This is a genomic window from Roseibium aggregatum (assembly GCF_014692675.1).
GTDB lineage: Bacteria > Pseudomonadota > Alphaproteobacteria > Rhizobiales > Stappiaceae > Roseibium > Roseibium aggregatum_C.
The window spans coordinates 56,309-113,787 of the sequence record NZ_JABFCZ010000012.1; the positions used below are offsets into that span (position 1 = coordinate 56,309).

Consider the following 57,479-nt stretch of genomic DNA (forward strand, 5'->3'; position numbering starts at 1 on the left):
AACCGGCGCCCTGGCAGAGCGGCTTACCGGCTTCGATGCGGTCGTCCTGTTCCGTGAACGCACCAAGATCACCGGCGAACTCCTCGACCGGCTGCCGAACCTGAAGCTCATCAGCCAGCGCAGCGTCTATCCGCATGTGGATGTGGAGGGCTGCACCCGGAACGGCATTTTGCTGTGCTCCAACATGCATGCGGACACGCCGTCCTATGCGGCGGCCGAAATGACATGGGCGCTGATCCTTGCAAGCATGCGCCAGATCCCGCAGCAGAATGCCTCACTGAAGGCGGGCAAGTGGCAGATGGGCGTCGGCAAGACCCTGCGCGGCCGCACCCTCGGCGTCTACGGTTACGGCCGGATCGGCAAGGTGGTCGCAGGCTACGGCAAGGCCTTTGGCATGAAGGTCAACTTCTGGGCCTCGGAAGGCTCGCGCAAGCGCGCCGTTGAAGACGGCGAGACGGTTGCAGCCTCCCGCGAGGCCTTCTTCTCACAGGCCGATGTCGTCAGCGTTCACGTGCGCATGAAACCCGAAACGAAGGGCCTGATCACTGCCGCCGACCTGGCATGCATGAAACCAACTGCCCTGTTCGTGAACACGTCGCGTGCCGGTCTCGTGGAACAAGGAGCGCTGCTTGGTGCCCTCAACGCCGGCAGACCCGGTTTTGCCGCCGTCGACGTTTTCGATGCCGAACCGGTGACAGATCCGGCCGATCCGCTGGTGCATCATCCGAACCTCATCGGAACGCCGCATATCGGCTTCGTCACCGAAGACGAATACGACCTGCAATTTTCAGATATCTTCGACCAGATCGTTGCCTATGACCAAGGCGCCCCGATCAACATGATCAATCCGGAAGTCTGGAAATAAGTTCCCATCAGGCGGCTGGACCGGACGGATCAGCCGCCGTTTTTCTGTTTTGCGTCGCGCACCTTCAGGACGTGGCCGACGATGGGCGCACCGGTGATGACGGTGACAATTCTCGTGAGATGGTGGACCACCACGAAGCCGAGATCCGCGCCGGCGATGATGGACAGCACTGTCATTTCGGCCTGACCGCCGGGCGAGAAGGCCAGGAAGCCCTCTCGTTGCTGCGCAAAGCCGGCCAGGACAACGATTTCGGTGAAGCCCGCGGCCACCACTGCCAGGATCAGCACGTAGACGATGCCGGACAGGACGAAGTGCCTGAGCTCGTCCAGCGTCACGCCGACATAGCCGACACCGATCCCCATGCCGATGAAGAACTGTGCGAACAGGATGGCTTCGGCCGGCGGCCTGGAATGGATGACGCCGGTCAGGGACAGGATCGCCGTCAGGATCATCGGCCCGAGGATCGAGGCGCCGAACAGGCCGATGCGTTCGCCCCCTTTCCAGCCGACGAAGGCGACGATGACCATCACCGCCATTTCATGGAGCGGCAGGGAGGCCGCAGGCGCGCCGATGGGATGCTCCAGATGCGCGCCCATTCCCTGCACCAGAATGATCGGCGCGATGGAGACGATCACCAGGACCCGCGTCGCATGGACAAGGGACAGGGCGCGCACATTGCCGCCGGCCTCGGTTCCGAAAATGACCATGTCCTGCAGGCCGCCCGGCATCGCGGCGTAATAGGAGGTCGGCAGGTCGAACTTGCAGACCTTGTAGAAATAGGGAACGCCGATCAGCGCGATGATCACGATGTAAAGCGGAATAAGGGCAACTGATGCCAGCATGTGCGGCACCTGTCCGACAACGGCCGGGGTGATCGACGCGCCGACAGCAATGCCCAGGATCGTTCTGGCGCCGACGGAAATCTGCCCCGCGCCGCGCAGCCGTGCACCCAGCAGCGCTGCAATCAGACTGCCGAGCATGGGCCCGAACAGGAACGGCAGGGGCAGGTGCAGGAAATGAAAGATCGCGACACCGGCAACCGAAATCGCAAGCGTCGCCGCCTGCTGCCGCAATTTTGTCTTGTCGAAGTCGAAAGCCAAGAGGAATGCTTCTCGGTAAACGATGAGATTGCATTCAACTGTATACTAAATGCACTGCAACACAAGTGCAGCCACGGGATTTTCTCCCGGCCCTCGCGACTCGGGAGAAACCTAGCGGCGCTCGAAAAGCAGGGTGAGACGGGCCTCGAGCGCATGACGAATATGGGCGCGCGCCGCCTGTTCGGCCGCATCCGGCGACCGGGCCTCGATGGCGGCCAGGATCAGGCCGTGCTCGACTTCGGCCCCTTCCACACGCCCCTCGACCGTAAAGGTCGTATCCGACAGCAGGGCAAGCGAATCGTTCAGGTCCTGCAGCATGCGGATCAGATAGGTGTTGTGGGCCGCCTCGTAGATCGCCTCGTGGAAGATCATGTTGACCCGTGCGCGCTCAGAAGCATCGCTCTCCGACCTTGCGAACATTTCGGCTACGTGTTTCAGGCCGGCAATTTCGCTGGAAGAGGCATTTTCCGCGGCAAAACGGGCGGCAGCCCCCTCCAGAACGCCGCGCATGGCGTAAAGCTCCATGACCTGGGAGCGGGTGAGTTCGACGATCGTCCAGCCGCCGCGCGCGCTTTCGACCAGCCCCCTCGCCTGCAGCCGGGCCAGCGCCTCGCGCACAGGTGTTCGGCTGACGCCGAGCAGGGAAGCGATCTCGTCCTCCCGCATCCGCGACCCCGGCGGCAGCGTGCCGTTGCGGATACGCTCCAGCAGCGCCTGATAGACCTTGCTGCCCCGGGAGCTGTCTCCCCGGCCCCGCTCCTGCCGCACCAGTGCCACGTCCTGATCCACCATCCTGCCTCTTTCATGGGGCCGCTTCCTCACGCCGTCATAGCAGCGATCCGGCATCATAGGCACAAAAACGTCATCTGGAAAATTTAGTCGACATTAGTATACAAAGGTATCCTAATTCCGTATATACACCGGACGTGATCCGGTGGCTCCGGCCCTCCGGCATCTGAAGGGGAGAGCGAAATGACAGTTGAGAGCATCGACACCGATGTTCTGGTGATCGGCGGCGGCAATGCTGCGCTTTGCGCGGCCATCGCTGCCCGGCGCAAGGGCGCGAAAGTTCTGGTGGTCGAGGGCGCGCCGAAATTCTATCGGGGCGGCAACACGCGCCACACCCGCAACATGCGCTGCGCCCACGACACGGCGACCGACACGCTGACCGGTCCTTATACTGAAGAGGAATTCTGGGACGATCTGCTGCGCGTGACCGAAGGCAATACCGACGAGGCCCTTGCCCGGCACATGATCACCAAGTCCAAGGAAATGCTGACCTGGATTGCGGAACAGGGCGTGCGTTTCCAGCCGTCTCTCGGCGGCACGCTGAGCCTGGGGCGCACCAACTCCTTCTTCCTCGGCGGCGGCCGCGCAATGCTGAATGCGCTCTACCTGACGGCGGAAAAGCTCGGCATCGACGTGCTCTACGATGCCCCGGTCACAAGCCTCGACATCGACAACGGCACCTTCCGTTCCGCTATCGCCAGGGTCAACGGCAAGGACACGAAGATCACCGCCAGGTCTCTTGTCGCCGCGGCCGGCGGCTTTGAAGCCAATATCGACTGGCTGAAGGAAGGCTGGGGCGAGTGCGCGGAAAACTTCCTGATCCGCGGCACGCCTTATAACCGCGGCGACGTGCTCAAGATGCTGCTTGGTAGCGGCGTGGAAGCCATCGGCGACCCGACCCAGTGCCATGCGGTCGCCATCGACGCGCGCGCGCCGAAATACGACGGCGGCATCATCACCCGCCTCGACTGTGTCGTCTTCGGCATCGTGGTCAACCGGAACGCGGAGCGCTTTTATGACGAGGGCGAAGACTTCTGGCCGAAGCGCTACGCCATCTGGGGCCGGCTCGTTGCCGCCCAGCCGGACCAGATTGCCTATATCGTCTTCGATTCTAAATCCCTGAAGAAGTTCATGCCGTCCCTGTTCCCGCCGATCGAGGCGCAGTCGATCGCGGAGCTGGCGCAGAAACTGGATTTGCCGGCTGAGAAACTGGAGGCGACGGTCAGCGGCTTCAACGATGCGGTCCAGCCGGGCACCTTCGATCACACCGTCTTCGACGACTGCCGCACCAAGGGGCTCGCAATCGAAAAGACCCATTGGGCCACGAAGCTGGAAGACCCGCCCTATTACGCCTACCCCGTCCGGCCGGGCATCACCTTCACCTATCTCGGCACCCGGGTCGACAAGGACGCCCGGATGCAGATGGCATCGGGCGGAGGCGCTGAAAACATGTTCTCGGCGGGTGAAATCATGGCCGGCAACGTGCTCGGCAAGGGCTATGCCGCAGGTGTCGGCATGACCATCGGCAGTGTATTCGGAAAGATCGCAGGCGAAGGAGCCGCTCAGCATGCATGCAACTGATCATCTGCAGGAAGCGGAACGGCTGATGACGGTCTGCAACTCGTGCCGTTACTGCGAGGGCGTGTGCGCCGTCTTCCCTGCCATGGAACTGCGCCGGAGCTTTGCCGACGGCGACCTGAACTATCTGGCGAACCTCTGCCACAACTGCGGCGCCTGCTACGCGGACTGCCAGTTTTCGCCGCCGCACGAGTTCAATGTCAACGTGCCGAAAATCCTCTCCCGGGTGCGCACCGACAGCTACCGGCAGTACGCCTGGCCGAAGGCGTTCCAGCCGATGTTCGACCGCAACGGCCTTGCCATTGCGATCGTGACGGCGCTCGCCATCGCAGGCTTCATCCTGGGCTTTGCGGTCTGGCACGACCCGTCGGCCCTGACCTCGACCACCGGGAACTTCTACAAGCTGATGCCGCATACGGTCATGGCCGGCCTGTTCGGCGCAGTCGCGCTCTACGCGGCCCTGGCGCTGATCATGGGCTTTGCCAATTTCTGGAAGGATGTGGGCGCAAGCAGCGTCGCGGCCGGGTCCGGGCTTTCCCTGTGGCAGGCGGTCAAGGATGCCGCTGCGCTCCGCTATCTCGATGGCGGCGGGGTCGGTTGCTACAACGAGGACGAACGGCCGACCGACAACCGGCGGCTCTACCATCACCTCACCTTCTACGGCTTCCTGCTGTGCTTCGCCGCAACCTGTATCGGCACGGTCTATCACTACGGCTTCGGCTGGGAAGCCCCCTACGGCCTCTTCTCCCTGCCGAAGCTGTTCGGCATTCCCGGCGGAATCGGCCTTGTGATCGGCACGATCGGCCTGATGAAGGCCAAGCTGACACGGGACCCGGATATGGTGGACAGGTCGAAGTTCGGCATGGAGACGGCCTTCCTTGCCATGCTGTTCGCGACCGGCCTGACCGGCCTGCTGCTGATGGCGCTGCGGGACACTCCGGCCCTGGGCATCACCTTGTCCGTCCACCTCGGCGTGGTCTTCGCCCTGTTCCTGACCATGCCCTATGGCAAGTTCGTGCACGGCTTCTACCGCTTCGGCGCGCTGGCGCTCTATGCGGCGGAAACGAAGGCCGACCGACCGGCGACAGTGCGCAAGGCGGCGTAAGGGCTCACTCTCAGAGTTCGTAAAGCACCTGGGCGGCGCGCACCGCCGCCGAGGCGCGGTTTTCCACGCCGAGCTTCTGGTAGATCTGCTCCAGATGCTTGTTCACCGTGCGCGGGGACAGGCTGAGGATCTCGCCGATGTCCCGGTTCGCCTTGCCCTTGGCGATCCACAAGAGGACATCCGCCTCGCGCGCGGTCAGGCCGAAATGCTGCTGCAGCACATCCGTCTGGTTCGGATGGTCGCTCGTCGTCATCCGGAACAGATACTCATCCGGCCCGACCGAGCCGAGATACTGCATCTGCAGGTTCAATTCGCCGCCCGGATTGAGCGCGAACGGATCGAGACGGGCCGATGAGGCGCCTTCTTCGCGGCCGAGCCACTCGCCCAGCGCGCCGGCAATTTCCTTCAACAGCGCATCACCGCTCGGCGTGGTGCCGATGAGCTGGTGCGTTTGCGGCGTCGACCAGTGCAGGTCGCCTGCGCGGGAGACCGCAAGCAGGTGCCGGCCGGCGGCATCGAGTGCGATCCGCGCGCTTTGCACCGAGCGGGAATTGGCCAGATGAACCCGGATGCGGGCCTGAAGCTCGTCGATGTTAATCGGCTTGGTCAGAAAATCGACCCCGCCGGATTCCAGCGCGTGGACGATATGTTCGGTCTCGCTCAGGCCGGTCATGAAGATCACCGGCACGTGCTGAAGATGAGCCTTGGCCTTGATCTGCTCGCAGGTTTCGAACCCGGACAGGCCGGGCATGATGGCGTCCATCAGGATCATGTCCGGCGTCACCCGGTCGGCAACGGACAGCGCCGCGGCCCCGCTGGTGGCCACAAGGACAGTCACGCCGGCATTTTCCAGGGCCTGGGTCAGAAAGCCCAGGGTTTCGGGAGAATCGTCAACGACCAGGACAATGTCGCGCTGCTTTTCAGTCATCGGCGGCAAGTCCTTCCAGGACCTTGGTGTAGCTGTCGAAATCGAACTGTTTCAGATGCCCGCGCAAGGTGGTGACCAGCGGACCGTTTTCCGGATTACCGGAAAGCTCGGCAAGCTTGGCCTCGATTCCATGGATATAGCCGATTTCTCCCAGGCTGATCAGTTCGCGGACATGAATAGTCCCCGGATTGATGACCGGGTCGTCTGCAACATGGCCGTTGGCCTGCGGCCTGTTCTTCACATCGTCTCCGGTCCAGGTCAGGTCCAGATGTTTCTGGATCTTGTCCAGAAGCTGGCGCAGATCGAACGGCTTTGCCAGCGTATCATCGTGCAGGCTCGGCCCGTCCGGCCGTAGCGTCTGATCGCCGATATTCGCCGAGAGCATGATCACGGGCTGGTCCATGCCTTCTTCGCGCAGGCGTTTGACGAGTTCCCAGCCGTTCATTCCGGGCATCAGGATGTCGATCAGGAACAGATCGGCTTCGCCTTTTCCAATTTCATCCAGGCATTCCGCGCCGCTATTGGCCTCCTTGAGGTCGAAGCCGAGCGGCGTCAGGATTTCGCGGATCAGCGCCCTGTGATCCGGATTGTCGTCGACGACCGCAATCGTGCGTCGCTCGCCCGCATAGCCGCGGATCCGCTGTTCCGGCGGCCGCACCTTCACCGGCCGGGCCACTTCGGCCAGCATGAGCCGGACTTCGAAGGCACTCCCCTTGCCGGGCTCGCTGGACAGCGCAATCGCGCCGCCGAGGGTTTCGGCGAGGAGCTTGGTGATTGTCAAACCCAGACCCAGCCCCGGCGTCCGCTTGATTTTCTCGTCCTCGCTGCGCCCGAACGGCTCGAAGATCTTGGTCTGTTCGGAAAGCGGAATGCCCGGGCCGGTGTCGGTGACGGTAAAGGTCGCGACCTGCGACCGGTAACCGACCTCGAGGCTGACCGTGCCCGTATCGGTGAACTTGATCGCGTTGGACAGGAGGTTCACCAGGATCTGGCGCAGGCGCTTTTCGTCGGTGCGCACATAGACCGGCAGGTTCTTCGCCTTCGCGAACTCGAAGCCGAGCCCCCTGGCCGCCGCCTGCATCTTGAACATGTCCACGATCTGATCGAGGAACTCGTGGATGTTGACTTCGTTGGAATAGACCTGAAGGCGTCCGGCCTCGATCCGGGAAATGTCGAGCAACCCGTCGATCAGGCCGGAGAGATGCTCCGCGCTCCTTCTGATCGTGCTGACGTTGGATTTGCGGCTTTCCGGCAGAGCGTTGTCCCGCTCCAGCACCTGGGCATAACCCAGCACTGCATTGAGCGGCGTGCGCAATTCGTGGGACAGGCCGACCACGTAGCGGCTCTTGGCAAGGTTGGCGGCTTCCGCATCCTCCTTGGCCTTTTGCAGGGCGGCGTCGGTGATCCGGTGGGCGTCGATTTCCTTTTGCAGCAACGCGTTCTGGCGCGCCGATTCCTCCTCCGCCACCCGCCGGGTATCATGGGCAAGAACCAGGAACCAGGACGAGATCCCGGCAGCGACGGCAAACACGAAAAAGACCAGCGCCACGGTCTGGCCGATGATCACTGCAGAGTCGGGAAACCGCTCCGCCGCCTGATTGTATATGACCCAGAGCACGAAACCGATGGCCGCAATCGACGGCACCACCGTCAGCGCATAGCGGCCGAGACGGGTGTTCAGATGGGCAATCGTTCGCTCGGACAGAAACCTGGCTGCGACGACACCGACCTGGTGATTGATGCGTGCGTTCGGCTTGCACAGGTCGTGACAACGGGCATCGAGCGAACAGCACAGCGAGCAGATCGGCGCCTGATAGGCCGGGCAATAGGCCATGTCTTCCGGCTCGAACGGGTTTTCGCAGATCGAACAGGCGATCGTATCGGCATTCTGCCAGCTCTTGCGGGGCTTGCGCGCAAGATAGAAACGGCCCTTTGTCAGGGCCGCGATCGCCGGCACCGCCATGAAGGCGACACCCATGGCGATGAACGTGGACAGGGCTGCAGCTTCCTTGCCGAAATAGCCGTAATAGGCAACCAGGGACAGGACGGCGGCAAGCACCATCCCACCGGTGCCCACCGGGTTGATGTCGAACAGATGCGCGCGCTTGAATTCGATGCCGGGCGGCGACAGGCCGAGCGGCTTGTTGATGAAGAGGTCGGCGGAAATGGCGCTAAGCCAGGCCATGGCGATGATGGAAAACACGCCGAGCGTTTCTTCCAGAAGCTTGTAGATGCCAAGCTCCATCAACAGGAGCGCGATGCCGACATTGAACACCAGCCAGACGACCCGCCCCGGATGGCTGTGGGTCAGCCGGGAAAAGAAGTTCGACCAGGCAAGCGACCCGGCATAGGCGTTCATGACGTTGATCTTGAGCTGCGAGACAACCACGAAGGCGACCATCAAAAGCAGGGCCATCTGTTCCGACGGGATCATGTAGCCGAAGGCGACCGCATACATGCGCGACGGCTCGTCCGCCTGATCCACCGGGATCCCGGCCGAGAGCGCAAGGACGGCAAGGAACGACCCGGCGAGCATTTTCGGCGCACCAAGCACGACCCATCCGGGACCGGCGAGAAACAGGGCAAGCTTGTGCCGCTTGCGGGCAAAATCCTGTGCGGGGAGGAAGCGCAGGAAATCGACCTGCTCGCCGATCTGCGCCATCAGCGCCAGGATGACCGCCGACGCCGCACCGAAACTGATCAGGTTGAGGTCGGAAAAACCCGGTCCGGCGGCCTTCACCGCCCCTGTTGCGTGATCGACCCCGCCGAAGCCGAACCATGCCCCGACCGCCTGCCAGTCGGAAAAGGCGATCACGATGAACGGCAGGATGTTGAGGACGATCCAGAACGGCTGGGTGATCAGCTGGAACCGGCTGATCAGGGTGATGCCGTGGGTCACGAGCGGGATCACCGCCACCGCCGAGATGATGTAGCCGATCCACAGCGGCACCCCGAACGCATAGTCCAGGGCGCCGGACATGATCGAGGCCTCGATGGCGAACAGGATGAAGGTGAAGCTGGCGTAGATCAGCGAGGTAACCGTCGACCCGATATAGCCGAAACCGGCGCCGCGGGTGAGCAGGTCGATATCGACGCCGTAACGCATGGCATAACGGCTGATCGGCACCCCGATGAAGAGGATGACGATGCTTCCGACCAGAATGGCGACAAAGGCATTGGTGGTCCCGTAGGACAGGGTGATCGCTCCGCCGATGGCCTCAAGCGCCAGAAAGGAAATCGCACCGATGGCCGTTTGCGAGATCCGGCGCGAGGAGAACCGGCGCGCGCTCTTGGCCGTGAAGCGCAACGCATAATCTTCCAGGGTCTGGTTGTTGACCCACTGATTGTACTGACGCCTGACAGGGATGATGCGTTGGCGTGCGGCCATACGGGACTTTCAACACCTTGGAAACGGTTTTGCTCTGCCTCCGGAGGTTCCCGGGGCAGGTCCGAATATGCAAGAAAAGGGCCATGGATAACTGTTGCAGCGTATTCGAGCTATCCTGGTAAGCTTCGGGAAAGCTGAGGATTCTATGATACCGCCTGTCAGCCAGATATCAGAACCCCTTTGCTAGTTTCCTCTCAGCGCCGGGGGACGGAGGCGCACCACGAAGAGGATCAGCAGAAAGGATCAGAAAATGAAAAAGACACTTACAGCGCTCGCAACGATATTCGTTCTTACCCACGCATCTTCTGCAATGGCCTGGAGCCTCGGCGATGCGGTCAAGGGGGCCATCAGCGGCAACTTCTCCGGAGCCGGTGCCGGCACAAACTCCAGTGGGGCAGACAACGACACTGCGACCACCGGCACCCACGGCAACGACGAACGCGCCGGCCATGACACAAATGACAATAACGGCGCCGGCGGCGACGACAGCGCCGACCACGACAGCAACGATCACGACAGCGCCGGGCATGACGGCTCGGACAGCGGCGACTCCGGCAGTGACGGTGGCGACAGCGGCGGAAGCGACGGCGGAAGCGATGGCGGAAGCGATGGCGGAAGCGACGGTGGCGACGGCGGAAGCGACGGCGGAAGCGACGGCGGCGATCACGACTGATCGGGATACGCGGTCGATTCTGAATATCACCGCAGCAGCCGGCCTCATCGAGGCCGGCTGTTGTTTCTGTCACCGGCCTCCGGACCGACGTCCGTTTCCAGGAACAGGCGGATGGGATGCCCCCTCAAGAAATACGCTGTTCTTACGATGGCACGACAGGATCTGACTATTTTCTGATCATTTGCCCAAACAATAATCAAACGCAAAGCGAATACGGCCGATAAGCGGCGCTATTGCGCACCCTGCATCATTCCGAGTGCCGTTTTTCTACCCCCTTGTCAGTTCTCGGGAGATCGACCGGCTGCGCGTTTTGCGCAAAAGGCGCAGCCGACTACGTCATTCGACGTATGTTGCACTGCGGCAACTCCCCTCACGATCCTTCTCCGACGGCGGCTCATCGGCCTGCCGCAGCGCTTCCACAGGGATCACGCAGAGGGGAACAACATGAAAACCAAACTGACTGGCCTGGCTCTCGCCGGGTTGATGGCATCCAACATGTTCAGCGGCGCTTATGCAGCAGACGACACGATCAAGGTCGGCATCCTGCATTCGCTTTCCGGCACCATGGCCATTTCCGAGACCACGCTGAAAGACGCCATGCTGATGCTCATCGACGAGCAGAACAAGAAGGGTGGCCTGCTCGGCAAGAAACTCGAGGCCGTGGTCGTCGACCCGGCGTCCGACTGGCCGCTGTTTGCCGAAAAAGCCCGCGAGCTGATCGAAGTCGACAAGGTTTCCGCCGTTTTCGGCTGCTGGACCTCCGTATCGCGCAAGTCCGTCCTGCCGGTGTTCGAAGAGCTGAACTCGATCCTGTTCTACCCGGTTCAGTACGAAGGTGAGGAATCCCAGCGCAACGTGTTCTACACGGGTGCCGCTCCGAACCAGCAGGCCATCCCGGCCGTCGACTACCTCATGGAAAATGAAGGCGTCGAGCGCTGGGTTCTGGCCGGCACCGACTACGTCTATCCGCGCACGACCAACAAGATCCTCGAAGCCTACCTGAAAGCCAAGGGCGTCGCTGAAGAAGACATCATGATCAACTACACGCCGTTCGGTCATTCCGACTGGCAGACGATCGTGTCCGACATCAAGGCCTTCGGTTCTGCCGGCAAGAAGACGGCCGTGGTTTCCACCATCAACGGCGACGCCAACGTGCCGTTCTACAAGGAACTCGGCAACCAGGGTATCAAGGCCGAAGATATCCCGGTCGTGGCCTTCTCCGTGGGTGAGGAAGAACTCGCCGGTCTCGACACCGGTCCGCTCGTCGGCCACCTGGCTGCCTGGAACTACTTCGAGTCCGCCGACACCGACGCCAACGCCCAGTTCATCGACACCTGGCACGCGTTCATCAAGGACGACAAGCGCGTGACCAACGACCCGATGGAAGCGCATTACATCGGCTTCAACATGTGGGTGAAGGCCGTTGAGAAGGCCGGCACCACCGATCCGGATGCGGTCATCGACGCCCTCGTCGGCGTGTCCGTGCCGAACCTGACCGGCGGCTACTCGGCCATGATGCCGAACCACCACATCACCAAGCCGGTCCTGATCGGCGAGATCCAGGCAGACGGCCAGTTCGAAACCGTGTGGGAAACCTCCGGCCTCGTTCCGGGCGACGCATGGTCCGATTACCTGGAAGGCTCCAAGGACCTGATCTCCGATTGGCGCGCACCGCTATCCTGCGGCAACTTCAACACCGCCACCGGCAAGTGCGGCGGTTCGGGCTCCTAAGTCCCGGCGAACAGACGGAGACGGGCCCTTTTGGCCCGTCTCCTGCTTCTCCTCCCGGTAGCCCTATCGGGAAAAACAGACAGACAAACGCGGTGGACCCATGTCCTTGCTCAGATCGCTTGCCCTTGTCATCGGATTGCTTGTTGTTGCTCTCGGTGCCGGATCGGTCCCGGCAGCAGCCCAGAACGATACCGAAAGCCTGCGCCCGCTCATCAACGCGCTTGCGGACGGCAAATACAAGGAGACCGAGAAGCAGATCGGCGACCTGGCCGCGACGGGAAATCCGGTGGTCGCTCCGGCGCTGGAAGCCCTTTCGGATGGCGACCTCTATTTCAGGAAGTCCGACAAGCAGGTGTTCATCACCAGCAAATCAGGCGAGGGCTATGCGCTGACCGACCCGCTGACGCTGGAAAGCGCCGGCGAAGCCGGAAAGCGAGAAGTCAGCAAGATCAAGGTCAACAACAGCCTGCGCCGGGTGATCCGATCGGCACTCGGATCCCTGACGCTGATGGCGGCGGACCCGAAGGTGCGCAAGGAGGCTGCCGAAGCGGTGTTCAAGGCCAAGGATCCGGATGCGATCGAAGGCCTCGATACCGCTATTGCAAAGGAGACGAATGATGAAGTCCGTTTGGTCATGGAGCAGGCCCGGGCCGCGGCCGTTCTTAATTCCGACCGCAGTGACGGTGAAAAGCTTGAAGCCGTCGAAGTCCTGAGCAGCATGGGCAACAGGGACGCCCTGTCCCTTCTGATCGGTGTTCGCGACAGCTCGACAGGCGACCTGCAGGCGGCGGCGGCGACCGCGGTGAAGCGGATCGAAAAGACGCTGGCCCTTTGGGACAATGCCCAGAACATCTGGTACGGCCTGTCGCTCGGCTCCGTGCTGCTGCTGGCGGCCATCGGCCTGGCGATTACCTTCGGCGTCATGGGCGTCATCAACATGGCCCACGGCGAAATGGTAATGATCGGCGCCTACGTCACCTTCATGGTGCAGGAGGTGATCCGCAATTCCGCCCCCGGCCTGTTCGACTATTCGCTTCTGATCGCGCTTCCGCTGGCCTTCCTCGTGTCAGGCGCCATCGGTGTCGGCATCGAACGCGGCATCATCCGCTGGCTCTACGGCCGGCCGCTGGAAACGCTGCTGGCCACCTGGGGCCTGTCGCTGATCCTGCAGCAGGCGGTGCGCTCCCTGTTCGGCCCGACCAACCGGGAAGTCGGCAATCCGGACTGGATGTCCGGCGCCTTCGAGATCGGCCAGATGACCGTCACCTACAACCGCATGTGGATCATCTTCTTCGCGCTCGCCGTGTTTGCAGGCCTGATGCTGGTTCTGAAGAAGACGCCCTTCGGCCTTTACACCCGGGCCGTCACCCAGAACCGGCGCATGGCCGCCTCCATGGGCATCCGCACGCCTTGGATCGACGCGCTGACCTTCGGCCTGGGCTCGGGTATTGCCGGGATTGCCGGCGTGGCCCTCAGCCAGATCGACAACGTGTCGCCCAACCTCGGCCAGGGCTACATCATCGACAGCTTCATGGTGGTGGTCTTCGGCGGGGTCGGCAATCTCTGGGGCACGCTGGTCGGCGCCATGACGCTCGGTGTCGTCAACAAGTTCCTTGAGCCTTATGCGGGAGCCGTGCTGGGCAAGATCTTCGTGCTCGTCTTCATCATCCTCTTTATCCAGAAGCGTCCACGGGGCCTGTTCGCCCTCAAGGGCCGGGCAGTCGAAGCATGATGACCTCGTTTCTCTTCAGGGCCCTGGACGCCAGGGCCGGTCTGTTCCTGATCATCCTTCTGGCACTGACCGTCGCGATCCCGGCATCGAACCTTCTCCTGCCGGAGACCAGCCCGCTGCACGTTCCGACCTACGCGGTCACGCTGATGGGCAAGTACCTGACCTATGCGCTGCTCGCCCTGTCGGTCGACCTGGTCTGGGGCTACTGCGGCATTCTCTCGCTCGGCCACGGCGCGTTCTTCGCCCTCGGCGGCTATGCCATGGGCATGTACCTGATGCGCCAGATCGGCAGCCGCGGCGTCTACGGCGACCCGCTCCTGCCGGACTTCATGGTGTTCCTGAACTGGAAGGAACTGCCGTGGTACTGGTATGGCTTCGACATGTTCCCGTTCGCGGCGATCATGGTGTTGTTCGTGCCGGGCCTGCTTGCCTTCGTCTTCGGCTGGTTCGCCTTCCGCTCGCGGGTCACCGGCGTCTATCTGTCGATCATCACCCAGGCGCTGACCTATGCGCTGCTGCTCGCCTTCTTCCGCAATGACATGGGCTTCGGCGGCAACAACGGCCTGACCGACTTCAAGGACATTCTCGGGTTCGACGTTCAGGCGGACAGCACCCGGGCCGGTCTGTTCATCGCCTCCGGGCTTGCCCTTGCCCTGTGCTTCCTGCTGTGCCGCGCCCTGACCCGGTCCAAGCTCGGCAAGGTGCTGGTTGCAGTGCGCGACGCGGAAAGCCGGACCCGCTTTCTCGGCTACCGGGTGGAACACTACAAGCTGTTCGTCTGGACCATCTCGGCCATGATGGCCGGCATTGCCGGTGCGCTTTACGTCCCCCAGGTCGGCATCATCAATCCGGGCGAGTTCTCGCCGGCCAACTCCATTGAAGTGGTGATCTGGGTGGCCGTCGGCGGACGCGGAACCCTGATCGGCCCGGTCATCGGCGCCGTGCTGGTCAACTTCGCCAAGACCTGGTTCACCGCCGCCCTGCCGGATATCTGGCTGTTCGCTCTCGGCGGCCTGTTCCTGGGCGTGACCCTGTTCCTGCCCAAGGGCATCGTCGGCACGGTTTCCCAGGGCTGGAGCGCACTGCGTCAACGGTCCGCCTCTGCCGCCTACGAGGCCGGATCGGACGAACCGCCCGGCAGCCCCGACGCGCCTGCCGACGTCTCCCACAAGAGGGCGTCTTCGGACGCCTCACCCCAGCCTGCGGAGTGACACCATGAGCCGCCAAACCAGCCTGCTTTATCTCGATGGCGTGTCGGTGTCCTTCGACGGCTTCAAGGCGCTGAACGACCTGTCCCTCGTGATCGCCGAGGGGGAAATGCGGGCCATCATCGGCCCGAACGGGGCCGGCAAGACCACCATGATGGACGTCATCACCGGCAAGACCCGGCCCGATACCGGCGAGGTCTATTTCAACGGCGTCGTCGACCTGACCGGCGAGGACGAAGCCGCAATTGCGGAACTCGGCATCGGCCGGAAATTCCAGAAGCCGACCGTCTTCGAAAGCCATACGGTCTGGGACAACCTGGAGCTGGCGCTGAAAGCCCCGCGCGGACCGTTCGCAACACTGTTTCATGTCATCTCCGGCGGCGAGAAAAAGCGGATCGAGGATTTGCTGGAGCTGATCCGGCTCGGTGACAAGCGGAACGAACTTGCCGCCAATCTCTCCCACGGCCAGAAGCAGTGGCTGGAAATCGGCATGCTGCTCGCCCAGGACCCGAAGCTCCTGCTCGTGGACGAACCGGCCGCCGGCATGACCGATGCCGAAACAGCAGAAACCGCTGAACTCCTGAAAGACATCGCCCAGACCCACTCCGTCGTCGTGGTCGAACATGACATGACCTTCGTGCGCTCGCTCGGGGTCAAGGTTACCGTGCTGCACGAGGGCTCGGTGCTGGCCGAGGGCTCGCTCGACCATGTTTCGGCCGACGAGCGGGTCGTCGAAGTCTATCTGGGCCGGTGAGGAAAGACCCATGCTGAGCGTTGAAAACATCGATCTCTATTATGGCGCCGCGCAGGCTCTGAAGGGCGTATCCCTCAAGGCAGAAGTCGGCAAGGTCACCTGCCTCATGGGCCGCAACGGCGTCGGCAAGACCTCGACCCTGCGCGCGGTCGTCGGCCAGCACCCGGTCAGTTCCGGCAGGATCCTGTGGAACGGTGAGGACGTCTCCCGGCTCGCCCCCCATGCCCGGGCCAAGCGCGGGATCGCCATCGTCCCCCAGGGCCGGGAGATCTTCCCGCTGCTCACGGTGAAGGAAAACCTGGAAACGGGCTATGCCTGCGTCCCCCGCAAGGACCGGAAGATCCCGGAGACCATCTTCGAACTGTTTCCGGTTTTGAAATCCATGCTCTCGCGCCGGGGCGGCGACCTGTCCGGCGGCCAGCAGCAGCAACTGGCCATTGCCCGGGCGCTGATTACCCGACCGAAGCTTCTGGTGCTCGACGAGCCGACCGAAGGCATTCAGCCCTCGATCATCAAGGATATCGGCCGGGCGATCGAATGGCTCCGCGAACAGGGCGAAATGGCCATCGTTCTTGTCGAGCAGTATTTCGAGTTCGCGAGGGACCTTGCGGACGACTTTGCCGTCATGGACCGGGGGGAAGTCGTCATGGCCGGTGCGCGCGCCGACCTGGAGGAGACCCGGGTCCGCCAGCATCTCACGGTCTGAGCCCGGCAGCTTGCCGGCCAAAAGGACGCAGGGCTTTCGGCGATCGGTTTCAGTTGATAGGGTCCGGTGCATCACCCTCCCCTATCCGCTCGAGATACTCCATGACCGAACCGCTTTCCCCTGCTGATATCGACCGCATCAAACAGGCCGTCGAGGCCAATTTCGAGACACAGGTTTCCTTCCTGCAGGACCTCGTTCGGACCGCTTCGCTCAGGGGGGAAGAGGCAGCCGTCCAGGCAACCGTCGCACGGGCACTGGTCGATCGCAGCTACGACGTCGAACGTTTCGGTGTCGACCCGGAAGCGGTCGACGAACATCCGGCCTATTCGCCGGCAACCATCGATTATGCGGACACATTCAACGTATCCGGCATCAAGACGCCGAAAACGCAAAAGGGCCGTTCCCTGATCCTGAACGCTCATACGGATGTGGTGCCGACCGCTGATCCGTCCGCATGGACCTACCCGCCGTTTTCCGCCACCCGCGACGGCGACTGGCTTTACGGCCGCGGCGCGGGTGATATGAAGGCAGGACTGGTGGCCAATATCTTTGCCGTCGACGCGATTGAAGCTGCCGGCTTCCGGCTGACCGGTCCGCTTCAGATCCAGTCGGTGGTGGATGAAGAGACCACCGGCAACGGCGCGGCCGCTGCCATCCATCGCGGCTACACCGCCGATGCGGTGCTTATTCCCGAACCGACGGACGAGCAGCTCGTCTTCGCCAATGCCGGCGTGATCAAGTTCAAAATCACCACACGGGGCGTTCCCGCCCATCCGCGCGATCCGGACTCCGGCCTCAGCGCCATCGATGCCGCCATTCAGCTCATCGGCCATCTGAAGAGGCTTGAAAAGACCTGGAATGAGGAACGGCACAAACACGCGGGCTTTGAAAACCTGCGGAACCCGGCAAGCCTGAATATCGGAACCATTTCCGGTGGCGAATGGCCGTCTTCGGTCCCCTTTGCCTGCGTCTTCGAAGGACGTATCGGCTTCTTCCCCGGCGAGGATCCGTGGGAGCGGGCAAGGGAAGTCGAAGACAGTATCGCGGCGCTGCTGTCCGAGGACGCCCGCCTCGCCCGGTCCGCGCCGACGGTGGAATGGGTCGGCACCATGCAGGCAGGCTACCGCCTCGCCGACACGTCGCCCGCGGAAGACGCGCTCCAGACGGCCCATGGCCTGGTGCATAACGGCGATCTTGGCCGCTACATCATGGCCTGCTATCTGGACGCCACGCTGTTCGCCAATCACGCGGGCATCCCGGCCCTGACCTACGGCCCGATCGCGGAAAACATCCACGGCATCGACGAACGCGTGAACCTGCCGTCGCTCAAGCGGATCACGGAAACCATCGCGCTGTTTACGGCAAGCTGGTGCGGCATCGAGACGGCGTGACCTTTTGCGCCGTCGCATCCAACCGGGCCTGTCTGATAACGGCGATGACCAGCGCTACGGAATCGCAAGGTTTTCATACTACTGCAATCGACGACTGTTAGCTGCCCCGCCTGAAGAAGGCTTGGACCATCCGGCGATATATCGCTGTTTCTGCTGAAGACTGGATTACAAAATGCGCGTTGCAATGATTGGCACTGGATATGTCGGCCTCGTATCCGGAGCCTGTTTTGCCGATTTCGGCCATGTGGTTACCTGCATCGACAAGGATGCAGGAAAGATCAATGCCCTGAACAACGGCGAGATCCCGATCTACGAACCCGGCCTGCAGCAACTCGTCGCCAAGAATGTTGCAGAAGAACGCCTCTATTTCACAACAGATGCGAAGGACGCCATCCGCACAGCCGATGCGGTCTTCATCGCTGTTGGCACACCGACCCGTCGCGGTGACGGCCACGCCGACCTTTCCTATGTTTATGCAGCCGCCGAAGAGATTGCAGAACTGATCGAAGGCTTTACCGTCGTTGTCACCAAGTCGACCGTTCCGGTCGGTACCGGCGATGAAGTCGAGGCCATCATCCGCAAGACCAATCCCGATGCCAATTTCGCTGTCGTTTCCAATCCGGAATTCCTGCGTGAAGGTGCCGCCATCAGCGATTTCAAACGCCCGGACCGGGTCGTTGTCGGTACGGACAACGAAGAGGCGGTCAAGGTGATGCGCGAGCTGTACCGCCCGCTCTATCTCAACGAGACGCCGATTGTCGTCACCCGGCGCCGGACGTCGGAGCTGATCAAATACGCGGCGAACGCCTTTCTGGCCGTCAAGATCACCTTCATCAACGAGATCGCCGATCTTTGTGAAAATGTCGGCGCCAATGTCCAGGAAGTCTCCCGGGCGATCGGTCTGGACAACCGGATCGGCGGCAAGTTCCTGCATGCCGGCCCCGGTTACGGCGGCTCGTGCTTCCCCAAGGACACGCTGGCCCTGTCGAGAACCGGTCACGACGCCGGGGCAGAGCTGAAAATCGTCAATGCGGTCATCGAGGTGAACGATGCGCGCAAGAAGAAGATGGCCGACAAGGTGATCGACTTCCTGGGCGGCGACGTGTCCGGCAAGTCGATTGCCCTCCTGGGCCTTGCCTTCAAGCCCAATACCGACGACATGCGCGACGCGCCGTCCATCGATATTGTCGCCAAGCTGCAGGAGGCGGGAGCAACCGTTCGGGCCTTCGACCCGGCCAGCATGAAAGAGGCCGGCCACGTCATGAAGGACGTGGTTTTCTGCGACGGTCCCTACCATGCCATCGAAAATGCCGACGCACTGGTGATCGTCACCGAATGGGACCAGTTCCGCGCGCTCGACCTGGACCGGGTCAAGGCAACGATGAAATCGCCGAACATTATCGATCTGCGCAATATCTATGACACCGAGGACATGCGCGACCGCGGCTTCAACTACATCAGCGTGGGCCGCGCCTACTAAATTGCAGTTGTATGCACATGACCTTAAGTCAACTTATAGCTGCGCTATAATTTACCCTTTCCGAAAGTTCATGTTTCCAGCGCCTCCCCGCCACAAGGCCGGGAGGCGTAATTGTTTGTTTTATATAGTTTATTCGACCCATTCGTCCGTTAACCCTTTGTAAACCTTTAACTGGCGGCGGAAAAAAGAGGAACCTAGTTTGTAAAACAGACAATGATTTCGTTTCGCATATTTTGATGAGTGTCTGCTGTGTCCCACGAAGCTGTTCCTTACGAGGTTGAGCCCAAGACGGTGCATGTGGAGCCGGACGCCAAAACGCCCGACGCACCCGCCCAGCCTGCAAACCGCCACTCTCCAAAGGCTTTGTCCCGCGGCCACAAGATCCGCCGCACCCTGGCAGGCCTGTCGCCCGCACCATCGACAGTCCGCTGGGTCGCCAATGCCGAACGCCAGACGCAGCTTGGGGAAGCGGACCTCTATCCAGCGGGCACAGTGCCCGCCAGTCCGTCAAAAGCCGGTCATGCGCTCAAGCGCACGGTGGACATCCTTGGAGCAACCACAGGCCTGGTTCTGCTGGCGCCGCTCCTGGTGGCGACTGCGGTGGCGATCAAGGTCAACAGCCAGGGACCGGTGGTCTTCCGCCAGAAGCGCCACGGCGCCAACGGGACCACATTCGAGATCTACAAGTTCCGCACCATGTATGTGGAGCAATGCGACGAGTCCGGTGTCAGGCAGACGGTCGAAAACGATCCGCGGGTTACCCCGGTCGGCCGGTTTCTGCGCCAGAGCAATTTCGACGAACTGCCTCAGCTGATCAATGTCCTGCGCGGAGAGATGTCCCTGGTCGGTCCCCGTCCGCATGTTCCGGGAATGCTGGCCGCAGGCGTTCCCTACGAGGAGCTGGATCCGCGCTACATGCACAGGCACAAGGTGAAACCGGGACTGACCGGCCTTGCCCAGGTCAACGGATACCGGGGTGAAACCACCACCCGGCATGCCGCCCTGATGCGGCTCGAATTCGATCTGGCCTATCTGGAGCAGCGGTCCTTCCTGCTGGATATCAAGATCATTTTCAGGACCGCCGTGCAGGAATTCTTCAAGGGCAGCGGTTGCTAAGGCGCGCGAAAGCGACCTATCCCGCGAGCTTCATCAGCCGCATGAAGGCGAGCTCATAGCCTTGAATACCGCATCCGGCGATCACGCCGTCGGCGCGCAAGGACACATAGGACTTGTGCCGGAAGGGTTCGCGCTTGTGAACGTTTGTGATGTGGATCTCGAACACCGGAAAATCGCAGGCGTTCAGGGCATCGAGGATGGCGACCGAGGTGTGGGTGAGCGCCGCGGGATTGATGATCAATCCGCAAGCGCATTCGCGCGCTTCGTGGATCCAGTTGATCAACTCGTATTCGGCATTGCTTTGGTGGAACCGCAGTTCGACACCATGCTCGGCTGCATAGCGCCGGCAATTCGCCTCCACATCGGCCAGGGTCTCATGGCCGTAGATTGCCGGCTCGCGCTTGCCGAGCAGGTTAAGGTTGGGGCCATTCAGAATATAAACGATTTTCGACACGGCAAACCTCCTCCGGAATAGCGGTCGCATGAACGGTGCGTGGCCGGAGACTGATGACCGGACTGCGGCGTCCTTTAGACATGACTCGGCGGATTATTTCCAGCGGTGGAAACGGATCGAAGCAGGAAAGCTCTTTTCTGCTAGCCGACGCTGGCGTTCTGTTCGGCCCCTTCACCACCTTGTTGGGGCCCACCCTGCCAGATCTTCTGGCGGTTGCGGATTTCCCGCGGCGCAGGGCCGAAATAGGTGGATGTCTTGATGAAATCGCGCGGGTGCAGAATGACGCTCGACACCCGCTGATACAGCGCCTTGGCGGAGATCGGCTTGGACAGCAACTCGTGCACGCCCAGACGGCGCGCTTCGACAATCCGGCTCCGCTCTGTATGGGCGGTCACCATGATGATCGGAATATAGGCGAAGGGATTGTTGGGGCTGCGGATCATGCGCACCATATCCGCTCCGTCGAGGATCGGCATGACCCAGTCGAGGATAAGGATATCCGGATTTGCACGGTCCATCGCTTCCAGGCCCGATGCGCCATCTTCCGCCTCGACAATGCGCCGGGCGCCGAAGCCCTGCAGCATGGTCCGCAAGATGGTGCGCATGTAGGCACTGTCTTCAACCAGCAAAAATGTCAACGAGGCAAGATCGAGGCTCACCTTTTTTCTCCATTTTGTAACGGCAACCTGCCATAAAAGTCTGAAAAGAGGGTTAGTGAGTTCAATTTGCGTAAAAATCGCTGCCCGGCCGCCCCGATTGCCGTCGCCGCCGCATGATTATCCGCGATACCTAGGCCGGATTTCGGGCACATGCCAGGCCGAAGACCGGAGGCGCCTTTTTTCCAAAAAGGCATTCTTAATGATACCTTACTTTACTTTACGGTAATATTGCCGATAATTCATTATACGGAAGAACCGTTCTTAACCGGCCTTTTATAGTTGTGACGTTAATCCAGACACGTTGAAGTGTATCTTCTTCTTTCATTTGTCGGCGGGTGTATGTATGTCGAGCAGACAAATTCCAAAAGGTCCGGACAAGCCGCTAACCTTCGTGCAAGGTCCTCGCGCGGCCGGTAACTATATGCCGCTCCGGGCAAATTTCCTGTTGCTGTCAGGCATCGCGCTGGTGCTGATAGCGGCCACCATGATTATCGGGACACTGCTCGGCTGAGGCATGACGTGCCTGAGCCGGCGGGTCTCCGCTACAGACCGTTTCGGTTTTCCGAGTACGGACGGTCCTCATCGGGCAGGTCGTCGTCATCGAGAATGCGCCACTTCGCCCCTTCCAGGTCGTCATACTGACCGCTTTTCAGCGTCCACAGGAACGCCCCCAGTCCGAGAAGACCGAGGAAAAGCGCGATCGGGATCAGATAGATCAGGACGTCCATTTATTCCTCCCGGCCTTCCCGGAGCCCCTCGCCCCAGCGCAGCCTGAGTGCATTTGCCGTCACGACGATGGACGACGCGGACATGGCAACGGCCGCCATCAGCGGAGTCACGAAACCGGCGACGGCCACCGGTACGGCAATGACATTGTAAAGGGCCGAAATCCAGAGGTTCTGCTCGATCGCCCGCCGGGCCTTTTTCGAGATCCGAAGGGTGTCTGCAACCGGGGCCAGCCGGTCGCCGAGAAAGACGGCGTCCGCAGCCGTCTGGCTCAGGTGAACCGCCGTAACGGGTGACAGGGACACATAGGCACCGGCGAGCGCCGGCGCGTCGTTGAGCCCGTCTCCCACCATCAGCACCTTCCGTCCGGAGGCCTTAAGTTCGTTCAGGCGGGCAATCTTGTCGGCGGGGCGGACCTCCGCCTGCCAGCTCTCTATGCCCAGATCTTCGGCGGCCGCCCTCACCGCGTCCTGCCGGTCGCCGGACAGGATCTCAAGAGAATAGCCCAGCGCCTTCAAGGCGGTGACGGTTTCGATCGCATCTGACCGGAGTTTCTGGCTGATCGGCAACAGCCGGGGCGGGTTGTCGCCCAACCGGACGGCCAGAAGTGACACGCCCGGGTGTTGCGTCAGCACCTTGCAGACCTCGTCATCATCCGCACCGCAAAACGCCGGACTGCCGAGGCGCAACGGTTCACCGCCCACCCGTGTCTCGACGCCTGCACCGGCCATCTCCGTCACATGGTCGAAGGGCACAAGCGCGCCGCCGGCCCGAACCAGGGCCAGAGACAGCGGATGACGGCTTGAAAGGGCCAGGCGCCCGGCCAGATGGAGCAGGCTGTCCTCCTCCTTTCCCGGTTCCAGAAGCCGGGGTTCGGCGGAGGTGAGCGTTCCGGTCTTGTCGAAGACGATCGTGTCCGCGTCCGCCAGCCGTTCGATTGCATCGCCTGCGTTCAACAGCACACCGGAGCGGAACAATTGTCCGGAAGCCACCACCTGAACCGCGGGAACGGCCAGCCCGAGTGCGCAGGGGCAGGTGATGATGAGCACGGAAATGGCAATCACCAGAGACGGCTGCCATCCGAAACCCGCCAGCCACCAGCCGATGAAGGTCAGCGCCGCAGCGCCGTGAACCAGCGGCGCATAAAGCCGGGCGGCCCTGTCCGCAAGGCGGACGTAGGCCGACTTCGCCTGGGCGGCGGCTTCCAGAAGACGGTTCACCTCGTCCAGCAAGGTGGCCCCGGACGCCGCCCGCACGCGAACCTTCAGCGCGCCTTCGCCGTTCAGCGTTCCGGCATAGACTTCCCCCCCCTTGCGGACGGTCGCGAGGACGCTTTCCCCGGTCACCAGGCTCTGGTCGATTTCCGACACGCCTTCTTCGACCACCCCGTCGACCGGGACCCGTTCGCCGGCCGTGACCAGGACCAGATCGCCGGGCTGCACCTTGGAAAGGGGAACTTCGCGGACCGTTCCGTCCGCTCCGATACGGGCTGCAACTTCCGCCTTCAGGGCGGCAATGTTTTCGGCAAAGGAGCGGGTCTTGCCACGCATGTTGTGATCGAGATACCGGCCGACCAGCAGAAAGAACAGGAGCATCACCGCGGATTCGAAATAGGCCTCGTGCTGATGCTGCATTGTCTGGACGACGGACAGGATGACGGCCAGAAGCACCCCGATCATGATGGGCACGTCCATGTTCATCCGGCCCGCCTTCAGGGCGCCGATCGCGCTGCGGAAAAACGGCCGGCCCGAGTAGGCAATTGTCGGCAGGGCGATCAGGGCCGAGATCCAGTGAAAGAAATCCCGCGTTTCCGGCGTGATATCCGTTGCGTTCCCTGCCCAGACGGATATCGACAGAAGCATGATGTTCATGCCCGCAAAACCGGCGACGGCGAGCGCGCGCAGCAATTCCTTGCCATGCTTGTCCTGCCGTTCCCGCTGGCTTGCCGGATCGAAGGGGTGGGCCTTGTAGCCGAGACGGGAGAGCGCCGCGACAATATCGTCAGCGCCGGTTTCCTCCCGGACCCAGTCGACGGCAAGTCTCTGGTTGGTCAGGTTGACCCGGGCCTTGCGGATGCCCGGCAGGCGGGACAATCCGCGTTCGATCTCGCCCATGCAGGCGGCGCAGGTGATGCCTTCCACGGCAAGGTCCATGTGGACGGCACCGTCCTCCGCCGGAGTTACAAAGGCATCCCAATCGCGCATGTGGACACTCACCAGCGCCTCGCTGCAGTCTTTGTGTCAGTCTTTGAGGAACACGCGGTTTTCGGAACGGAACACCCGCTCCTCGCCGCTCTTGGCCTCCAGGACCAGATACCAGTTTCCGGCCGGCACATCCGAAAGATCGGCGCTGTAACGACCGGAACCCCGTTCATCCAGCATGACGGAAATTTTGCCGTCATGCGCCGGATGCTGCAAGGTTGCGGTAAAGGCGAGACCGGAGAGCGGAGACCTGGTCCGGTCCAGGGCGGTCACCTCCAGATGGGCGGCTGTTTCCTTCGTCCGGGACAGGCCCGCATCCACCTCCCAGCCCCGCGCGGCCTGTTCCCTGGCCGATGCGATGGACTGGTTGTAGGCCTGGCTCGCCGAATAGGCGCTTTCCACCGTAACGCCGGGGAAGGACGACTCCGCGAGCCAGACGAAGACGCCGTTCGCCGCGAAGACGACGCCGAAAAAGCCGAACAGCCACAAGAGCATCGTCTTTCCGGTAAACGCCTTCCGGTGATGCATGCCGGATTGTGTCGTCATCTCACTCTCCTGAAACGCGCTTGTTACGGCGCCTTGAAGTAGTCGTCTGCGGTCACGACTTCACCCATGACCGATTCCGTCAGGCGGAACTTCACGGGCGTGCTTGCAGGCATCTTAACACCTGGAGGCGACGTGACCAGAATGCGCACCTCACGGGTCGTGTCCGGGTCGACCTCGATAATCGGACGGTCCGCGAAGACGTTTTCGACACCGACAGCTTCCACCTTCGTGCCTGCCGGCATGCCTTCGACATGCAGCATGAAGTGGCGCGCATGCGAGCGTTTGTTCAGCAGGCGCACGGTGTAGCCGTTGCGCACCGATCCGTCGGACTGGGTCACGAAGATCGGGTTGCGGTCGTGCAGGACATTGATGCCCGCGAAATCCCGTGTCAGCAGGGCGAACAGCATGATTGCGCCGACGACGGCGATGATCGCCGCATAGACGACCGTGCGCACCCGGACGATCTCGTAGACCGAATCCTTGCCGTCGATCCGGCGCTGGATGTTCTCGTCCGTGTCGTAGGCGATCAGGCCCGTGGGCTTGCCGATCTTGGTCATGACGTTGTCGCAGGCATCGATACACAGGCCGCACTGGATGCAGTCGAGCTGCAGCCCCTTGCGGATGTCCACGCCGGTCGGGCAGACGTATTCGCACTGATGACAATCGATACAGTCGCCGGCAGGAAGGCCCTTGAGTGCGAGCGCCTGGTTCTGCTTGAGAGATCCGCGCGGCTCGCCCCGGTCCCAGCGATAGGTGACGTTCAGGGCTTTTTCATCCGTCAGGGCGGCCTGGATCCGCGGCCAGGGGCACATGTAGATGCAGACCTGCTCGCGCATGAAACCGGCAAGCAGATAGGTCGTGGTCGTCAGGATGCCGATCCACAGATAGGCGCTCCAGGGCGCCTGGAATGTCGCCAGGTCATAGACGAGCGTCGGCGCATCGGCAAAATAAAGAACCCAGGCGCCGCCGGTCCACCAGGCGATCATCAACCAGAAGAAGTGCTTGATGGCGCGCCGGGTGATCTTGTTGACCGACCAGGGCGCATTATCGAGCGCGATACGCTCGCGCCGGTCGCCTTCCACCTTGCGTTCGACCCAGAGAAACAGGTCCGTCCAGACCGTTTGCGGACACAGGTAGCCGCACCACACGCGTCCGGCCACCGCGTTCATCAGGAACAGGGCCACCGCGGCCAGGATCAGAAGGCCGGTGAGATAATAGACCTCCTGCGGCCAGATCTCGATAAAGAAGAAGTAGGCGCGCCGTGCCTGCAGATCGATCAGGAGCGCCTGTCCCGGCGCATCCGGTCCGCGGTCATAGCGGATGAAGGGAAGGAAATAGTAGAGTCCAAGAGTGATGAAGAGGATCACCCATTTGATCGTGCGGAACTTTCCGTGCACGGCCATGGGGAAGATTTTTTTCGCTGAGGCGAACCATTCGTCCGGCTGCTCAGCATTGGCAGCTTCGGTCTCGGCGGTCATGCCGTCCGTCCTTCTTGTTCCAGACCCCGCCCCACAGGGATCCCGTCGTCCTCCGGGCCGGATTGCCGCCGGCCCGGTTCTCTCATTTGCTTTGAGTTTAATCCGGCGCGGGAAAGTTCCCTTTGCGCCGGATCAATTTCGGCCCTGAAAAGCCGTCTTCCTACTGACCGCCACCGAAGGAGTGGACGTAGACAGCAAGCGACTTGATCGTCGCCGGATCCAGGCGGCCCACCCAGGCCGGCATCACGCCGTGACGGGGTGAATTCACCTGTGCCTTGATGGCCTTGAGCGACTTTCCATAAAGGTAGTTCGCAGACAGCAGGCTCGGTGCACCTGTGTCCTGGATGCCTTTCAGGTCCTCGCCGTGGCAGGCTGCGCAGTTGTCCGTGAAGACGGTTTCCCCGGCAGCCAGATCGACACCCGCTTCCGGTTCGAGACCGGCCTTGGAGGCGACGAAATTCGCCACCTGATCGATCTCTTCCTTCGTCAGGAGCTCATCCTTGCCGAAGGCCGGCATTTCAGCGATCCGGGCATCATCGTTGCCGGAACGGATACCGTAGAGCAACGTGGTCTGGATATCGTCCAGCGTTCCGCCCCAGATCCAGGAATCGTCCTGAAGGTTCGGATAACCGACCGCCCCTGTACCGCCGGAACCGTGGCAGGGCGCACAGTTGTCGCCGAACGCGGCCTGACCGTTTGCCAGAGCGAACTCCAGCAGTGCCGGGGTGCTCAGGATTTCGTCGAAGGACGCGTTGACCAGCTGGTCGCCCAGGTGAGACCGGTCGGCAATCGCCTTGTCATAGGTGGCGATTGCATCGGCCCGCTGGCTGTCGCCGAAAACCCCATGGGTATAGCCGGAAATCAGCGGCCAGGAGGGGTAGACCACCCAGTAACCGATCGCCCAGACGATACACGCATAGAACAGATACAGCCACCATTTCGGCAGAGGGTTGTTGAGTTCCTTCAGTCCGTCCCACTCGTGACCGGTGGTCTCGACGCCTGAAATTTCATCGATTTCCTTGTGATGGATATCGGCCATGGATCAGTCCTCCCGGAACGGGATCTGGGAAGCATCGTCGAAGGTCTTGCGATTCTTCGGCCAGAGTGCGTAGGCGAGCACGATGCCAAACAGGATCATGAAGTAGATAAGGCCCCACGTTTGTGCAAAGGCCGCGACTGCGGTGTATGTCTCGTCCATTGCCTTACCTCAGGTTTGCCTTGTCGTCGTAGATCGAGAAATCGACCAGCGTACCGAGCATCTGGAGATAAGCGACAAGCGCGTCCATCTCCGTGACTTCGTTCGGATTGCCGTCGAAGTCGCGCACGGTGGCGGACGGATAGCGTTCCAGGAATGCGTCAGCCGCATCCGTGTCCGGATTAGCCTGGGCAAGAATGTCCTTGGCCGCTTCGCCGATCTGATCTTCGGTGTAGGGAACGCCGATGATCTTGTTGGTCTTCAGATGAGCCGCGATGTCACGCGTGTTCAGCTTGGTTTCCTTCAGGAAGGGGTAACCGGGCATGATCGACGCGGGAACGACCGAACGTGGATCGGTCAGGTGACCGACATGCCATGCATCGGAGTACTTGCCGCCGACACGGGCGAGATCCGGTCCCGTCCGCTTGGACCCCCACTGGAACGGGTGGTCGTACATCGACTCCGCCGCCAGCGAGAAATGGCCGTACCGCTCCAGCTCGTCACGCATCGGACGGATCATCTGCGAATGGCAGAGATAACAGCCCTCACGGATGTAGATGTTGCGACCGGCCAATTCGAGCGGCGTATAGGGCCGCATGCCTTCGGTCTTTTCGATCGTGCTCTTCAGATAGAAGAGCGGGGCGATCTCGACCAGGCCGCCGATGGCGACCATCAGAAGGATGCCGAGAAGGAGGATGATCGAGTTCTTTTCAAGGATTTGGTGTTTAGCCCATACAGACATTTCGTGTTCTCCCCCTTATTCGGCCGCAGCCAGGGAGCCCGCAGCGGTGGCTTCGGCTTCTTCAGCCTCGCCGTGGCGAACGGTCATCCAGAGATTGTAGGCCATGATCAGGGCGCCGGTGACGAAGAGGGCACCGCCGAGAGCACGGATGATGTAGAAGGGATGCATCGCCTCAACGGTTTCGATGAAGGAGTACTCCAGGAAACCGAGCTGGTCGTAGGCACGCCACATAAGACCCTGCATGATCCCGGACACCCACATGGAGCAGATGTAGAGAACGATGCCGATCGTCGACAGCCAGAAGTGCCAGTCCACCAGCTTCAGCGAATACAGGCCCCGCTTGTTCCACAGCCACGGGATGAGGCAGTAGAGCGCGCCGAAGGAGATGTATCCCACCCAGCCGAGCGCACCGGAATGAACGTGACCGATGGTCCAGTCAGTATAGTGCGACAGCGAGTTGACCGAACGGATCGACATCAGCGGGCCTTCGAAGGTGGACATGCCGTAGAAGGCGACGGACACCACCATCATGCGCAGGACCGGATCCGTGCGGAGCTTGTCCCAGGCGCCCGAAAGCGTCATCAGGCCGTTGATCATACCGCCCCAGGACGGCATCCACAGGATGATGGAGAAGGTCGCACCCAGGGTCGATGCCCACTGCGGCAGAGCCGTGTAGTGCAGGTGGTGCGGGCCGGCCCAGATGTAGATGAAGATCAGCGCCCAGAAGTGCACGATCGACAGACGGTAGGAGTAGACCGGACGATCAGCACGCTTGGGCACGAAATAATACATGATCGCCAGGAAGCCCGCGGTCAGGAAGAAGCCCACCGCGTTGTGTCCGTACCACCACTGCACCATGGCATCCTGCACGCCCGACCAGACGATGTACGACTTGGTGCCGAACACGGAGACCGGAACGGTCGCGTTGTTGACGAGGTGCAACATGGCGATGGTGACGATGAACGCGAGATAGAACCAGTTGGCCACATAGATGTGCGGTTCCTTGCGCTTCCAGATCGTGCCGAGGAACAGGAACAGGTAAGCGACCCAGACGATGGTCAGCCACAGGTCGGCGTACCATTCCGGCTCCGCGTATTCCTTGGATTCGGTGACGCCGAGCAGGTAGCCCGTACCCGCGATGACGATGAAAACGTTGTAACCGATAATGACGAACCACGGCAGGACCTTGCCCGGCATCCGCGCCCGGCTGGTCCGCTGAACCACATACATGGAAGTCGCCAGCAGCACGTTGCCGCCAAAGGCGAAGATCACCGCCGAGGTATGCAGCGGGCGCATGCGGCCGAAATTCGTCCACGGCAAATCGAAATTCAACGCCGGAAAGGCGAGTTGCGATGCGATGATCAGGCCGACCGTGAAACCGGCGATGCCCCAGAACATGGCAGCCACGGCGCCGAACTTGACCGGCCCCATGTTGTAGTTCGGTTTACCGTCGATCTCCTGCGGGATCGGCATCCCGTCGCTGTCGAAGTAACTTTTGAAGATGACGAACACACTGACAGCGGCAGCCAGTGCCCCAATCCCGGTGTGGAAAGCCATCACTTGATCGTATGTCTTGCCTGCTATGATCAGGCAAGCGAATGCCAACGCTACGAGGAAAGCCGCAAAGAAGCCTTCTTCCAGCGAAATGAATCTGGCCTTTGTCTGTGCCATATTTCGCGCCCCAGTCTTTAAAATCGTTACAGAGTGCCAACGATGGCCCGACCATGCGCACGGCGGGATCGTCCTGACGTTGATTCAAATCAAGAATGATTGAAACCGCTTAAGAAAGATCGCCGACACAATGCCGCTGGGTCAATTGGACCCTGCGACAATAAGGCTGGATAAGTCCGCGCTGCAGTGCGGGAAGCCTCAGTTTCGCCCCGTTCTGGACTCATTCGGTCTCCGGCCGAGCAAAAGGCCTGTGATAAAAGGTAGCAGCAGCACCATCGAGATATAGCGCGCAAGCTGGTGCGCCGCGACGAAGGCCGGATCGAGGTTGAGCATGAAGGACAACAGTGTCATGACCTCCAGCCCGCCGGGCGCATAGGCAAGCAGCAGCTGGCCGAACGGCAGCCCCAGCAGAACGGATGCGATCCAGGCCACCGCCAGGGAAACGCAAAGCCCGACAACGATCGCCCCCAGGGATGCCTTGAGCATCCCCAGAAACAGGGAGAATGTCGTCGAGCTGAACCGGCTGCCGATGAAGCAGCCCAGCCCGATATAGCAGGGGACGAGGATCCATTGGGGCAGCGCGACCGGCATGAGACCGGTCACATTGATCGCGGAACTCATGAAAAAGGCTCCGGTCAGCCATCCGCCCGGCACACGCAGGCGCACCGCCAGAAGGCTTGCGGCCAGACAGGCAACAAGGAGAACGGCGCCGTCTGCCCAGCCCGGAAATGCCTCAGGAACGGCCGGTTGCTGCCCGTGGGAAGCCGTCGATGTAATCACCAGCGGCAGAACGGAAACCAGAATCACCAGGCGCACCGTTTGCGAGGCGGCAATTCGCGCCTGGTCGGCCCTCCGTTCGGCCGCAATTGCCATGACGAATGACAAGGCGCCGGGAATGGCGCCCAGAAAAGCCGATTCCCGATCCCAACGGGCGAATCGAAACAGGAAGACATAGGTCGCTGCGGTGACCAGCACGAGGGTCACCGCCAGCAGTGCCATCGTCGCAGGCCATTGGGCGACCCGGTCGATCACATCCGGCCTGACCCCTCCCCCCATTGACAGGCCGAGAATGACGAAAAAGCCGTCGCGCATCCTGTCCGGCAGATCGACCGGAACGCGTGCCAGTGCGGCTGCCGCCACGAAAATCATGGCGCCTGCAAGCCAGGAGGCCGGCAACCCGATCGCATAAAAGAGCGTGCCGCCGAGCGCGCCCAGCGCAAATGTCAACCCGGTCCGGCGCAGCGCTGAGGCCACCGGCATTTTCTCACTCAACGAAAGATCCCCTTGCAGACACAAAGACGGTTACAGGCAAGATTCAACAAGAGTTCCAGATCGCTTTTCCTAGATTCCGGTCAGCGCCGCTGGATCGATGGCGGGCCGTTGCGGATCAAGAAACGCAGGACCGGGTATCTGCTCCATCTCCCTGGCGCGAATAACGGCGGGTCGGGTCTGCAGCTTTGCGATCATTGCCGTCAGCCGTGGCCAGGCACTTCGGTTGAACGCCTTAGGCTCCGGATAAAGCTGATACCATCTGGCGCACGTCGCGGCGTAAAAATCCACGATCGACGGCTCCGCGCCTAATACATAAAGCCCGCCCGACCGTTCGAACGCGCTTTCCAGTTGGTCGAACGCCTGGATCAACCTCCCCTCAAGCCCGGAAATCAGATGCCAACGGGCCGCTTCGTCGGCCACATAGCGTTCAGGGCGGAACGAGATGCGCAAGTCGGCATGGAGCGTGTTGGACAGGTAGAACAGCCATGTCAGAAGCCGGCCGCGCTCCGGCGAGGTAAATGGCGGCGCGAGCCCTTGTGCCTTGTCGGCGAGATAAAGGATGATGGCCGCCGTTTCGAACACCGGCTCGCTCAGGTCCGGATCGGCAAGAACCGGCAGCAGACCCTGCGGGTTCAGCTTCAGAAATTCCGGCGTCTTGTTCGCGCGGACGGCACGGTCCACCGCAATGAACCGGTAATCGAGCCCCAATTCCTCCAGGACAAAGCGAACCACCAGGTTCGCACTGTCGAACGAACCGTAGAGGCAAAGCCGGTCCGGGTCCGGTTTGAACGGGTCTGACATTTCCCCTCCGACTGCGTTTGCCGGCAGGCCGATTTTTCAGCCGCGGTTTCCGGCGCTCTTGAGCGATATCAAGGACACCCGTCGGAATGAACACCATTTTGGCGGCATGACCGACACTGCTCTTACCTACGCCATGCGGACCGTTCCGCGCTACACGAGTTATCCGACCGCTCCGCATTTTCACAGCGGTATTACCGATGAGGTTTATGCGGAATGGCTGGAAAAGCTCGGGCCGACGGATACGCTGTCCCTTTATCTCCACGTGCCCTATTGCCGTGAGATCTGCCACTATTGCGGCTGCCACACGAAGGCGACCCGCCAGGAGGCGCCGCTTGTGGCCTATGCACAGACACTGGGCCAGGAACTCGAACTCATTGCAAGACACCTGAAGTCCCCAGGTCCGGTCAAGCATATCCATTGGGGCGGCGGCACGCCGAGCCTGCTTCCGGAAGCAAGCCTCCGCGATCTTGCCGGACTGATGCGTGTCCTGTTCGACTTTGCGCCGGACATGGAACACGCCATCGAGCTGGATCCGCGCGTCGTCGGTTCATCGCTGGCCCATACGCTGGCGGAAATCGGCGTCAATCGGGCGAGCCTGGGCGTTCAGGATTTCGATCCCGAGGTTCAAAAGGCCATTGGCCGGATACAGCCCTATGAGATTGTTGAACAGGCCACCGCCCATCTGCGCGCCGCGGGTCTGGAAAACCTGAACTTCGACCTGATGTACGGACTGCCCGCCCAGTCGGTGGACACAATCCGCGACACGGTCGCCAGAACGGTCGGCCTCAAACCGGGACGTGTCGCGCTTTTCGGCTATGCGCATGTTCCCTGGATGAAGAAGCACCAGAAGCTGATCGACGAAGGCACCCTGCCGAGCCCTGCCGAACGTCTGGAACTTGCCGACGTCGCACGGCGCGATCTCATCGACGCAGGCTATGTGGCCATCGGGCTCGATCATTTCGCCCGCGAGGACGATTCCATGGCAATCGCGATCCGTAACGGAGACCTGAGACGCAATTTCCAGGGCTACACGACCGATCAGGGCGAGCAGCTCATTGGCGCCGGCGTGTCCTCGATCGGCCGCCTGACCCAGGGCTACGTCCAGAACATTCCCGATGTCGGCAACTGGCGCCGCGCGATTCTCGCCGGCAAGCTGCCGGTCGCACGCGGGCTGGCGCTTTCGACCGAGGATCTGCTCAGAGGCCGGATCATCGAGCAGCTGATGACCGATTATCGCTGCGACCTTCAGGCCGTCTGCCGGAGTTATGGCACAGACATCGAAACCCTTAAGGGTTCGATAGCCGCACTCGGTGAACTCGTCAGGGACGGACTGGTCAGTCTGGAAGACGACGGCGTCGTGCAGATTACACGCGCCGGGCAACCCTATGTCCGGCTCGCCGCTGCGGCTTTCGATGCCTATCTCGCCGACAGTCACGCCAATACCGGCGCGCGCCACTCCATGGCTGTGTGAAACGGTATTATATGCGATTTGCTGCGCAAACAGGAGAAGGCCGGAAAACCGGCCTTCCACGGATCGATGGGGCTATGTGCTTTTCGTTAGGATCCCGAAATCCTAGTGGATTCCCGTCATCTGGCAGAGGCTGCAGACCTTGTTGAGATGGATCCTGTCCGCTCTGTCGATACGGATGACGCCGCGGCGCTTGAGTTCGGATACCACACGGCTGACCGTTTCGATCGTCAGGCCAAGGTAATCCGCGATTTCCTGCCGGGTCATGTGAAGATGGATGTCGCAGCCGTCGTTGTTTTCGTCAGCAGGACCGGTGCAACCGACGCCACCGCGGTTCGGCACGAGATACATCAGGAAACTGGCGACACGCTCGATGGCCGACTTGCGCCCAAGAAGCACGGCATGCTCATGCAGAACATGCATCTGATGGGTCAGGCATCTGGTCAGCTTGCGCTGCAGATCGACCGATGCCTCGACCTGCTTCAGATCGATTTCGTGGACTTCGGAAGGCGTCAGGGTTTCGGCCGTGCAGTCGTATTCGTCACCGTTCGACAATCCGAAGATGTCGCCCGGGCGCAGAACTTCGACCACCTGGCGGCGTCCGTCCGGAAGAAGCTTGAAAAGCATCACCGTCCCGGAGCCCAGTTCGTAAATCCGTTTTGCGGGATCGCCTTCGTAATAGATGACATCGTGAGCGTCAAAGCTCGCGCGCTTGGCTCCGAAGGACGCAAACGATGCACCCGTCGTTTCCGATACGTGGTTGAAAGCATTGTGCCGGATGGCAGCCTGTCCGGTGGACTCATGCTGAAGATATGCCATTTTCCCCTCCTTTAAGAGGCAAGGCTCTGTCGAAAGAAACAGATCATCTTGGCAAGAATAGCCTTTTGCGACCCTTGCCGCTCTGAGGCACAACGTCCCGTCCGACGATTGTGCCGTCCCTGCATGATCTACGTTAGTGATAATATATGGCAGGAGTAATTCGGTCGACTGCGTAGGGTTAACTACATAGCCTGAAACCCTGTTTTGGTTAGTCAGGCCTTAAGAAGATGTTCGGTCAGAGCCGCTAGCGACAAAGGCTTGCGCAAAAGGACATGATCGGGCAAGCCGGAAAGGCGGCGCTCGAGCGCATTCTTCGGCTTTCCGGAAATCGCTATGATCCGCGGAACATCCTGCATGGCATTGAGATGCAGGATCACATCGTCCCCGCCGATGCCGGGCAAGCCGACGTCGACGATAACGACATCTTCGGACACCGGGGACGCGGTTTCCAAGAACGTTTCGCCATCCGGATAACATTTCACGGAATGGCCGAAATCGCTCAAGACTACCGAAAGCGCATCCGCAACGGCCGTATCATCTTCAACTATATGAACACGCAAGACGATGATTCTTTCAGCTTGAAACGACTGCAAGTGTCTCACGAAAATACATCATATCGAGACTAAACGATGTACGCAGTAACACGGGCAGTAGATGACCTGCTGACAATGTGGGGGGAAATACCCCGGAGCGACAGTCCGGAATTTCCCGTACTACCCGAGGCACGCAAGGCTTTTGGTCAGGCGCGTCCGAGGACAATACGAACCAGGTCTGCGGCATTCCGGGCGCCGAGCTTTTCCATGATCCGTGCCCTGTGCACTTCTACCGTTCTCGGGCTGATGCCCAGCTTGCGACCGACTTCCTTGTTCGAAGAGCCGTCGGTGATCTCCTTCAGGACTTCGCTTTCCCGGCGGGTCAGCAAATCCGCGCCGGAGAAATTCATCGGCATTTCGTCGGAACTTGTCCTTTTGACAGCCTCGATGCCCTGATTGATCCGTTCGACCACCTTGTCCGCGGTAAACGGTTTCTCGATGAAATCGAACGCCCCGTTGCGAATGGCTTCAACAGCCATCGGGATATCGCCCTGTCCGGAAATGATGAAGATCGGTGCGGGATAATTTTCCGCATTCAGCGTTTTCAGAATATCGATTCCGGACCGGCCAGGCATGTGGACATCCAGAATCACGCATGCCGGGTGGGTTTTGCTGGCCGATTGCACAAATGTGTCGCCATCGGAAAACGTTTCCACGACGAAGCCTTCGAGATTGAACACGACCGATAATGCGTCCCGGACTGCCGGATCGTCGTCGACAATGTAAATGGCTTTCGCTTCGCTCGTCATAAAGTCCGGCCCCTATTCAGTTCTTTTCATTTCATTCGCAGCGACTTGTCGCAACAGCTAGCTTTCCGACTCGGAATACATCGGTTTACCAGTCGGAAGTTTCAGGACAAAGGTTGCTCCCGGCTTAATTGCGTTTGTATCGAGGAACAAATCGCCGCCGTGATTCTGGGCAATCGACCGGGAAATCGCGAGCCCCAGCCCCAGACCCTTCTGCTTCTTGCCGGAGAAGGCCCGGAACAGTTCGGGTACCACTTCCTCGGGCACACCGGGTCCGGTATCGCGCACCCGAAACTCGATAAAGCCCTCCGTACCGACCACCGACAGATGCACTTCCTGGATCTCGCTGTCGGACACGGCTTCACGCGCATTGCGCAGAAGATTGACCAGAACCTGGCGGATCTGAACCGGATCGGCCGGTAAAAACGGAAGGTTGGGCTCGACTTCATAGCGGATGATCGAGCGCTTCCCGCCCTGCCCCATCTCCACAAGATCGATGCAGGCCCGGGTGAATTCCTCCACATCGATGTCCGTGCGTTCCGGTTCCTTCTTTTCGACCAGCTCACGCATGCGCTGAATGATTTCGCCGGCCCGTTCGGCTTCTGCCACCGCCTTTTCAATGACGCTGAGCAATTGCTGATCGAGTAAATCGTTTGCTTTCGCCTTGCGCGAAACGGCCTGCAGGTAGAGCAGAATGGCGGTCAACGGCTGATTCAGCTCATGGGCGATCGCAGCGCCCATCTCATCCATTGCGCTGATCCGCGTCATATGCACCAGCTGCGCCTGCGCCTGCGCCAACCGCTGCTCAACGGAGTGACGAGGCCGCAGGTCGCGCAAGATGCCGATGAACTGCCGTCCGTCCGGGGTCGACGCCTCACCAACCGACAACTCCAAGGGAAATTCCGTCCCGTCCTTGTGACGACCGCTGACTTCGCGGCCGATGCCGATGATGCGTTTTTGACCGGTATCGAGATAGCGCTGAACGTAGCCGTCGTGCGCGGTTGCATAGTCCATCGGCATGATCTTGTTGACATTGTCACCGAGCAGTTCGCTCGCCTTGTAGCCAAAAAGATTCTCGCACGCCTTGTTGAAGGCAAGCACCTGGCACCGCTCGTTGATCACGACAATGCCGTCGACCGCCGTATCAAAAACGCTGGCAAGCCGTGCCTCGGACGTCGATGACGTAACTCCCAAGTTTGGCCTGACGGTATCATCCATTGTCGAATTCCCGGATCCAACGCAACATTTCGCATGCCTGCTTAAGGGTATTTACTTAACCCAGTCAAGAAAAGCCCTTATCGGAAATCGCCCGCAGCCGAGGCAATCCGCTCCACAGCAACCTTCAACTGATCCGGGTTCCGCGCAAAGCACAGCCTCAGGAAGCCCTCGCCACCCGATCCGAAAGCGGACCCGGGAGCAAGGCCGACGCCGGTTCTGGCCACCAGATCGAGCGCCAGGCGACGGCAATCGTCGATGCCCTCGATGCCGAAAAACAGGTAAAATGCGCCGTCCGGCACCGACAACCGGATCCGGTTGGATTCCGACAGGCCGTCGACGACGATCCTCCGTCCACCTTCCGCCCGTTCGATTTGCTGTTTCAGGAAGCCGGCCCCTTCGGTCAGGGCGGCAATCGCCGCGCGCTGGCTGAAGACCGGCACGCCGGAGGTCGAGTACTGGATGAGGTTTTCGATCACCTGTCCCATTTCCGGCGGCGCGGAAAGCCAGCCGATCCGCCAGCCGGTCATGGCCCAATTCTTGGAAAACGTATTGATGAACAGGATCCTGTCGTCCGGTTCCGCGATCTCGTAGAAGGAGGGGGCCGGACCTGTGCCCTGATAGGAAAACCGTCCGTAGACCTCGTCGGCCAGGATCCACAGGCCGCGCGCCCGCGCCTCCTCAAGGATGATATTCAGCAGTTGCCGGTCCGCGACCCAGCCGGTCGGATTGCTTGGCGAGTTCAGGTAAATTGCCCGCGTTTGCGGCGTCACCGCATCAAAAAGTTTTTGCGGGTCGAGCGACCAGCCGTCATCGCCATAATCCATGGCGACCGGCACGGCGCGCGCGCCCATGATGCCGACACTGGCGGCGAGGTTCGGCCAGGCCGGGCTGGGGAAAACCACCTCGTCACCCGCGCCTGCAACGCATTGCACGGCAATCTGCATTGCCTGCATTCCCGAGCCGGTGACGAAAAACTGCTCGGGCGAGAACGGTTTGCGATAGAGGTCCTGATGGTAGCCGGCCAGAGCTTCCCTCAATTCGGGAATGCCCCTTTGATAGGTGTAGAAAGTCTCCCCGGCATCCATCGACGCCTTGGCCGCATTGCAGATGAAATCAGGGGTCGGCAGATCGCCTTCACCGACCCAGAGCGGAATGAGGCCTTCCCGGTTCCGCGCCGCATTCACGACTTCCACGATGCCGCTTTCAGGCGCAAGCCTCGCCTCGGCCCGAAGGCCTCCAATTACATCACGCGCCACGTATGCAGCCTTTCCAATAGTCAAGTCGTCATGAGAATGCCGAGAGGGTTTCGGACCAGTTTCTAACGGTTGGGAGACCGGTTTGAAAAGTCGACCTTCGGCCACAGCACCCGGCGGCAAGACAAGTCCGGGCGATATCGATGGCGGACCGGCGTAAATCCGCCGGCCGGCCCCGCGCATTTTCTACTTTTTCAACAGGTCCCGGATTTCCTGCAGCAGCACGATATCCTGCGGGGGTGCAGGCGGTTCCTTGGGCGCCGCTTCTTCCTTGCGGCGCAGGTTGTTGACGCCTTTGACCAGGATGAAGAGGGCGAAAGCGACGATGACGAACTTGATCAGAGCGTTGATGAACAGACCGAGGTTCCAGGTGACCGCGCCCGCTTCCTTGGCCGCGGCCACTGTCGCATAGGGACCTTCCGGCGTTCCCTGCTTCAAGATGATGAAGATCTCGGAGAAGTCGATGTTGCCGAGGATCAGGCCGATCGGCGGCATGATGATGTCATCGACCATCGAGGAAACAATCGCGGAAAAGGCCGCGCCGATCACGATACCGACCGCCATGTCGAGCATGTTGCCCTTCATGGCGAATTCTTTGAATTCCTTAAGCATCAGGTCTTCCTCACTGCGAAAGGGCCGGCGTCGAAGCGACGACTCGGCAACCTTCATGTAGTTTATCGCCGGAAATGACCCTGCGTTAAGAAAAAACGATCCGCGTGCCGGCGAGTTCTTCGGAAACGTCTTCGCCCCAAGACGAATGGACAGTCTGCCACAGTTGTGATCCGATCTCAGGGCGGCGGACATGAAAAAGCAGGAACAGGCCGACGGTCCTGCCGCATCCGGGAGGAAGGCGCAGACTTGAAATGATGAATGAAGGTTGGGTCGTGATACTGGTTGCAGTGGGGTATATTCTCCTGCTGTTTGCCATTGCCAGCTACGGGGACCGGATGCCGCGCCGCGTCATCCCCGGGCGGGGACGGCCGTTGATCTATGCGCTTTCGCTTTCGGTCTACTGTACATCCTGGACATTTTACGGCTCTGTCGGCGGTGCGAGCCGTAACGGCATCGAATTCCTGACGATCTATATCGGCCCGTTGCTTGTTTTCGGCCTCGGCTACACGCTCCTGCGCCGGATCATCCGCATCGCAAAGACGGAAAGCATCACCTCGATCGCGGATTTCATCGGCGCCCGCTACGGCAAGAGCCAGTCTGTCGCCGCCGTCGCCACCATCATCGCCGTGATCGGGATCATCCCCTACATTGCATTGCAGCTGAAAGCGGTCTCGCTTTCCATCACCACCATGGTCGGCCCGCTCATTACGCCGACTGAAGGCTATTTTCCCGTCTTCGACGACATCACCTTGCTGATCGCCATCGGCATGGCCGTTTTCACATGGCTGTTCGGCACCCGGCATATCGATGCGACCGAACACCAGGAAGGCCTGATGCTGGCCATCGCATCGGAAGCGATCGTCAAGCTGGTCGCTTTCCTTGCTCTCGGCATCTGGGTGACCTTTACCCTCTACGACGGTCCCATCGACCTGGTGCGCGCCATCTCCGGGGCGCCCGAAGTGGCTGCCGTCTTCGATCAGCCTCTCAACCATGAAAACTGGCTGGTCATGACGGTGCTGTCGTCCTTCGCCGTTGTCATGCTGCCGCGCCAGTTCCACGTGATGGTGACGGAAAACAATTCCGAGGGAGAGTTGCGCCGGGCCGTCTGGCTGTTTCCGTTCTATCTGATCCTGATCAACCTGTTTGTGGTCCCGATTGCCGCTGCCGGCCTGCTGCGCTTCGGTCAGGACGTCAATCCGGACACCTTCGTGCTGGCGCTCCCCCTCGATGCCGGTGAGCACTGGCTGGCGATGTTCGCCTTTATCGGCGGGCTTTCTGCGGCAACAGCGATGGTGATCGTGGCAACCGTCGCGCTTGCGATCATGATCTGCAATGACATCGTCGTGCCGCTGATCCTCCGCAGGCGCAGCGAAGAGGAACTGCTCGCCGGCGGCCGTGACATGAGCCGCCATCTGCTGAGCATCCGGCGCATGGCGATTTTCGGCATTCTGCTGCTTGCCTACGCCTATTACCGGGCGGCCGGCGACACGGCGGCGCTGGTCTCCATCGGCCTCTTGTCGTTTGCCGCCATAGCCCAGTTCGCACCCGCCTTCATCGGCGCCCTGGTCTGGCGCAGGGCAACGGCCCGCGGGGCGATCGCCGGAATGGTTGCGGGTTTCGCCTTCTGGTTCTACACGCTGCTTCTGCCCACTTTCGCAAAATCCGGCATCGTCTCCTCGACCATTCTGGACACCGGCCCGCTCGGCCTGGCCTTCCTGAAGCCGCAGTCGCTTCTCGGAATTCAGATGGATCCCTTCATTCACGGAACCATGTGGAGCCTGCTGATCAACGTCCTGTTCTTCGTGGCGGGTTCCCTGACACGGGCCCCGGAGCCGGCGGAAAAGCTGCAGGCCAATATCTTCGTGCCGGACGAGATCGCCCCGGCTCCAAGCCTCAGGCTCTGGCGCACCTCGGTCACGGCCGGTGACCTGACGGCGACGCTTGCGCGTTATCTCGGCGAGGAGCGGGCCAACCGCTCGTTCAACCGCTATGCGCAGGAGCGCGGCAGCGTTCTGGATCCGAATGCTCCGGCGGACGCCAGCCTGCTCAGGTTTTCAGAACAGCTGCTGGCCAGCGCCATCGGCGCGGCCTCCTCCCGCCTCGTCCTGTCCTTGATGCTCAAGCGCCATGACCCTTCCACGAAGGGAGCGGTCAAGCTGCTCGACGACGCCTCGGCCGCGATCCAGTACAACCGGGACCTTCTGCAGACCGCGCTCGACCAGGTTCGCCAGGGCATCGGCGTGTTCGACCGGGACCTGCGCCTGATCTGCTGGAACCGGCAGTTCCGCGATCTCCTCGAACTGCCGACCGAATACGGCCAGGTCGGCACGACGCTCGACGCCATTGTCCGCTACAATGCCAAGCGCGGCGAAATCGGAGACGGGCCGGTAGAGGCCGTCGTATCGGAACGCCTGGAAAAGCTGGTCGTCGCGCAGGAAACCCATCAGGAGCGCCTTGCCTCTTCGGGCACGGTTCTCGAGGTCCGGATCAGTCCGATGCCCGACGGCGGTATCGTGATCACCTATACGGACATCACCGAGCGCGTGCTCGCCGAAGACGCGCTCGCCCGCGCCAACGAAACCCTTGAACGGCGGGTTCGGGAACGCACCGAAGAACTGACCCATGTGAATGACCGCCTGCGGGAAGCGACCCATGCCGCGGAAGAGGCAAACATCGGCAAGACGCGCTTTCTCGCTGCCGCTGGCCACGACATTCTGCAGCCGCTGAATGCGGCCCGGCTTTATTCATCGGTCCTCGTGGAAAAGCTGAAGGACGGCGAAACCGGAACGCTGGTGCGCAATGTGGAAGGCGCGCTTGAATCGGTCGAGGACATCATCAGCGCGGTGCTGGATATTTCCCGCCTCGATACCGGCGCCCTGAAACCGGAACTGACGGTCTTCCGCCTCGACGTTCTTTTCCGCGCTCTGGAAACCGAATTCGAACCGGTGGCACGGGAAAGAAACCTCGAACTGACGTTCGTGCCGACTTCTGTTTCGGTGCGCTCGGACCGCAGGCTGTTGCGCCGCCTGCTTCAGAACCTGGTGTCGAACGCGCTCAAATACACGACAAAAGGCCGCGTCCTTGTCGGCTGCAGGCGCAAGAACGGTAAGGTGGTCATCGAAGTTCATGACACCGGCATGGGGGTTCCGGGAACCAAGCAGAAGGTGATCTTCCAGGAATTCCATCGCCTCGACGACGGCATGCGGGTCGCCAAGGGGCTCGGGCTGGGTCTTTCCATCGTCGAACGTATCGCCCATGTCCTGGAGCATCCGGTCGATCTGCGGTCCGCTGTGGGCAAGGGATCCTGCTTTGCCGTCACGCTGCCGACCGCAGCTGCCGTTCCGCTCGAAACGCCCTTGCAGAGCACTGCGCCCGCGAAAGGACAACTCGACGGGCTATGCGTGCTGGCGATCGACAACGAACCGGACATCCTGAGCGGCATGCGTCATCTGCTGGAAAACTGGAACTGCAAGGTCATCACTGCGCGCGACGACGCGGAAGCCATTGAAAGGCTGCTGGAAACCGGCGATACCCCGGATATCATCGTGATCGATTATCATCTTGACGACGGGAACGGCATCGATGCGGTCGTTCGTCTCAGGTGGAAATTCGGCGCCGGCATCCCGGCCCTGCTGGTGACCGCCGACCGGAGCCGGGCGGTCCGGGCCGCAGCCGCGGCCAAGAACATCGAGATGTTCAACAAGCCGATCAAGCCTGCGGCGCTGCGGGCCCATCTGGCCCGCTGCCGCGCGGAGCATGTTGCCGCCGAATAGCGGCCGACCCCACCCCGCCTCAGGCTATAGTGCCGTTATCCGGAAGATGCAGCGGAATTATCCGTTTCCTGTCCCATCTGCCACTGCCCGGCCTCGATCTTGGAAGCCGCGATCACTGCCTGGGTGCGGCTTTCGACGCCGAGCTTCTGCAGAATTGCGGACACGTGGGCTTTCACCGTCGCCTCGGAGACGGACAGTTCATAGGCGATCTGCTTGTTCAGCAATCCTTCCGACAGCATCATCAGAACCCGGACCTGCTGCGGCGTCAGGGTCGCCAGACGCTGGACCAGATCGCCGGCGCCGTCATCGGCCCCGAGATCCACGTCGGGCGGTGTCCACATGTTCCCGGCCATGACGGAGGAAATCGCCTCACGGATCACCTCGATCCCATGGGACTTGGGAATGAAGCCGGAAGCGCCGAATTCGACACACCGGCGAATGGCCTGCGCTTCCTCGTTGGCCGAGACGATCACGACGGGAACGCCGGCATATTGGGCCCGCAGGTACATCAGTCCGGAAAAGCCGCGCATACCCGGCATGGTCAGGTCGAGCAGGATCAGATCGACGTCGCCGTCTTCCTCCAGGCGGGCCGTCACATCTTCCAGGGTACCGGCTTCGTCGATACGCGCATCCGGATATTGCGTTTCAAGCGTCTGTCTCAATGCCCCCCGAAACAGCGGATGGTCGTCAGCGATAATAAATCGATATGCTGTATCCGGCACGCTTGGTTTCCTCCCTCGCTCATGCGACTTCCCGACAAGACGGCGCGGGGACCGATTTATCCATCCCCATCCAATAGTGTCTCCCGGCGCATTCCGGTTTGACCTGGCTCAGGTCGTAAACCCCGGCGTCTATGTTTATTATCCTAGTTATCTCTAACAAGTCCCGGAGATTTTGTCCCGAAGCTTGCCTGTTGTGCAGGCTGACCATGTTTGCACTGCAATGTTTTAGAAAGTCAAACCCATATTCGCGTGGACATGACGCACTCTTTTCAAGCAAAAGCAACAAATTCCAAGGATGCGCTGCAGACAAGAATGCCACGGCAACCATCCCTCACCTTGTGAATCCGGGCACATTTCTAGACGCCGTTATTCGGCAACGCACAAACGTTTTCTACGTCACATCGTTGCGAACTCTTATTCGAAAGTCTAATATAGACCAAAGTCTAAGGGTGAGTCGAATTTGCGGTTTCGCGCCCGTCACACGACGGAAACGGCAGGCCGCAAAGGATAAGTGCCTGGAGGATACGATTGCAGGACAAGGCCCCATCGACGCCTGCAAGACGCCACTCTTGCCCTTGCCGAAGGGGTGTTGCGCAAACTTGAAGGAGTGATCGCATGAACGTCTGGAGTTTGGCACTTGCCGTCATGATCGTTGCCGGCGCGGTTGCGGGAAAAATCGTCAACCCCGGCTACGCTGATCATGGACAGACCACGTTGTCCGGAACCCCGATCACCACGCTGCATACGCCCGCCACCCCCTGAGGCGACGCGCCGGGATCGTCGAAAACCCTTGCGGGTATTCAAAAAAATACACGTCGGGCAACCGGTGTGCTGCCGGCGAGTGTTTCGGCATCGCCTCAAGCAGCACAGGTATCGTCCGCCTTTTGCTGAACTGTATCCGCGCCATCGGCCGAGCTGCCGGCAGCGGCCCCGCGGAAGCTGCGCCCCCACCTCCCGGAGGCTGCCCTCCCAGGATTTTTCCGCACAATAACTTTTCACTTCAAACAGAAATCATGCAAAAGAGCGCGACAGTTGCAGGACCTCATCGCAACTACCCGACACACCTATTCTCCGGAAAGCATTGAAAAGAAAAACTACTATAAAATGTAATAATATATGTGCACAACCGACAAAACTTGATTGCTTAACACAACATTAACGATCAAAATTTCTATGCAATTGAAATATTTTGTTTGAAAATTGCCGCAAAGAAAGTATCCCTTTTAGAAATAACAGGCGATCGCGAGTCGCCAGACAAGAATCACGCATTGTGCGAGAAAAGATTTGTAATGAGCACCGAAGAAACCCTGTTTTCATTTGTGAACCGATGGGAGTGCGACGAGAACGACCATCTGAACGTCCAGTTCTATTTCAGCCGTTTTGAGGAAGCCGACAGGCAGTTTCAGCTCATATCCGGCCTCAGCGAAGCGCTGGTCGGCGCCCGCCGCGTCCGGCACGTCCGGTACCACAAGGAACTCAGGACCGGTGATCTCGTCACCGTCCGCTCCGCCATTGCCTTCGACGGCCCTCACATGCTGACGGTCGTGCACGAAATGTACAACACGACAACCGGGGCGCTCGCCGCCACCGCGATCGACGGCTATGAGCCCAATGCCGGTTCCGTCAAGACGCTGCGCAGCCGGTTCAAGGATCACCAGTGCCCGATGATCGACGAGGCCGCGCCGCGAGGCATATCCGCGACGCCGGTCGGCACGCGCTTCACCCTGGACAATATTCTCGCATCAGGGGCGAAGATCTGTTTCCGCGGAACCGTGCTGCCGCGCCATCTCGGAGTAGACGGTCGGGCGGATGACGGCTTTGCCCTGTCCTGCTTTACCGACGGCGTTGCCCATGTCTGGGAGCGGACGCCGATGACCCACGCCTTCATGAGCGAAAACACCTTCGGCCGGGTCGCAGTGGAAATGAAACTGACCTGGGCGAGCCCTCTCAAGGCCGGCGACACTGTGGTCGTGGCAAGCGGGCTGACCTGCAGCAGCGGCAACAAGACCTTCTCCATGCGCCACCATCTGTTTGAGTCGCGCACCAAACGCCTGGCGGCCATCTGCGACGTCGTCGCGCTGGTCATGGATCTCAATGCCAGGACGGCGGTGGAACTGCCCGAAACGGCCATGAAGGATATTTCGCGCATCTCGATGCAGTAGGCAAAGGCAAGTACTCCGCCCGTCAATGATCCGGTTCGTCTCAGGACGCTCCGGAACAGGGACCTCAGTTACTGCCGAATTCGGTTTGCAGGTCCTTCATCAGGCCGAAGAACCGGCGCATCGCCTTTTCGGAAAACTGCATCATGCGTTCGAGTTGCTGCTCGTCCTCATCCGAGAGGCGCGAGGCCGACTTGTCCTTGTCGGCCGGCGGGGTCTTGTCCTCCGCCGTTTGATCCTCTGATGCTTTAGGCGGCTCGGCGGCCTTATCCTGAGCGGTATGCGGTGGTTCGGCAGGTTCCGCCCCGACCTGCGGCGCAGTTTCCTCCGGCCGGGCCGACACCTGGGCCTCAAGGTCGCGAATACGGGCCTTCAGCCGGTCCACTTCCTGAGACAGATCCGCAATCTCGTTCTGATAGGCCTCCTCGGCCAGAGGCGCCGGCATGCAGCGCCAGGCGCCGTTGATCTTGCGGCAGAAGCTCACCGATCCCGCCTGCCGGTCGATTCGGAGAATGTCGCCATTTGCCTCGACCAGGCCGTAGCGCTGGTCAGTCGGAGACTGGTCGTCGGCAAGCTGAGCACCTTCGGCCGCGTTGCCGTCCGGCATAGCGGTTTGTGCAAATCCCGCCGAGGGCGCTGCCGCGAAGGCGGCGGACAGAACCAGGCAAGCGGCTGTCATGCGCATGAATTTCGGCAGGTTTTCCATCGGCTTGCCTTCTTTTCGGATCAACTGCAACACTCCGAGTTTATGAGCCAGCCCGGCTTCGATTGAAGCACCGGGCACTGCGATACTTGCCACAAAGACATGGCCAAAGCGCGACGGAACCGCCCTTTCCGGTAAAAAGGAATTTCCGGATCAGTCCGCCGCTTATCCGCTGGCGCTTCTCAAAGCGGTTTGTACGGCCCTCTTCCGCTTGTCAGCGCATCATCCAGCAGATCCAGCCGGTCCTGACCCCAGAACGGTTCGCCGTTCAACACGTAACACGGCGACCCGATCACGCCCAGCTCAATCGCGTCCGTCTGGTTCTGCTTGTAGATTGCGGTGATATCTTCCGAACGGGCGGCTGCGAGAACGGTTCCTGCATCCTGCTCCAGGTCCGAAAGCAAGTCTCCCAGAACCGCTTCCTCGGCGATATTCTTTTCATCCGCCCAGATCGCCTTGAAGGCCAGACCCGTAAAGTCGAGCGCCGGACCGCCCTGCTCCGCCAGTGCAATCGCACAGCAGTCGCAAAGCCCTGGAGGCGTGGGGAAAAATGCGGGTTTCAGCGTCAGCGGAAGAGCACGCTTTTCACGCCAGCGCTGCATTTCAATGAACCGGTAGGCCTGGCGAGTCGGATGGCGTTTACCCAGAGGCAGGCCGCCCGACGCGTCAAAGACGCCGGACAGATCGACCGGCCGGAGCCGGACCGTTGCCCCGTGCCTGGCCGCGATGTCCCGAAAGGCCTGATGGCCGAGATAGGCCCAGGGCGAGATATGCGTATAGAAATAATCGATTGTTACCGCCATGACTTGAACCCTTCCCCGTTTCCTGTTTGCGCCAGAGCCTGCGCCGGGAGGAGACGCAAATCAACTGGGGTAGCGTTCAAAACAGGTTTAACACTTTCACCTCGAACAGCTTTCAGGGAACAGCTTTCAGGAAACCGAAACAAATTCCGCCGAATTGCCCTTCCTGAGCGGTTTCGGTGGACCTGGCGCACATTCCTCTCTATACAGGCCGCAAAAGCTTGCGCGTTTAACCGACATTTCTCACACTTTATGAGATTGTGGACAGCGCTGTTCCCACTGAAAGAAATGAATGACTGACTTGAATTCCGTCGCACCGGCGCTCGCTGCCGCGTTGGCGAAAAAGGGCTATGACACCCTTACCTCCGTGCAGGAGAGCATCCTCAACGAGGCGCCCGCAGAGGCCGACCTCCTTGTCTCCGCCCAGACCGGTTCCGGCAAGACCGTTGCCTTCGGTCTGGCGCTGGCCCCGACCCTGCTCGGCGATCTGGACCGGCTCGGTCCTGCAGGCGCCCCGATAGCACTCGCCATTGCCCCGACCCGCGAACTGGCGCTGCAGGTGAAGGACGAGCTGACCTGGCTTTATGCGGAAACCGGGGCGCATACCGCCTCCTGTGTCGGCGGCATGGACCCCAGAACCGAACGCCGCGCCCTGGAACGCGGCACCCATATCGTCGTCGGAACGCCGGGCCGCCTGCGCGATCACATCGAGCGCGGCGCGCTGGACCTTTCCGCGATCCGCGCCGTCGTGCTCGACGAGGCGGACGAAATGCTCGACATGGGTTTCCGCGAGGATCTGGAATTCATCCTCGACGCGGCGCCTGAAAGCCGGCGTACGCTGATGTTCTCGGCGACCATGCCGAAGCCGATCGTGGAGCTGGCCCGCCGCTACCAGAAGGATGCGGTCCGGCTGTCGACGGTCAGCCCCCGCGAACAGCACGGCGATATCGATTACATCGCCCATCCGGTCGCGCCCAACGAGCGGGAAAACGCCATCATCAACGTGCTGCGCCTGCACGAGGCGGAAAAGGCGATCCTGTTCTGCGCCACCCGCGAAGCGGTCAAGCGGCTGACCAGCCGGCTGGCGAACCGCGGCTTTTCCATCGTGTCGCTGTCGGGCGAGCTCAGCCAGGAACAGCGCTCCGCCGCGCTTACCGCCATGAAGAACGGCTCGGCCCGGGTCTGCGTGGCGACCGACGTCGCCGCCCGCGGTATCGACCTGCCTCATCTCGACCTGGTCATTCACGCGGACCTGCCGACCGGCAAGGCCGCCCTCTTGCACCGCTCCGGCCGGACCGGCCGCGCCGGGCGCAAGGGCACGTCGGTGCTGATGGTGCCCTACCCGCGCCGCCGCCAGGCGGAACGGGTGCTGCAATATGCCGGCGTCAAGGTGACCTGGAAACCGGCACCGACCGCCGACGATATCCGCGCCAAGGACAAGGAACGGCTTCTTGCCGATCCGGTCCTTTCCGCGGAACTGGAGCCGGAGGAACTGGCCATTGCCCGTGAGCTGCTTGCAGCCCATGACGCCGAGCAGATCGCGAACGCCTTCGTGAAACTCTACCAGTCCCGCCTGCCCGCGCCGGAAGACGTCTCGGCTGCAAGCGAAGACAGTCTCAGGGGCCGCGGTCCCGGCGAAAAGGGCGGACGTGTTGCGGAAATCCGCGGCAAGTTCGAAGACGGCGTCTGGTTCCGCCTGTCGCTGGGGCACAAGCACCGGGCCGATCCGCGCTGGCTTTTACCGATGATCTGCCGCGCCGGCCACGTGACCAAGAAGGAAGTGGGCGCGATCAAGATCTTCCAGAACGAAACCCGGTTCGAGATCGATGGCGCCCATGCCGAACGCTATGCGGAGATCATCCGCCGCGACGGCTCCGGCGAAGACAAGGTCACCATCGCGCTGCTCGACGCGCGTGGCGGCAAGACCCCGCCGCCGCCCTCAGACGACCGTCCGCGCCGGGCACCGCAACGCGACCGCAAGCCGCAAGGCCGCCGCCGCGAGGCGCCCGACTACGAAACCATGGGCCGCGAGGACCGGATCGAGAGCGAAGGCAGAAGCGACAGCCGAAGCAAACGGCCTGCCCGCGACTTTGCGCCGAAGGGCAAAAAGCGCCGCCGGTTCGACGACGGCGAAGAGGCCCCGTTCCATCCGGCCTATGAGCCGCTGGACATGAAGGCGCTCGACCGCGCAGCGGGCGGCGATGAAGCCCCGCGCCGTGAGCGCGACGACCGCCCAGCGCGGAAGCCGGGCAAGGGCAAGAAACCTGTCGACAAGAAAAAGCCGAAGAAAAACAAGCCTTCACGCGCCGCACGCAAGGAAGCTCGGGCGAAACAGGGGTGATGAGGTAAGCGGCGGGGACTTCGCCGCAAACTTTGATGTCATCCCGGCCGAAGCGAAGCTGAGAGCCGGGACCTACTCGTTTCCAGAGCGTCTAAGGCAGGCACAATGGCTTTGCCTTTTGCGTGCTCCTACCCGCTATCCGTAATTACCGAGATGTGGATTAGGCCCCGGCTCAAGGCCGGGGTGACGGTTGGTGGACGAGGCAAGGCCATGCCCGTTCATCGTCCCCGACTGCTTGAAGGCGTTGCCCTACTCGTTCACCACCATGGCGATGGCCCAGTCCTCGCCGTCCTGGATCAGGTGGTAGTGGCAGGTGAATTCAAGCACCGCATCGCCGTCGTCGTTTTCCTGGTGCCAGTCCAGGGTGACGAGGGCGGCCATGCCGCTGATGTGGCTGGACGAGACATGGAAGTCGGAATAGGTCACGCCTTCCTTCTCAAGGGCTGCCAGCAGCGCCTCGATGTTTTCCATGAGCTCGTCTTCGTCGGAGAAGACATGACCCTTCTCGTTCTGCCAGATGACGGCCGGCAAGGCGAAGCAATCGGCAATCCGATCCGCCTCGAAATCGTTGAACCCGGCCTGATAGTCGTCGAAGAGCTGCGCGATCGCCTCGGCAGCTTCCGCTTCCGGATCGGCGCCCGATCCGTTGGCCCCGCGCCCGTTGTCATCGGACATGTCTTGCCCCCTGTGAACCCTGGCCTGCCAGTGCCGTGTCGTCCGGCTTGCCGGCATCCAGTTCCCGCCCGCCGGGGCTTTTGACGGCCCCGACGGCACCTCAGTCTATCATATTGACCGGATGAACCTTTCGTCCATCCGCTTTGCAGCAGGTTTCCAGAGAAGAATAAATCCCGGAGTCGGCCACCCTAGCGAGGGATGTTCTGACAGGACGCGTAGAGGCCGACGAGTTGCCCGCCGTTGGAACACAGGATCCCGCCCCATTGAAAGCCACGCTGACCATTGTCGAGCACCACCTCGAACCAGTCGTAGCCGTCAAAGCTCACGCCGGTATTTGACAGAATGGTCAGGTAGGTGCCTTCCTCCAGGCTGCCGATCTGCGGGTAACTGGTGCCGGGCCCGGCGCGCAACCGGCCGCCCAGGGACTGGCCGACATGATTGAGCTGTTCCGGCCCGCCGAGGACCGTCGGCGGTGGTGGCGCCACCGGGGCGCGGGCGGTCGTCACCTGACACGGGAAGGACACGTCGCCGAGCCACAGGGTGCCGCCCTGACCGGTCGTCTGGAACGAGATGCCGGAGTTGCCGCTGACGAAGGCGCCGTTCGGCATCGCCTGGAGCGAGGCGATGTCGTCGGGCCCGGTGTACTGGGCGCGGCCTTCCTCCGGAATGGTCTCGACATAGGCATCGACAGTGCCCGTCCGGCATTTGTAGGTGCGATTTTCCGAGGCCTCAGCGACGGATGCGCCAACGGCAACGCCGGTAAACGCAAGGGCAAAGGTCAGCAGCAAACCGAATCTCACTTTATCCTCCAAACCGAAAATCATTGATCGAAATTCCAGCAGGATCTTACCTGAAGTGAGTTGCCACTGGCCACTGCTGACAGGAACCCTTCACCGGCATCTCGCCTTTCCCGGAGAGCCCCCTTAAAACAGGCACATGGACGCTGCGCTTCTTCCAAAACGTTTTCAGGACTGGTTCGCCACAAGGGGCTGGGCGCCCCGGGCGCATCAGCTGGCGCTGGTGGAGAAGCTTGGCCAGGGCCGTTCCACGCTGCTGATCGCGCCCACCGGGGCCGGCAAGACGCTGGCGGGCTTCCTGCCGAGCCTCGTGGAGCTGGAAGCGCGGGGAAAGAAGAAACCGGGCTCGGCCGGATCGAAAGGCGTGCATACGCTTTATATCTCGCCGCTGAAGGCCTTGGCCGTCGATATCGCGCGCAATCTGGAAGCACCGGTTTCGGAAATGGGTCTCGACATCCGGATCGAGACCCGCACCGGCGATACGCCCTCCCACAAGCGCCAGCGGCAGAAACTCAATCCGCCTGACATGCTCCTGACCACGCCGGAGCAGATCGCCCTGCTTTTGTCGGACCCGGCATCGGAAAAGCTGTTTTCGTCGCTGAAGACCGTCATCCTCGACGAGCTGCATGCGCTGGTGACCTCCAAGCGCGGCGACCTTCTGGCGCTGGGTCTTGCCCGGCTGCGCTGTCTCGCTCCGGGCCTGAGGACCATCGGTCTGTCGGCGACCGTGGCGGAGCCCGATGACCTCAGGGCCTATCTGGTCGGCCAGCCCGATCCCGAAGCCCGCGCCCTGTCCGACATGGTCGAGGTTGCCGGTGGAGCGGAACCGGATATCTCCATCCTAGCCTCGGAGGAACGGGTGCCCTGGTCCGGCCATTCGGCGCGCTATGCGCTTGATGACATGTACCGGCTGATCAAGGGCCACCGGGTGACGCTGCTCTTCGTCAACACCCGCAGCCAGGCGGAGGCGATCTTCCAGGACCTGTGGCGGATCAACGACGACACGCTTCCGATCGCGCTTCACCACGGCTCGCTCGACGTCGGCCAGCGGCGCAAGGTGGAAGCGGCAATGGCGTCGGGCGTGTTGCGCGCCGTCGTCGCCACTTCCTCGCTGGACCTCGGCATCGACTGGGGCGATATCGATCTGGTGGTCAATATCGGCGCGCCGAAGGGCGCGAGCCGTCTGGCCCAGCGGATCGGGCGCGCCAACCACCGCATGGACGAACCGTCCAAGGCCGTCCTCGTGCCGGCCAACCGGTTCGAGGTGCTGGAATGCCAGGCCGCCCTGCAGGCGTCCAAACGAGGCGACCAGGACACGCCGCCGCTGAGGAAAGGCGCGCTCGACGTTCTGGCGCAACACATCCTCGGGCTCGCCTGTTCCGCGCCGCTCGACGCCGACGACACCTTTGCCGAGATCCGTTCCTCGGAAACCTACCGGCATCTGGACCGGGAGAGTTTCGACAAGGTGCTCGATTTCGTCGCCACCGGCGGCTACGCGCTGAAAACCTACGAGCAATACGCCAAGCTGAGAAAGGGCAAGGACGGGCTGTGGCGGATCGCCCATCCCCGGATCGCGCAGCAATACAGATTGAACGTCGGTACCATCGTCGAGGCGCCGATGCTCAAGGTGCGCCTCGTCCGGTCCAAGGCGGACGGACGGCGCACCCCGGTCGGGCGCGGCGGGCGCCTGCTCGGCGAGATCGAGGAATATTTCATCGAGCAGCTGGAGCACGGCGACACCTTCCTGTTCGGCGGCGAGGTGCTGCGCTTCGAGGGACTGCGCGAAAATGAAGCCTATGTGTCGCGGGCGCGATCGGACGACCCGAAAATCCCCGCCTACATGGGCGGCAAGTTTCCGCTGTCCACCTATCTGGCGGAGGGCGTGCGCGCCATGCTGGCGACGCCTGCCACATGGCCGACCCTGCCGGAGCAGGTGCGCGAGTGGCTGGAGCTGCAGAAGCTCAAGTCGAAGCTGCCGGAGCGCAACGGACTGCTGGTGGAAACCTTCCCCCGCAATGACAAGCACTACATGGTCTGCTACCCGTTCGAAGGCCGGCTGGCGCACCAGACGCTCGGCATGCTGCTGACCAGGCGGCTGGAACGGCTCGGCGCCCGGCCCATGGGCTTCGTCGCCAACGACTATGCGCTCGCCGTCTGGGGCCTGGGCGACCTGTCGCTTTATTTTTCCACAGGCAAAATCGACCTGAACGGGCTCTTTGAGGAGGACATTCTGGGCGACGATCTGGATGCGTGGCTGGCGGAATCCAGCCTGATGAAGCGCACGTTCCGCAACTGCGCGGTGATTGCCGGCCTGATCGAGCGCCGGCATCCGGGAAAGGAAAAATCCGGCCGCCAGGTCACGGTCTCCACCGACCTTATTTATGACGTTTTGCGCGCCCATGAACCGGACCACATTCTCCTTAAGGCCACGTGGAACGACGCGGCCGAAGGACTTTTGGATATCTCCCGGCTGAGCCAACTTCTTTCCCGGATCAAGGGTCGAATCACGCATACTCGCCTTAACCGGGTATCGCCGCTTTCGGTCCCGATCCTTCTGGAGATCGGCCGGGAGCCCGTTTACGGCGAAGCCATGGAGAGCATTCTGGAAGACGCAGCCGAAGATCTTGTCCTGGAGGCCCTTGGATGACCGCGCTGAATTCGCATTCGCGCCAATTTGCCATTGCACCTGTGTGTCACGACATCCAGATCAACGGGCAACTGGTCGGTCTGCATGACAGCGGGGCGCTCTGGTGGCCGGAGGAAACCACCCTCATCGTCTCCGACCTGCACCTGGAAAAAGCCTCGTCCTACGCCCGGCGCGGCACCCTGCTGCCGCCCTATGATACGGCGGTCACGCTGGAAAAACTCGCCGCGGTGATCGACGCCTTCGAGCCGACCCGGGTGATCTCGCTCGGCGACAGCTTCCACGACGAGAACGGCTCCGACCGGCTGCCGCCGGCCTACCGGGCCATGCTGACCTCGCTGCAGCTGAACCGGGAATGGATCTGGGTGACGGGCAATCACGATCCGGTCGCCCCGGTGCGCCTGTGCGGCGAGACCGCGGACGAAGTCACCATCGGGCCGCTGACCTTCCGCCACGAGCCGAGCGAGACGATCAGCCCCGCTTTAAGCGCAGGCGAGGTCTGCGGCCATCTGCATCCGGCGGCACGCGTGCGCCGCTTCGGCCGCTCCATCCGCCGCCCCTGTTTCCTGACCAACGGCAGCCGCCTCATCCTGCCCGCCTTCGGCGCGCTCACCGGCGGGCTCAACGTCATGGACCGGGCCTTTTGCAGCTACTTCGAACCCCGCCGCTTCTCCGCCTTCCTGCTCGGCGAAAACCGGCTTTATCCGTTTACTGCGTCCCGGCTGATCGGGGATTGAGAATTCCATAGATAAATCGTTCTGCCCGAAGAGGTCGTTTTTTTGGTGAGCGAAAGCGTTTCGCCCACCAACGGCGCCCGGCCGCTAGCTTGCGCCGTCGCGGTGACCCGCTCGCCGGTGTCCAGTTGCAGGAAAACCCAAACGGCAGGAGACCCGGTTTCATCCAGGTTTCTGGACCATGAGAGCACCGTGCCTTCTGCCGCAGAATAATTCGCAGGCCCCACTCCGCTTTGAAGCGAAAGAAGACCGATCCCGACCACGATAAACCCTACGACGACGACAGCGACGGGGCTGATTTGCGGGATCTTTTCGCGGAGATTGAGGTAGGTCAGGCGCCAGTTTCGAGACATGGCGAAACACTATCCCGACAGGACGGAATACACAATCTGGGATAGAGTTCTCAGTTTCTTTGCGCGCCGGCAGCCCTCACCCGAACCCCTTGATCCGCTTCGCCGTTTCCGGGTCCAGAAACCCCCTGACCGTCGCCTCCGTCTCCAGCGCCATGGCCATTTCCAGGCTGGCGCCGCCGGGTCTGGTGAGGATGCGGCGGAGGTCCTGGAGGGGGCCTTTGGGGAGGGCGGCGAGGCGTTTGGCGAGGGCGGTGGATTTTTCCAGGAGGTCCTTATCGGGGACGACCTCGCGGATCATGCCCCACTCGTGGGCCTGGGCGGCGTCGAAGCGGTCGCCGAACAGGATCATGTCGCGGGCGCGCTGGAGGCCGACGAGGCGGGGCAGGAGCTCGGTGACGCCGCCGGTGACGAACAGGCCCCAGGAGATTTCCGGGAAGAAGAAGCGGGTGCCCTCGGCGGCGAGGGCGAAGTCGCAGTTGATCACCCATTCCAGGCCGCCGCCGACAGCCCAGCCGCGGATCGCGCCGACCACCGGCGTGGTGCCGAGCACCATGGCGCGGGTGACGTCCTGGATGCGCTCCACGTAAGCCGTGGTCCCTGCCTCGTCGGAGACCTGGTCCTCGAAATCCTTCAGGTCGTCGCCGGAGCAGAAGGCGCGGCCCTCGCCGGTCAATACGATGGCGCCGACGGTCTCGTCCCGGTTCGCCTCGGTCAGCGCCTCCACCAGATCGTCCAGCAGCTCCGGCACGATGGCGTTGAGGCGCTCGGGCCGGTTGAGGGAAATCTTGCGGACGCCGTCGCCCAGGTCTTCGGTCAGAACGGTTCCGGTCATGATTTATCCTCTCTGATTATTCTTCTGGTCTTGCCCTCGGTGCGCGGCAGGGTGTTGAAGGGCACGATGGTGACCCTGGCGGTGATGCCGATGTCGCGCTTGAGGCGGCTTTCCACCGCTGACGCGAGGCCTTCGTCCGTCGCGGTTCCTGTAGCAAGCTCGGCTTCCACCGGCAGAACGTCGTAGGGGCCGGGTCCTGGAAGCACGATGCGGTATTCACCGGAGAGATTTTCGAACTGGTTGATGGTCGCCGCCACCTGGGTCGGGAAGGCGTTGATGCCGCGGATGACGACCATGTCGTCGGCCCGGCCGACCACCCGGAAGCGCGGCGCGGTGCGACCGCAGGGCGCCCTGCCCGTTCCGGTCAGTTCGATGATGTCGCCGGTGCGGAAGCGGACCAGAGGCTGGCAGTGACGGCGCATGTGGGTCAGGACCAGTTCGCCCCGCTCGCCCTCCTGCCAGGGCAGGACTCTCGCGGTTTCCGGATCGATCAGCTCGGGATGAAGAACATCCAGCGCCACGAAATGAAGATCGTTGCTCTCGTCCGTCTGGCCGGCGAAATTGCAGAAGACATCGGTAACGCCGTAATTGGCGTTGCGCACCTTGAAACCCCAGGTCTCCTCCATGCGGCGGCGGAAATCGGCGTTGTCGAGCCCGGCCTCGCCGCCGAACAGCCCGAGCCTCAGGCCGAGGTCACGCGGCTTCAGGCCGGGGAATTCCTCTTCGATCACCCGCTCCAGCACCGCCGGATAGGACGGGGTGCAGGAGATCGCGGTGATGCCCAGTTCCTGAATGGTGCGGATCAGAAGCCGCGTATCGCCGACGCCGAAGGGCACGACCGCGGCCCCCGTTGCCTCAAGCGTCATGTGGTCGGTCAACCCGCCCATCCACATGCGGTAGTTCAGGCAATGGACGACACGATGTCCGGGACCGAGGCCGCTTGCCGCCTGCGCCCTGCCGCCGACGACGGCCGTCTCGTGGGCATCCTGCGCCGACAGCACCAGGTTCATCGCCGTTCCCGTCGTTCCGGACGTCCGGTGCACGCGGGAGATCTCTCCCGGTTTCGCGGCCAGATAATCGCCGAAGGGGGGATGATCGCGCTGGCTCGTGCGCAGCATTTCCTTGTCGACCAGGGGCAGGTCCGGCAGGGCCTCCAGCCTTTCCGGTGGACGATGGGATCCCCAGGCCCGGCGATGGAGATCGGACCGGGCAAGCACATAGGCCCTTTGCGTCTCCCATAGGCGCTGGCGATGGGCGGCCAGCTCCGACAGATCTGCGAAATCGGCGCGGTGGTAGAGCATCACCGTCTCCAAAAATGATACTGATATCATTTTCATTTCCATATAACAGGTTTTGTGTCAATATCCGTGTAAGCAAGGAGGCAATAACGACATGCAGGCCAGGACTGCCGAACATCCGCTACCGGCCGGGACAGACCTTCGCTTTTCAGTCGTTCTGATGAACCGGGCGCGGGAGGCGGAGCGCAAGACGGAGCGGACACGGAACCGGCTGCTTGCCAGTCTTGCGGAGCACCTGACGGCGGGCATCGACCGTCGCGACCTGAAAGTCGCTGCGGTGACGGCGGCGGCAGATCTCGCCCATGGCACCTTCTACCGTTATTTCGATGACATTCGCGCCGCAACCGATGCCCTGATCGAGGACTTCGCCCAGTTTCTGCGCGCCACGCTTTCCCTTGAGCGCGACGGGGCACCCGGGTCCCGGGAACGGGTTCGGGGAACAAGCCTGATCTATGCGCGGCTTTTTGCCGACAATGCCGCGCTGATGAAATGCCTGTTCGACATGGGCAGCGAAAGTTCCGCCTTTGCCCGGTCCTATCAGGAGCTGAACCGTGCCTGGTACGAGCGGATGGCAGCGGCAATCGCGCGGCACAGGTCCGAGGCAGGCGTGGCATCCACGTCGGAAGAGACGCTTCCGATCGCCTATGCGC

51 protein-coding genes (2 of these 51 running past the window's edge) are annotated in these 57,479 nt (G+C 61.5%); 21 read left to right on the forward strand and 30 right to left on the reverse strand.

Going from position 1 to position 57,479, the window contains the following annotated elements; all coding sequences use genetic code 11:
• A protein-coding gene (locus tag HK439_RS12065; RefSeq protein WP_190291760.1) for a D-2-hydroxyacid dehydrogenase family protein crosses the window boundary here: on the forward strand, positions 1–865 show its 3' portion. It extends 107 nt beyond the left edge of the window; the window shows 865 of its 972 coding nt (coding positions 108–972); its start codon lies off the left edge, out of view; it ends in the stop codon at positions 863–865.
• Between the two features lie 29 nt (positions 866–894).
• Here HK439_RS12065 and HK439_RS12070 read toward each other — a convergent pair whose 3' ends face one another.
• Together HK439_RS12070 and HK439_RS12075 are read right to left on the reverse strand one after the other, a co-directional pair.
• Positions 895–1,965: an AbrB family transcriptional regulator gene (locus HK439_RS12070; RefSeq protein WP_209011759.1), complete on the reverse strand. Its 1,071-nt coding sequence runs from the start codon at positions 1,963–1,965 to the stop codon at positions 895–897.
• Between the two features lie 111 nt (positions 1,966–2,076).
• Positions 2,077–2,757 carry a GntR family transcriptional regulator gene (locus tag HK439_RS12075; protein ID WP_190291761.1) on the reverse strand — a complete coding sequence of 227 codons (681 nt, stop codon included), beginning with the start codon at positions 2,755–2,757 and terminating at the stop codon, positions 2,077–2,079.
• A 180-nt stretch (positions 2,758–2,937) separates the two neighbouring features.
• Between HK439_RS12075 and tcuA the strand changes: the two genes are divergently transcribed.
• Together tcuA and tcuB are read left to right on the forward strand one after the other, a co-directional pair.
• Positions 2,938–4,335 (forward strand): FAD-dependent tricarballylate dehydrogenase TcuA, encoded by a 1,398-nt coding sequence (tcuA, locus tag HK439_RS12080; protein ID WP_190291762.1) that lies wholly within the window; start codon positions 2,938–2,940, stop codon positions 4,333–4,335.
• Positions 4,322–5,437, forward strand: a complete 1,116-nt coding sequence (gene tcuB / locus HK439_RS12085; RefSeq protein WP_190291763.1) for a tricarballylate utilization 4Fe-4S protein TcuB — start codon at positions 4,322–4,324, stop codon at positions 5,435–5,437. Before tcuA ends, tcuB begins: the two co-directional genes overlap by 14 nt.
• A gap of 10 nt (positions 5,438–5,447) precedes the next feature.
• Here tcuB and HK439_RS12090 read toward each other — a convergent pair whose 3' ends face one another.
• The gene (locus HK439_RS12090) at positions 5,448–6,365 is read right to left on the reverse strand and encodes a response regulator (protein WP_190291764.1); all 918 of its coding nucleotides are present in this window, start codon (positions 6,363–6,365) and stop codon (positions 5,448–5,450) included.
• The gene (locus tag HK439_RS12095) at positions 6,358–9,753 is read right to left on the reverse strand and encodes an ATP-binding protein (RefSeq protein WP_190291765.1); all 3,396 of its coding nucleotides are present in this window, start codon (positions 9,751–9,753) and stop codon (positions 6,358–6,360) included. The genes HK439_RS12090 and HK439_RS12095 overlap by 8 nt, the downstream gene beginning before the upstream one ends.
• 250 nt (positions 9,754–10,003) lie before the next feature.
• Between HK439_RS12095 and HK439_RS12100 the strand changes: the two genes are divergently transcribed.
• The 9 genes from HK439_RS12100 (at position 10,004) to HK439_RS12140 (ending at position 20,544) form a co-directional block, all read left to right on the forward strand.
• Positions 10,004–10,426, forward strand: a complete 423-nt coding sequence (locus HK439_RS12100; RefSeq protein WP_190291766.1) for a hypothetical protein — start codon at positions 10,004–10,006, stop codon at positions 10,424–10,426.
• A 444-nt stretch (positions 10,427–10,870) separates the two neighbouring features.
• Positions 10,871–12,157 carry an urea ABC transporter substrate-binding protein gene (gene urtA / locus HK439_RS12105; protein ID WP_190291767.1) on the forward strand — a complete coding sequence of 429 codons (1,287 nt, stop codon included), beginning with the start codon at positions 10,871–10,873 and terminating at the stop codon, positions 12,155–12,157.
• Positions 12,158–12,257: 100 nt separating this feature from the next.
• Positions 12,258–13,889, forward strand: a complete 1,632-nt coding sequence (gene urtB / locus HK439_RS12110) for an urea ABC transporter permease subunit UrtB (RefSeq protein WP_190291768.1) — start codon at positions 12,258–12,260, stop codon at positions 13,887–13,889.
• On the forward strand, positions 13,886–15,100 hold the full coding sequence (gene urtC / locus HK439_RS12115) for an urea ABC transporter permease subunit UrtC (protein ID WP_190291769.1): 1,215 nt from the start codon (positions 13,886–13,888) through the stop codon (positions 15,098–15,100). Before urtB ends, urtC begins: the two co-directional genes overlap by 4 nt.
• A gap of 4 nt (positions 15,101–15,104) precedes the next feature.
• Entirely contained in the window at positions 15,105–15,851 is a 747-nt protein-coding gene (gene urtD / locus HK439_RS12120; protein WP_190291770.1) for an urea ABC transporter ATP-binding protein UrtD, read from the forward strand.
• Between the two features lie 10 nt (positions 15,852–15,861).
• Positions 15,862–16,557 carry an urea ABC transporter ATP-binding subunit UrtE gene (gene urtE / locus HK439_RS12125; protein ID WP_190291771.1) on the forward strand — a complete coding sequence of 232 codons (696 nt, stop codon included), beginning with the start codon at positions 15,862–15,864 and terminating at the stop codon, positions 16,555–16,557.
• Between the two features lie 101 nt (positions 16,558–16,658).
• Positions 16,659–17,948 (forward strand): ArgE/DapE family deacylase, encoded by a 1,290-nt coding sequence (locus tag HK439_RS12130; protein WP_190291772.1) that lies wholly within the window; start codon positions 16,659–16,661, stop codon positions 17,946–17,948.
• 172 nt (positions 17,949–18,120) lie between these two features.
• Positions 18,121–19,428 carry a UDP-glucose dehydrogenase family protein gene (locus tag HK439_RS12135; RefSeq protein ID WP_190291773.1) on the forward strand — a complete coding sequence of 436 codons (1,308 nt, stop codon included), beginning with the start codon at positions 18,121–18,123 and terminating at the stop codon, positions 19,426–19,428.
• Between the two features lie 249 nt (positions 19,429–19,677).
• The gene (locus tag HK439_RS12140; RefSeq protein WP_209011760.1) at positions 19,678–20,544 is read left to right on the forward strand and encodes a sugar transferase; all 867 of its coding nucleotides are present in this window, start codon (positions 19,678–19,680) and stop codon (positions 20,542–20,544) included.
• 16 nt (positions 20,545–20,560) lie between these two features.
• On the opposite strand, the gene aroQ is transcribed toward HK439_RS12140, so the two are convergent.
• Positions 20,561–20,998: a type II 3-dehydroquinate dehydratase gene (aroQ, locus tag HK439_RS12145; protein ID WP_190291774.1), complete on the reverse strand. Its 438-nt coding sequence runs from the start codon at positions 20,996–20,998 to the stop codon at positions 20,561–20,563.
• Positions 20,999–21,138: 140 nt separating this feature from the next.
• On the reverse strand, positions 21,139–21,657 hold the full coding sequence (locus HK439_RS12150) for a response regulator (protein ID WP_190291775.1): 519 nt from the start codon (positions 21,655–21,657) through the stop codon (positions 21,139–21,141).
• A 343-nt stretch (positions 21,658–22,000) separates the two neighbouring features.
• On the opposite strand from HK439_RS12150, the gene HK439_RS12155 reads away from it, so the two are divergent.
• Complete coding sequence (locus tag HK439_RS12155) at positions 22,001–22,168, forward strand: hypothetical protein (protein WP_190291776.1); 168 nt, start codon at positions 22,001–22,003, stop codon at positions 22,166–22,168.
• A gap of 31 nt (positions 22,169–22,199) precedes the next feature.
• On the opposite strand, the gene ccoS is transcribed toward HK439_RS12155, so the two are convergent.
• From ccoS to HK439_RS12205, 10 genes are all read right to left on the reverse strand, one after another.
• Positions 22,200–22,385: a cbb3-type cytochrome oxidase assembly protein CcoS gene (gene ccoS / locus HK439_RS12160; protein WP_190291777.1), complete on the reverse strand. Its 186-nt coding sequence runs from the start codon at positions 22,383–22,385 to the stop codon at positions 22,200–22,202.
• Entirely contained in the window at positions 22,386–24,587 is a 2,202-nt protein-coding gene (locus tag HK439_RS12165; RefSeq protein WP_209011762.1) for a cation-translocating P-type ATPase, read from the reverse strand. It lies immediately after the preceding gene.
• A 36-nt stretch (positions 24,588–24,623) separates the two neighbouring features.
• A complete protein-coding gene (locus tag HK439_RS12170) occupies positions 24,624–25,130 on the reverse strand; it encodes a FixH family protein (RefSeq protein WP_190291779.1) in 507 nt (168 codons plus the stop codon).
• A gap of 23 nt (positions 25,131–25,153) precedes the next feature.
• On the reverse strand, positions 25,154–26,608 hold the full coding sequence (ccoG, locus tag HK439_RS12175; RefSeq protein WP_190291780.1) for a cytochrome c oxidase accessory protein CcoG: 1,455 nt from the start codon (positions 26,606–26,608) through the stop codon (positions 25,154–25,156).
• 160 nt (positions 26,609–26,768) lie between these two features.
• Entirely contained in the window at positions 26,769–27,647 is an 879-nt protein-coding gene (gene ccoP, locus HK439_RS12180) for a cytochrome-c oxidase, cbb3-type subunit III (protein WP_190291781.1), read from the reverse strand.
• Between the two features lie 3 nt (positions 27,648–27,650).
• Positions 27,651–27,806 carry a cbb3-type cytochrome c oxidase subunit 3 gene (locus HK439_RS12185; RefSeq protein ID WP_190291782.1) on the reverse strand — a complete coding sequence of 52 codons (156 nt, stop codon included), beginning with the start codon at positions 27,804–27,806 and terminating at the stop codon, positions 27,651–27,653.
• A gap of 4 nt (positions 27,807–27,810) precedes the next feature.
• The gene (gene ccoO, locus HK439_RS12190) at positions 27,811–28,545 is read right to left on the reverse strand and encodes a cytochrome-c oxidase, cbb3-type subunit II (RefSeq protein WP_190291783.1); all 735 of its coding nucleotides are present in this window, start codon (positions 28,543–28,545) and stop codon (positions 27,811–27,813) included.
• Positions 28,546–28,560: 15 nt separating this feature from the next.
• Positions 28,561–30,216 (reverse strand): cytochrome-c oxidase, cbb3-type subunit I, encoded by a 1,656-nt coding sequence (gene ccoN, locus HK439_RS12195; RefSeq protein WP_190291784.1) that lies wholly within the window; start codon positions 30,214–30,216, stop codon positions 28,561–28,563.
• Positions 30,217–30,414: 198 nt separating this feature from the next.
• Positions 30,415–31,488 (reverse strand): AbrB family transcriptional regulator, encoded by a 1,074-nt coding sequence (locus tag HK439_RS12200; RefSeq protein WP_209011763.1) that lies wholly within the window; start codon positions 31,486–31,488, stop codon positions 30,415–30,417.
• Between the two features lie 69 nt (positions 31,489–31,557).
• A complete protein-coding gene (locus HK439_RS12205; RefSeq protein WP_190291785.1) occupies positions 31,558–32,289 on the reverse strand; it encodes a glutathione S-transferase family protein in 732 nt (243 codons plus the stop codon).
• A gap of 106 nt (positions 32,290–32,395) precedes the next feature.
• Between HK439_RS12205 and hemN the strand changes: the two genes are divergently transcribed.
• Positions 32,396–33,760: an oxygen-independent coproporphyrinogen III oxidase gene (hemN, locus tag HK439_RS12210; protein WP_190291786.1), complete on the forward strand. Its 1,365-nt coding sequence runs from the start codon at positions 32,396–32,398 to the stop codon at positions 33,758–33,760.
• A 102-nt stretch (positions 33,761–33,862) separates the two neighbouring features.
• On the opposite strand, the gene HK439_RS12215 is transcribed toward hemN, so the two are convergent.
• The 6 genes from HK439_RS12215 to mscL all read right to left on the reverse strand — a co-directional run bounded on the left by HK439_RS12215 (position 33,863) and on the right by mscL (position 38,998).
• Entirely contained in the window at positions 33,863–34,576 is a 714-nt protein-coding gene (locus tag HK439_RS12215) for a Crp/Fnr family transcriptional regulator (RefSeq protein WP_190291787.1), read from the reverse strand.
• A 212-nt stretch (positions 34,577–34,788) separates the two neighbouring features.
• Positions 34,789–35,178 (reverse strand): response regulator, encoded by a 390-nt coding sequence (locus HK439_RS12220; RefSeq protein WP_328804148.1) that lies wholly within the window; start codon positions 35,176–35,178, stop codon positions 34,789–34,791.
• A gap of 137 nt (positions 35,179–35,315) precedes the next feature.
• Positions 35,316–35,918, reverse strand: a complete 603-nt coding sequence (locus HK439_RS12225) for a response regulator transcription factor (protein ID WP_190291789.1) — start codon at positions 35,916–35,918, stop codon at positions 35,316–35,318.
• 57 nt (positions 35,919–35,975) lie between these two features.
• Positions 35,976–37,133: a two-component system sensor histidine kinase NtrB gene (locus HK439_RS12230; RefSeq protein ID WP_190291790.1), complete on the reverse strand. Its 1,158-nt coding sequence runs from the start codon at positions 37,131–37,133 to the stop codon at positions 35,976–35,978.
• 77 nt (positions 37,134–37,210) lie between these two features.
• Complete coding sequence (locus HK439_RS12235) at positions 37,211–38,389, reverse strand: pyridoxal phosphate-dependent aminotransferase (protein ID WP_328804149.1); 1,179 nt, start codon at positions 38,387–38,389, stop codon at positions 37,211–37,213.
• 183 nt (positions 38,390–38,572) lie between these two features.
• Positions 38,573–38,998 carry a large conductance mechanosensitive channel protein MscL gene (mscL, locus tag HK439_RS12240; protein WP_190291792.1) on the reverse strand — a complete coding sequence of 142 codons (426 nt, stop codon included), beginning with the start codon at positions 38,996–38,998 and terminating at the stop codon, positions 38,573–38,575.
• Between the two features lie 254 nt (positions 38,999–39,252).
• Between mscL and HK439_RS12245 the strand changes: the two genes are divergently transcribed.
• The gene (locus tag HK439_RS12245) at positions 39,253–42,771 is read left to right on the forward strand and encodes a PAS domain-containing hybrid sensor histidine kinase/response regulator (RefSeq protein ID WP_190291862.1); all 3,519 of its coding nucleotides are present in this window, start codon (positions 39,253–39,255) and stop codon (positions 42,769–42,771) included.
• 35 nt (positions 42,772–42,806) lie between these two features.
• Here HK439_RS12245 and HK439_RS12250 read toward each other — a convergent pair whose 3' ends face one another.
• A complete protein-coding gene (locus HK439_RS12250; RefSeq protein ID WP_190291793.1) occupies positions 42,807–43,493 on the reverse strand; it encodes a response regulator in 687 nt (228 codons plus the stop codon).
• A gap of 615 nt (positions 43,494–44,108) precedes the next feature.
• Between HK439_RS12250 and HK439_RS12255 the strand changes: the two genes are divergently transcribed.
• A complete protein-coding gene (locus tag HK439_RS12255) occupies positions 44,109–44,255 on the forward strand; it encodes a hypothetical protein (protein WP_190291794.1) in 147 nt (48 codons plus the stop codon).
• A gap of 527 nt (positions 44,256–44,782) precedes the next feature.
• Positions 44,783–45,655, forward strand: a complete 873-nt coding sequence (locus tag HK439_RS12260; RefSeq protein ID WP_190291795.1) for an acyl-CoA thioesterase — start codon at positions 44,783–44,785, stop codon at positions 45,653–45,655.
• A 64-nt stretch (positions 45,656–45,719) separates the two neighbouring features.
• Here the strand turns inward: HK439_RS12260 and HK439_RS12265 are convergent, their stop codons facing one another.
• Both HK439_RS12265 and HK439_RS12270 read right to left on the reverse strand, forming a co-directional pair.
• Complete coding sequence (locus tag HK439_RS12265) at positions 45,720–46,382, reverse strand: hypothetical protein (RefSeq protein WP_190291796.1); 663 nt, start codon at positions 46,380–46,382, stop codon at positions 45,720–45,722.
• Between the two features lie 155 nt (positions 46,383–46,537).
• Entirely contained in the window at positions 46,538–47,158 is a 621-nt protein-coding gene (locus tag HK439_RS12270; RefSeq protein ID WP_190291797.1) for a 2-hydroxychromene-2-carboxylate isomerase, read from the reverse strand.
• A gap of 289 nt (positions 47,159–47,447) precedes the next feature.
• Between HK439_RS12270 and HK439_RS12275 the strand changes: the two genes are divergently transcribed.
• Positions 47,448–49,496: a DEAD/DEAH box helicase gene (locus HK439_RS12275; protein WP_190291798.1), complete on the forward strand. Its 2,049-nt coding sequence runs from the start codon at positions 47,448–47,450 to the stop codon at positions 49,494–49,496.
• Positions 49,497–49,745: 249 nt separating this feature from the next.
• Here HK439_RS12275 and HK439_RS12280 read toward each other — a convergent pair whose 3' ends face one another.
• Both HK439_RS12280 and HK439_RS12285 read right to left on the reverse strand, forming a co-directional pair.
• A complete protein-coding gene (locus HK439_RS12280; RefSeq protein WP_190291799.1) occupies positions 49,746–50,171 on the reverse strand; it encodes a DUF4440 domain-containing protein in 426 nt (141 codons plus the stop codon).
• 188 nt (positions 50,172–50,359) lie between these two features.
• Positions 50,360–50,971, reverse strand: a complete 612-nt coding sequence (locus HK439_RS12285) for an SH3 domain-containing protein (RefSeq protein ID WP_190291800.1) — start codon at positions 50,969–50,971, stop codon at positions 50,360–50,362.
• Between the two features lie 136 nt (positions 50,972–51,107).
• Here HK439_RS12285 and HK439_RS12290 point away from each other — a divergent pair, with 136 nt between their 5' ends.
• A complete protein-coding gene (locus tag HK439_RS12290; RefSeq protein WP_190291801.1) occupies positions 51,108–53,615 on the forward strand; it encodes a ligase-associated DNA damage response DEXH box helicase in 2,508 nt (835 codons plus the stop codon).
• Positions 53,612–54,349, forward strand: coding sequence for a ligase-associated DNA damage response endonuclease PdeM (pdeM, locus tag HK439_RS12295; RefSeq protein ID WP_190291802.1), 738 nt, complete (start codon positions 53,612–53,614; stop codon positions 54,347–54,349). Before HK439_RS12290 ends, pdeM begins: the two co-directional genes overlap by 4 nt.
• On the opposite strand, the gene HK439_RS12300 is transcribed toward pdeM, so the two are convergent.
• The 3 genes from HK439_RS12300 to HK439_RS12310 all read right to left on the reverse strand — a co-directional run bounded on the left by HK439_RS12300 (position 54,313) and on the right by HK439_RS12310 (position 56,832).
• Positions 54,313–54,699, reverse strand: a complete 387-nt coding sequence (locus tag HK439_RS12300; RefSeq protein ID WP_190291803.1) for a hypothetical protein — start codon at positions 54,697–54,699, stop codon at positions 54,313–54,315. The genes pdeM and HK439_RS12300 overlap by 37 nt on opposite strands.
• 76 nt (positions 54,700–54,775) lie before the next feature.
• Positions 54,776–55,531: an enoyl-CoA hydratase/isomerase family protein gene (locus tag HK439_RS12305; RefSeq protein ID WP_190291804.1), complete on the reverse strand. Its 756-nt coding sequence runs from the start codon at positions 55,529–55,531 to the stop codon at positions 54,776–54,778.
• The gene (locus HK439_RS12310) at positions 55,528–56,832 is read right to left on the reverse strand and encodes a phenylacetate--CoA ligase family protein (protein ID WP_190291805.1); all 1,305 of its coding nucleotides are present in this window, start codon (positions 56,830–56,832) and stop codon (positions 55,528–55,530) included. The genes HK439_RS12305 and HK439_RS12310 overlap by 4 nt, the downstream gene beginning before the upstream one ends.
• Positions 56,833–56,923: 91 nt before the next feature.
• Here HK439_RS12310 and HK439_RS12315 point away from each other — a divergent pair, with 91 nt between their 5' ends.
• Positions 56,924–57,479, forward strand: partial view of a hypothetical protein gene (locus tag HK439_RS12315; protein ID WP_190291806.1) — the 5' portion only. It continues 149 nt past the right edge of the window; only the first 556 of its 705 coding nucleotides appear in the window; the start codon lies at positions 56,924–56,926; its stop codon lies beyond the right edge, outside the window.

What these genes read in the sequence shown, in the direction of transcription:
- HK439_RS12075 (WP_190291761.1), bottom strand. Translation starts at nt 2,757, where the DNA reads ATGGTGGATCAGGACGTGGCACTGGTGCGGCAGGAGCGGGGCCGGGGA.
- tcuA (WP_190291762.1), top strand. Translation starts at nt 2,938, where the DNA reads ATGACAGTTGAGAGCATCGACACCGATGTTCTGGTGATCGGCGGCGGC.
- tcuB (WP_190291763.1), top strand. Translation starts at nt 4,322, where the DNA reads ATGCATGCAACTGATCATCTGCAGGAAGCGGAACGGCTGATGACGGTC.
- HK439_RS12090 (WP_190291764.1), bottom strand. Translation starts at nt 6,365, where the DNA reads ATGACTGAAAAGCAGCGCGACATTGTCCTGGTCGTTGACGATTCTCCC.
- HK439_RS12095 (WP_190291765.1), bottom strand. Translation starts at nt 9,753, where the DNA reads ATGGCCGCACGCCAACGCATCATCCCTGTCAGGCGTCAGTACAATCAG.
- HK439_RS12100 (WP_190291766.1), top strand. Translation starts at nt 10,004, where the DNA reads ATGAAAAAGACACTTACAGCGCTCGCAACGATATTCGTTCTTACCCAC.
- urtA (WP_190291767.1), top strand. Translation starts at nt 10,871, where the DNA reads ATGAAAACCAAACTGACTGGCCTGGCTCTCGCCGGGTTGATGGCATCC.
- urtB (WP_190291768.1), top strand. Translation starts at nt 12,258, where the DNA reads ATGTCCTTGCTCAGATCGCTTGCCCTTGTCATCGGATTGCTTGTTGTT.
- urtC (WP_190291769.1), top strand. Translation starts at nt 13,886, where the DNA reads ATGATGACCTCGTTTCTCTTCAGGGCCCTGGACGCCAGGGCCGGTCTG.
- urtD (WP_190291770.1), top strand. Translation starts at nt 15,105, where the DNA reads ATGAGCCGCCAAACCAGCCTGCTTTATCTCGATGGCGTGTCGGTGTCC.
- urtE (WP_190291771.1), top strand. Translation starts at nt 15,862, where the DNA reads ATGCTGAGCGTTGAAAACATCGATCTCTATTATGGCGCCGCGCAGGCT.
- HK439_RS12130 (WP_190291772.1), top strand. Translation starts at nt 16,659, where the DNA reads ATGACCGAACCGCTTTCCCCTGCTGATATCGACCGCATCAAACAGGCC.
- HK439_RS12135 (WP_190291773.1), top strand. Translation starts at nt 18,121, where the DNA reads ATGCGCGTTGCAATGATTGGCACTGGATATGTCGGCCTCGTATCCGGA.
- HK439_RS12155 (WP_190291776.1), top strand. Translation starts at nt 22,001, where the DNA reads ATGTCGAGCAGACAAATTCCAAAAGGTCCGGACAAGCCGCTAACCTTC.
- ccoS (WP_190291777.1), bottom strand. Translation starts at nt 22,385, where the DNA reads ATGGACGTCCTGATCTATCTGATCCCGATCGCGCTTTTCCTCGGTCTT.
- HK439_RS12165 (WP_209011762.1), bottom strand. Translation starts at nt 24,587, where the DNA reads ATGCGCGATTGGGATGCCTTTGTAACTCCGGCGGAGGACGGTGCCGTC.
- HK439_RS12170 (WP_190291779.1), bottom strand. Translation starts at nt 25,130, where the DNA reads ATGACGACACAATCCGGCATGCATCACCGGAAGGCGTTTACCGGAAAG.
- ccoG (WP_190291780.1), bottom strand. Translation starts at nt 26,608, where the DNA reads ATGACCGCCGAGACCGAAGCTGCCAATGCTGAGCAGCCGGACGAATGG.
- ccoP (WP_190291781.1), bottom strand. Translation starts at nt 27,647, where the DNA reads ATGGCCGATATCCATCACAAGGAAATCGATGAAATTTCAGGCGTCGAG.
- HK439_RS12185 (WP_190291782.1), bottom strand. Translation starts at nt 27,806, where the DNA reads ATGGACGAGACATACACCGCAGTCGCGGCCTTTGCACAAACGTGGGGC.
- ccoO (WP_190291783.1), bottom strand. Translation starts at nt 28,545, where the DNA reads ATGTCTGTATGGGCTAAACACCAAATCCTTGAAAAGAACTCGATCATC.
- ccoN (WP_190291784.1), bottom strand. Translation starts at nt 30,216, where the DNA reads ATGGCACAGACAAAGGCCAGATTCATTTCGCTGGAAGAAGGCTTCTTT.
- HK439_RS12205 (WP_190291785.1), bottom strand. Translation starts at nt 32,289, where the DNA reads ATGTCAGACCCGTTCAAACCGGACCCGGACCGGCTTTGCCTCTACGGT.
- hemN (WP_190291786.1), top strand. Translation starts at nt 32,396, where the DNA reads ATGACCGACACTGCTCTTACCTACGCCATGCGGACCGTTCCGCGCTAC.
- HK439_RS12215 (WP_190291787.1), bottom strand. Translation starts at nt 34,576, where the DNA reads ATGGCATATCTTCAGCATGAGTCCACCGGACAGGCTGCCATCCGGCAC.
- HK439_RS12225 (WP_190291789.1), bottom strand. Translation starts at nt 35,918, where the DNA reads ATGACGAGCGAAGCGAAAGCCATTTACATTGTCGACGACGATCCGGCA.
- HK439_RS12230 (WP_190291790.1), bottom strand. Translation starts at nt 37,133, where the DNA reads ATGGATGATACCGTCAGGCCAAACTTGGGAGTTACGTCATCGACGTCC.
- mscL (WP_190291792.1), bottom strand. Translation starts at nt 38,998, where the DNA reads ATGCTTAAGGAATTCAAAGAATTCGCCATGAAGGGCAACATGCTCGAC.
- HK439_RS12245 (WP_190291862.1), top strand. Translation starts at nt 39,253, where the DNA reads ATGAATGAAGGTTGGGTCGTGATACTGGTTGCAGTGGGGTATATTCTC.
- HK439_RS12255 (WP_190291794.1), top strand. Translation starts at nt 44,109, where the DNA reads ATGAACGTCTGGAGTTTGGCACTTGCCGTCATGATCGTTGCCGGCGCG.
- HK439_RS12260 (WP_190291795.1), top strand. Translation starts at nt 44,783, where the DNA reads ATGAGCACCGAAGAAACCCTGTTTTCATTTGTGAACCGATGGGAGTGC.
- HK439_RS12270 (WP_190291797.1), bottom strand. Translation starts at nt 47,158, where the DNA reads ATGGCGGTAACAATCGATTATTTCTATACGCATATCTCGCCCTGGGCC.
- HK439_RS12275 (WP_190291798.1), top strand. Translation starts at nt 47,448, where the DNA reads ATGACTGACTTGAATTCCGTCGCACCGGCGCTCGCTGCCGCGTTGGCG.
- HK439_RS12280 (WP_190291799.1), bottom strand. Translation starts at nt 50,171, where the DNA reads ATGTCCGATGACAACGGGCGCGGGGCCAACGGATCGGGCGCCGATCCG.
- HK439_RS12290 (WP_190291801.1), top strand. Translation starts at nt 51,108, where the DNA reads ATGGACGCTGCGCTTCTTCCAAAACGTTTTCAGGACTGGTTCGCCACA.
- pdeM (WP_190291802.1), top strand. Translation starts at nt 53,612, where the DNA reads ATGACCGCGCTGAATTCGCATTCGCGCCAATTTGCCATTGCACCTGTG.
- HK439_RS12300 (WP_190291803.1), bottom strand. Translation starts at nt 54,699, where the DNA reads ATGTCTCGAAACTGGCGCCTGACCTACCTCAATCTCCGCGAAAAGATC.
- HK439_RS12305 (WP_190291804.1), bottom strand. Translation starts at nt 55,531, where the DNA reads ATGACCGGAACCGTTCTGACCGAAGACCTGGGCGACGGCGTCCGCAAG.
- HK439_RS12310 (WP_190291805.1), bottom strand. Translation starts at nt 56,832, where the DNA reads ATGCTCTACCACCGCGCCGATTTCGCAGATCTGTCGGAGCTGGCCGCC.